The organism is Stenotrophomonas sp. YAU14A_MKIMI4_1 (assembly GCF_003086855.1).
In the GTDB taxonomy this organism is placed as follows: domain Bacteria; phylum Pseudomonadota; class Gammaproteobacteria; order Xanthomonadales; family Xanthomonadaceae; genus Stenotrophomonas.
The window spans coordinates 2304332-2362002 of record NZ_CP025998.1 but is presented as its reverse complement, the minus strand read 5'-3'; the positions used below and the strand labels follow the sequence as shown (position 1 = coordinate 2362002).

49 protein-coding genes (1 of these 49 cut by a window edge) are annotated in these 57671 nt (G+C 67.7%); 23 read left to right on the top strand and 26 right to left on the bottom strand.

The annotated features are described in order from the left end of the window. The 7 genes in view from glgA to glgX are tightly spaced (each overlapping or abutting the next) and all read left to right on the top strand, a layout consistent with a single transcriptional unit that may run on beyond the window. Positions 1 to 1134: the 3' portion of a glycogen synthase GlgA gene (gene glgA, locus C1931_RS10875; RefSeq protein ID WP_108756344.1), read on the top strand. 426 nt of this gene lie to the left of the window's left edge; 1134 of the gene's 1560 nt are visible here — the last part of the coding sequence; its start codon lies off the left edge, out of view; its stop codon occupies positions 1132 to 1134. Further along, positions 1131 to 3365 (top strand): 1,4-alpha-glucan branching protein GlgB, encoded by a 2235-nt coding sequence (glgB, locus tag C1931_RS10870; RefSeq protein ID WP_108756343.1) that lies wholly within the window; start codon positions 1131 to 1133, stop codon positions 3363 to 3365. The genes glgA and glgB overlap by 4 nt, the downstream gene beginning before the upstream one ends. Then, positions 3362 to 5083, top strand: a complete 1722-nt coding sequence (gene treZ / locus C1931_RS10865; protein WP_108756342.1) for a malto-oligosyltrehalose trehalohydrolase — start codon at positions 3362 to 3364, stop codon at positions 5081 to 5083. Before glgB ends, treZ begins: the two co-directional genes overlap by 4 nt. Beyond that, entirely contained in the window at positions 5080 to 6918 is a 1839-nt protein-coding gene (locus C1931_RS10860; protein WP_108756341.1) for a 4-alpha-glucanotransferase, read from the top strand. The genes treZ and C1931_RS10860 overlap by 4 nt, the downstream gene beginning before the upstream one ends. After that, positions 6915 to 9455, top strand: a complete 2541-nt coding sequence (treY, locus tag C1931_RS10855; protein ID WP_108756340.1) for a malto-oligosyltrehalose synthase — start codon at positions 6915 to 6917, stop codon at positions 9453 to 9455. Before C1931_RS10860 ends, treY begins: the two co-directional genes overlap by 4 nt. Then, complete coding sequence (locus tag C1931_RS10850; RefSeq protein ID WP_108749770.1) at positions 9442 to 9615, top strand: DUF2934 domain-containing protein; 174 nt, start codon at positions 9442 to 9444, stop codon at positions 9613 to 9615. Before treY ends, C1931_RS10850 begins: the two co-directional genes overlap by 14 nt. Beyond that, a complete protein-coding gene (glgX, locus tag C1931_RS10845) occupies positions 9602 to 11722 on the top strand; it encodes a glycogen debranching protein GlgX (protein WP_108756339.1) in 2121 nt (706 codons plus the stop codon). Before C1931_RS10850 ends, glgX begins: the two co-directional genes overlap by 14 nt. Positions 11723 to 11772: 50 nt before the next feature. On the opposite strand, the gene C1931_RS10840 is transcribed toward glgX, so the two are convergent. Together C1931_RS10840 and C1931_RS10835 are read right to left on the bottom strand one after the other, a co-directional pair. Beyond that, positions 11773 to 12087: an AzlD family protein gene (locus C1931_RS10840; protein ID WP_108756338.1), complete on the bottom strand. Its 315-nt coding sequence runs from the start codon at positions 12085 to 12087 to the stop codon at positions 11773 to 11775. After that, positions 12084 to 12818: an AzlC family ABC transporter permease gene (locus C1931_RS10835; RefSeq protein ID WP_108756337.1), complete on the bottom strand. Its 735-nt coding sequence runs from the start codon at positions 12816 to 12818 to the stop codon at positions 12084 to 12086. The genes C1931_RS10840 and C1931_RS10835 overlap by 4 nt, the downstream gene beginning before the upstream one ends. Before the next feature lie 124 nt (positions 12819 to 12942). Here C1931_RS10835 and C1931_RS10830 point away from each other — a divergent pair, with 124 nt between their 5' ends. Continuing rightward, positions 12943 to 13407, top strand: coding sequence for an Lrp/AsnC family transcriptional regulator (locus C1931_RS10830; RefSeq protein ID WP_108753246.1), 465 nt, complete (start codon positions 12943 to 12945; stop codon positions 13405 to 13407). A gap of 7 nt (positions 13408 to 13414) precedes the next feature. Here the strand turns inward: C1931_RS10830 and C1931_RS10825 are convergent, their stop codons facing one another. Beyond that, positions 13415 to 14920, bottom strand: a complete 1506-nt coding sequence (locus C1931_RS10825; protein ID WP_108756336.1) for a DASS family sodium-coupled anion symporter — start codon at positions 14918 to 14920, stop codon at positions 13415 to 13417. Between the two features lie 63 nt (positions 14921 to 14983). Next, the gene (gene atpC, locus C1931_RS10820) at positions 14984 to 15439 is read right to left on the bottom strand and encodes an ATP synthase F1 subunit epsilon (protein ID WP_108756335.1); all 456 of its coding nucleotides are present in this window, start codon (positions 15437 to 15439) and stop codon (positions 14984 to 14986) included. Between the two features lie 128 nt (positions 15440 to 15567). On the opposite strand from atpC, the gene C1931_RS10815 reads away from it, so the two are divergent. Next, a complete protein-coding gene (locus C1931_RS10815) occupies positions 15568 to 16179 on the top strand; it encodes a hypothetical protein (protein ID WP_159095478.1) in 612 nt (203 codons plus the stop codon). A gap of 227 nt (positions 16180 to 16406) precedes the next feature. Here the strand turns inward: C1931_RS10815 and proP are convergent, their stop codons facing one another. Then, a complete protein-coding gene (gene proP, locus C1931_RS10810) occupies positions 16407 to 17894 on the bottom strand; it encodes a glycine betaine/L-proline transporter ProP (protein WP_108756333.1) in 1488 nt (495 codons plus the stop codon). Positions 17895 to 18413: 519 nt separating this feature from the next. Here proP and C1931_RS10805 point away from each other — a divergent pair. The 3 genes from C1931_RS10805 to C1931_RS10795 all read left to right on the top strand — a co-directional run bounded on the left by C1931_RS10805 (position 18414) and on the right by C1931_RS10795 (position 21308). Then, positions 18414 to 18830, top strand: coding sequence for a host attachment family protein (locus C1931_RS10805; protein ID WP_108757735.1), 417 nt, complete (start codon positions 18414 to 18416; stop codon positions 18828 to 18830). A 3-nt stretch (positions 18831 to 18833) separates the two neighbouring features. Continuing rightward, positions 18834 to 19157, top strand: coding sequence for a thioredoxin family protein (locus C1931_RS10800; RefSeq protein WP_108756332.1), 324 nt, complete (start codon positions 18834 to 18836; stop codon positions 19155 to 19157). Between the two features lie 156 nt (positions 19158 to 19313). Continuing rightward, complete coding sequence (locus C1931_RS10795; protein WP_108756331.1) at positions 19314 to 21308, top strand: DUF4034 domain-containing protein; 1995 nt, start codon at positions 19314 to 19316, stop codon at positions 21306 to 21308. Positions 21309 to 21454: 146 nt separating this feature from the next. Here C1931_RS10795 and C1931_RS10790 read toward each other — a convergent pair whose 3' ends face one another. Further along, positions 21455 to 22342 (bottom strand): carbon-nitrogen hydrolase family protein, encoded by an 888-nt coding sequence (locus C1931_RS10790; protein ID WP_108756330.1) that lies wholly within the window; start codon positions 22340 to 22342, stop codon positions 21455 to 21457. Beyond that, positions 22339 to 22929: a GNAT family N-acetyltransferase gene (locus tag C1931_RS10785; protein WP_108756329.1), complete on the bottom strand. Its 591-nt coding sequence runs from the start codon at positions 22927 to 22929 to the stop codon at positions 22339 to 22341. The genes C1931_RS10790 and C1931_RS10785 overlap by 4 nt, the downstream gene beginning before the upstream one ends. Positions 22930 to 23004: 75 nt before the next feature. Here C1931_RS10785 and C1931_RS10780 point away from each other — a divergent pair, with 75 nt between their 5' ends. Continuing rightward, the gene (locus C1931_RS10780) at positions 23005 to 23406 is read left to right on the top strand and encodes a ketosteroid isomerase-related protein (protein WP_108756328.1); all 402 of its coding nucleotides are present in this window, start codon (positions 23005 to 23007) and stop codon (positions 23404 to 23406) included. A 24-nt stretch (positions 23407 to 23430) separates the two neighbouring features. Here the strand turns inward: C1931_RS10780 and C1931_RS10775 are convergent, their stop codons facing one another. After that, the gene (locus tag C1931_RS10775) at positions 23431 to 23679 is read right to left on the bottom strand and encodes a hypothetical protein (RefSeq protein WP_108753237.1); all 249 of its coding nucleotides are present in this window, start codon (positions 23677 to 23679) and stop codon (positions 23431 to 23433) included. 655 nt (positions 23680 to 24334) lie between these two features. After that, positions 24335 to 26953: an autotransporter outer membrane beta-barrel domain-containing protein gene (locus tag C1931_RS10770; protein ID WP_234412803.1), complete on the bottom strand. Its 2619-nt coding sequence runs from the start codon at positions 26951 to 26953 to the stop codon at positions 24335 to 24337. Positions 26954 to 27304: 351 nt separating this feature from the next. Between C1931_RS10770 and C1931_RS10765 the strand changes: the two genes are divergently transcribed. Continuing rightward, positions 27305 to 29656: a GH92 family glycosyl hydrolase gene (locus C1931_RS10765; RefSeq protein ID WP_108756326.1), complete on the top strand. Its 2352-nt coding sequence runs from the start codon at positions 27305 to 27307 to the stop codon at positions 29654 to 29656. Positions 29657 to 29882: 226 nt separating this feature from the next. On the opposite strand, the gene C1931_RS10760 is transcribed toward C1931_RS10765, so the two are convergent. Next, on the bottom strand, positions 29883 to 31304 hold the full coding sequence (locus C1931_RS10760) for an aldehyde dehydrogenase family protein (protein ID WP_108756325.1): 1422 nt from the start codon (positions 31302 to 31304) through the stop codon (positions 29883 to 29885). A 112-nt stretch (positions 31305 to 31416) separates the two neighbouring features. Here C1931_RS10760 and C1931_RS10755 point away from each other — a divergent pair, with 112 nt between their 5' ends. Beyond that, the gene (locus C1931_RS10755) at positions 31417 to 32343 is read left to right on the top strand and encodes a LysR family transcriptional regulator (protein ID WP_108757734.1); all 927 of its coding nucleotides are present in this window, start codon (positions 31417 to 31419) and stop codon (positions 32341 to 32343) included. Positions 32344 to 32367: 24 nt separating this feature from the next. On the opposite strand, the gene bla is transcribed toward C1931_RS10755, so the two are convergent. Together bla and C1931_RS10745 are read right to left on the bottom strand one after the other, a co-directional pair. Then, on the bottom strand, positions 32368 to 33207 hold the full coding sequence (bla, locus tag C1931_RS10750) for a subclass B3 metallo-beta-lactamase (RefSeq protein ID WP_108756324.1): 840 nt from the start codon (positions 33205 to 33207) through the stop codon (positions 32368 to 32370). Positions 33208 to 33887: 680 nt separating this feature from the next. After that, positions 33888 to 34349 (bottom strand): MerC family mercury resistance protein, encoded by a 462-nt coding sequence (locus C1931_RS10745; RefSeq protein ID WP_108756323.1) that lies wholly within the window; start codon positions 34347 to 34349, stop codon positions 33888 to 33890. A gap of 30 nt (positions 34350 to 34379) precedes the next feature. Between C1931_RS10745 and C1931_RS10740 the strand changes: the two genes are divergently transcribed. The 7 genes from C1931_RS10740 (at position 34380) to C1931_RS10705 (ending at position 40655) form a co-directional block, all read left to right on the top strand. Further along, the gene (locus C1931_RS10740) at positions 34380 to 34922 is read left to right on the top strand and encodes a DUF2796 domain-containing protein (protein ID WP_108756322.1); all 543 of its coding nucleotides are present in this window, start codon (positions 34380 to 34382) and stop codon (positions 34920 to 34922) included. Continuing rightward, complete coding sequence (locus C1931_RS10735) at positions 34919 to 35614, top strand: ATP-binding cassette domain-containing protein (protein ID WP_108756321.1); 696 nt, start codon at positions 34919 to 34921, stop codon at positions 35612 to 35614. The genes C1931_RS10740 and C1931_RS10735 overlap by 4 nt, the downstream gene beginning before the upstream one ends. After that, entirely contained in the window at positions 35607 to 36860 is a 1254-nt protein-coding gene (locus C1931_RS10730; RefSeq protein ID WP_108756320.1) for an ABC transporter permease, read from the top strand. The genes C1931_RS10735 and C1931_RS10730 overlap by 8 nt, the downstream gene beginning before the upstream one ends. A gap of 2 nt (positions 36861 to 36862) precedes the next feature. Continuing rightward, positions 36863 to 37399 carry a DUF3299 domain-containing protein gene (locus C1931_RS10725; RefSeq protein WP_108756319.1) on the top strand — a complete coding sequence of 179 codons (537 nt, stop codon included), beginning with the start codon at positions 36863 to 36865 and terminating at the stop codon, positions 37397 to 37399. Further along, entirely contained in the window at positions 37389 to 38000 is a 612-nt protein-coding gene (locus C1931_RS10720) for a DUF3299 domain-containing protein (protein ID WP_108756318.1), read from the top strand. Before C1931_RS10725 ends, C1931_RS10720 begins: the two co-directional genes overlap by 11 nt. A gap of 577 nt (positions 38001 to 38577) precedes the next feature. Beyond that, the gene (locus C1931_RS10710) at positions 38578 to 40107 is read left to right on the top strand and encodes an MFS transporter (RefSeq protein WP_108756316.1); all 1530 of its coding nucleotides are present in this window, start codon (positions 38578 to 38580) and stop codon (positions 40105 to 40107) included. A 5-nt stretch (positions 40108 to 40112) separates the two neighbouring features. Next, positions 40113 to 40655, top strand: a complete 543-nt coding sequence (locus tag C1931_RS10705) for a TetR family transcriptional regulator (RefSeq protein ID WP_108756315.1) — start codon at positions 40113 to 40115, stop codon at positions 40653 to 40655. A gap of 115 nt (positions 40656 to 40770) precedes the next feature. Here the strand turns inward: C1931_RS10705 and C1931_RS10700 are convergent, their stop codons facing one another. From C1931_RS10700 to pip, 5 genes are all read right to left on the bottom strand, one after another. Beyond that, positions 40771 to 41406, bottom strand: coding sequence for a response regulator (locus C1931_RS10700; protein ID WP_108756314.1), 636 nt, complete (start codon positions 41404 to 41406; stop codon positions 40771 to 40773). After that, positions 41384 to 42454 (bottom strand): ATP-binding protein, encoded by a 1071-nt coding sequence (locus C1931_RS10695; RefSeq protein WP_108756313.1) that lies wholly within the window; start codon positions 42452 to 42454, stop codon positions 41384 to 41386. Before C1931_RS10695 ends, C1931_RS10700 begins: the two co-directional genes overlap by 23 nt. Before the next feature lie 73 nt (positions 42455 to 42527). After that, positions 42528 to 43265 carry an MgtC/SapB family protein gene (locus tag C1931_RS10690; RefSeq protein WP_108756312.1) on the bottom strand — a complete coding sequence of 246 codons (738 nt, stop codon included), beginning with the start codon at positions 43263 to 43265 and terminating at the stop codon, positions 42528 to 42530. Positions 43266 to 43295: 30 nt separating this feature from the next. Further along, positions 43296 to 43595 (bottom strand): hypothetical protein, encoded by a 300-nt coding sequence (locus C1931_RS10685; RefSeq protein WP_108756311.1) that lies wholly within the window; start codon positions 43593 to 43595, stop codon positions 43296 to 43298. 337 nt (positions 43596 to 43932) lie between these two features. Beyond that, on the bottom strand, positions 43933 to 44886 hold the full coding sequence (pip, locus tag C1931_RS10680) for a prolyl aminopeptidase (protein ID WP_108756310.1): 954 nt from the start codon (positions 44884 to 44886) through the stop codon (positions 43933 to 43935). A 79-nt stretch (positions 44887 to 44965) separates the two neighbouring features. Between pip and C1931_RS10675 the strand changes: the two genes are divergently transcribed. Next, positions 44966 to 45631 (top strand): TraX family protein, encoded by a 666-nt coding sequence (locus tag C1931_RS10675; RefSeq protein ID WP_108756309.1) that lies wholly within the window; start codon positions 44966 to 44968, stop codon positions 45629 to 45631. Between the two features lie 4 nt (positions 45632 to 45635). Here C1931_RS10675 and C1931_RS10670 read toward each other — a convergent pair whose 3' ends face one another. The 9 genes from C1931_RS10670 to C1931_RS10630 form a co-directional block, all read right to left on the bottom strand. Then, entirely contained in the window at positions 45636 to 46985 is a 1350-nt protein-coding gene (locus C1931_RS10670; RefSeq protein WP_108756308.1) for an AMP-binding protein, read from the bottom strand. Positions 46986 to 46995: 10 nt separating this feature from the next. Then, positions 46996 to 47577, bottom strand: coding sequence for a hypothetical protein (locus tag C1931_RS10665; RefSeq protein WP_108771710.1), 582 nt, complete (start codon positions 47575 to 47577; stop codon positions 46996 to 46998). Positions 47578 to 47579: 2 nt separating this feature from the next. Beyond that, a complete protein-coding gene (locus tag C1931_RS10660) occupies positions 47580 to 48548 on the bottom strand; it encodes a radical SAM protein (RefSeq protein ID WP_159095477.1) in 969 nt (322 codons plus the stop codon). Next, a complete protein-coding gene (locus C1931_RS10655; protein WP_108756306.1) occupies positions 48545 to 50329 on the bottom strand; it encodes a VWA domain-containing protein in 1785 nt (594 codons plus the stop codon). Before C1931_RS10655 ends, C1931_RS10660 begins: the two co-directional genes overlap by 4 nt. Continuing rightward, the gene (locus C1931_RS10650; protein WP_108756305.1) at positions 50326 to 51297 is read right to left on the bottom strand and encodes a hypothetical protein; all 972 of its coding nucleotides are present in this window, start codon (positions 51295 to 51297) and stop codon (positions 50326 to 50328) included. The genes C1931_RS10655 and C1931_RS10650 overlap by 4 nt, the downstream gene beginning before the upstream one ends. Before the next feature lies 1 nt (position 51298). Next, the gene (locus C1931_RS10645; RefSeq protein WP_108753202.1) at positions 51299 to 52879 is read right to left on the bottom strand and encodes an AAA family ATPase; all 1581 of its coding nucleotides are present in this window, start codon (positions 52877 to 52879) and stop codon (positions 51299 to 51301) included. A gap of 349 nt (positions 52880 to 53228) precedes the next feature. Next, a complete protein-coding gene (locus tag C1931_RS10640) occupies positions 53229 to 55628 on the bottom strand; it encodes a hypothetical protein (RefSeq protein ID WP_108756304.1) in 2400 nt (799 codons plus the stop codon). Beyond that, a complete protein-coding gene (locus tag C1931_RS10635) occupies positions 55558 to 56136 on the bottom strand; it encodes an ESPR domain-containing protein (RefSeq protein ID WP_108757732.1) in 579 nt (192 codons plus the stop codon). The genes C1931_RS10640 and C1931_RS10635 overlap by 71 nt, the downstream gene beginning before the upstream one ends. Before the next feature lie 303 nt (positions 56137 to 56439). Continuing rightward, positions 56440 to 57671, bottom strand: a 1232-nt coding sequence (locus C1931_RS10630; RefSeq protein WP_159095528.1) for an autotransporter outer membrane beta-barrel domain-containing protein, incomplete at its 5' end; no start/stop codon positions are given.

The following is a 57671-nucleotide window of genomic DNA, read 5'->3' as shown; positions in this document are numbered from 1 at the left end:
TCGCCCTACGTGGATGCGCAGGGCAGGGAGTGGCCGGACAACGCGGTGCGCTTTGCCACGCTTTCGCATGCCGCCGCTGAGCTCGCCGCGGGCAGGGCGGGGCTGGACTGGACCCCGCAGTTGCTGCACCTGAATGACTGGCCGGTGGCGCTGGCCGCTGCCTACGTGCGCTGGGACCGCACCGCCGTACCAACCCTGCTGACCATCCACAACCTGGCCTACCAGGGGCTGTTTCCCTTCGCGCTGGCGCCTGCCCTGGGCGTGCCGGCCGAACGGCTGGATGAACTGCACTTCCACGGCCAGATGTCCTTCCTGCAGGGCGGCATTGCCAATGCGACACGGCTGAACACGGTCAGCCTTCGCTACGCGCAGCAGATCACCGCGGCCGAGGATGGTTGCGGCCTGCATGAACTGCTGGCACGACGCGCGGCCGGCGGTCACCTCAGCGGCATCGTCAATGGCATCGATGCCAGTTGGGACCCGCGCCGCGACATCCATCTGAAAGCGCGTTTCAGCGTGGGCCAGTGTGCGGGGCGCGATGCCAACGCGCAGGCCGTGCGCCAGGCCTTCGGTCTGCAGCCATCGCAGGGTCCGTTGTTTGCCGTGGTATCGCGCCTGGTCCACCAGAAGGGCCTGGACATCACCTGTGATGTGGCCCCGCAGATCGTGGCCGCCGGTGGCCAGCTGGTGGTGATCGGCGGTGGCGAGCCGCAGGTCGAGGCGCAGGTGCAGGCATTGGCGCAGCGCTACCCGGGCCGGGTGGGCGCCTTCATCGGTTTCGAAGAAGGCTTGGCGCGGCAGATGTTCGCCGGCGCGGATTTCCTGCTGATGCCATCGCGTTTCGAACCGTGCGGGCTCAGCCAGATGTATGCGCAGCGCTTTGGCTGCCTGCCGGTGGCGCACGCCACGGGCGGCCTGGTCGACACGGTGGAGGACGGTGTGACCGGCTTCCTGTTCCATGGCGCCAGCGCCGATGGGCTTCGCCGCTGCGTGGAACGGGCCATGCGTACCTTCCGGCTACCGGTGCTGATGCAGGCCATGCGGCGTGCTGCGATGCTGCGGCCGGGCGGGTGGGAAACTGCCGGCCGCGCGTACCTGGCGCTGTACCAGCAGACCTGCGGGGTAGGGGCATGACCGACGGCGGGCGCGGCACGGTCGGTGTGGAATGCGGGCTGGACCCGCAGGCGGATGTTGCCGTGGCAGTGGCGGCCGAACTGCAGGATCTGGCCCAGGCCCGGCCTGCGGACGCGTTTGCATGGCTGGGGCCGCATGTCGACGCCGATGACAATCGGCTGATCCGCGTACTGGTGCCGGACGCGCGTCGGGTGGAGGTGGTGTCAGCGGGCGGCCGACGCTGGGACCTTCGCAGTACCGGACTGGCCGGACTGTTTGTGGGGCCGGCCGGCGACGAGGATATTCCGCTGCTGGCGCTGCATTTCGCCCACGGTATCGAGCAGGTGCATGACGCCTACGCGTTTGGTCCGTTGCTGGACGAGGAGCTGCTGCAACGCATCCACCAGGGCGATGCCGATGCCATGCGCGCGCTCGGCGCCACCGCGATGACACTGCACGGTGTTGCCGGTGTGCGCTTTGCGGTGTGGGCACCGAATGCGCGGCGCGTGGCGGTCATCGGTGATTTCAACGGATGGGATGGACGCCGCCACCCCATGCGCCTGCGCCATCGCGCGGGGGTGTGGGAACTGTTCGTGCCTGGGGTGAAACCGGGGGACTGCTACAAGTTCCGCATCATGGGTGCGCAGGGCCAGCTGCTGCCGGACAAACTGGATCCGATGGCGCGGTGGGCCGAGCGCGCACCGGCGACCGCATCGCGCGTACCTGCCGCCGCACCGCTGCACTGGAACGATCAGCCCTGGCTGGACCGCCGCCGTCGGCTGGGCGCTGCAGCGCCGCTGTCCATCTACGAGGTGCACGCCGGCTCGTGGCAACGGCTGGACGACGGCGGCGCGCTGGACTGGGATGGGCTGGCAGAGCGGCTGATCCCCCACGTGACCGGCCTGGGATTCACCCATATCGAACTGCTGCCGGTCAGCGAGCACCCATTCGGTGGATCGTGGGGCTACCAGCCCCTGGGTATCTATGCGCCAACGGCGCGCTACGGTACCCCGGAGGACTTCGCCCGCTTCGTGGACCGCTGCCACCAGGCTGGGCTGGGTGTGATCGTGGACTGGGTGGGCGCGCACTTTCCCGAGGATGGCCACGGCCTGGCACGCTTCGATGGCACCGCCCTGTACGAGCATGCCGATCCGCGCGAGGGCAAACACGCCGACTGGGACACGCTGATCTACAACTATGGCCGCAACGAAGTGGCGGGCTATCTGCTGGGCAGCGCGGTGGAATGGATCGAGCGCTTCCACATCGATGGGCTGCGCGTGGATGCCGTAGCTTCGATGCTGTACCGCGACTACAGCCGCGCCGACGGGCAGTGGGTGCCCAATGTGCAGGGGGGGCGTGAGAATCTGGAGGCGGTTGCGTTCCTGCAGCGCATGAACCAGACCCTGCAGGAGCGCTTCCCGGACGTGCTGGTCATTGCCGAGGAAAGCACGGCCTGGCCGGGCGTCACCCGTGCGGTGGCCGACGGCGGCCTGGGCTTCACCCATAAATGGAACATGGGCTGGATGCACGACACGCTGCAGTACCTGCGGCGCGATCCCGTGCATCGCCCGCATCACCACAGCGAGATCAGCTTCGGCCTGGTCTACGCGTTCTCCGAACGTTTCGTGTTGCCGCTGTCGCACGACGAAGTGGTGCACGGCAAGGGCTCGCTGCTGCGCAAGATGCCGGGCGAGCGCCGCCAGCAGTTTGCCCAGCTGCGCGCGTACTACGCTTTCATGTGGGCGCACCCGGGCAGCAAGCTGCTCTTCATGGGCGGCGAGTTCGGCCAGGCGGAGGAGTGGGCCCACCAGCGCGGGCTGGAATGGCAGCAGGCCGGCACGCCCGAGGCGGGCGGACTGATGCGCCTGGTGGCCGATCTGAACGCGCAGTTGCGACAGGAACCTGTCCTACATCAGCACGAGCATGACGAGCGCGGGTTTGCCTGGAGCGTGGGTGACGACAACGGCAACAGCGTCTTCGCCTTCGTGCGGCAGGACCCCACAGGCAGGGCGCCTGCGGTGCTGGTGGTCAGCAATTTCACCCCGGTGCGGCGCGACGGCTATCGCGTGGGCGTCCCCACGCCGGGCCGCTGGTCAGAGTGCCTGAACACCGACAGCCACCATTACGCCGGCGGCAACGCAGGCAACCTGGGTACGGTTGGCACCGATGCCCGGCCCATGCACGGCCATGCCCAGTCATTGCGACTGACGCTGCCGCCGCTGTCGACCCTGTACCTGCAGGTAGCGCAATGACCGTAGACGCGCGCCTGGGCGCGTGGCCGGTGGACGACGGTGCGGTGGCGTTCCGGCTGTGGGCGCCGGATGCCGCGCAGGTGGAACTGGTGCTGGCGGGTGCGGCGATACCGATGCGCCGGGAACCTGACGGTACCCATTGGGTTCATACCTCTGCTGGGCATGGCGACTGCTACCGGTACCGTCTGCCCGACGGCAGTGAAGTGCCAGACCCCGCCTCGCGCTGGCAACCGGACGGCATCGATGGCCCCAGCGCCGTGGTCATGCCTGGCCACCACGTGTGGCTGACCGGGCAACGCAACCCGGTTGCATGGTCGGACATGGTGATCTACGAAGTGCATGTGGGCGCAGCGGGTGGCTTCGAAGCGCTTATCGCACAACTGCCGATGCTGGCTGAGACCGGCATCACCGCGATCGAGTTGATGCCGGTGGCCCAGTTTCCGGGCAACCGCAACTGGGGCTATGACGGTGTGTTTCCGTATGCCCCGGCGCAGGCCTACGGTGGCCCTGACGCGTTGAAAGGCTTTGTTGATGCCGCACATGCGGCCGGCATGGCCGTGCTGCTGGATGTGGTCTACAACCATTTCGGCCCGCAGGGGAACCATCTGGCCCAGTACGCCAAGGCATTCTTCCGCAGTGGGCACAGCACGCCGTGGGGCGAGGCCATCGATTTCTCGCAGCCGCAGGTGCAGCGCTTCTTCATCGACAACGCGCTGATGTGGCTGCAGGAGTACCGTTTCGACGGCTTGCGCCTGGATGCCGTGCATGCCATCGCCGATAACCGGTTCCTGCAGCAGCTCAGTGATGCGGTGCGCGCCCAGGTGCCGCATGCCTGCCTGGTGCTTGAGAACGAACGAAACCAGGCGCACTGGCTGCGCGGTGCCTACCAGGCACAGTGGAATGACGACTTCCACAATGCGCTGCACGTGTTACTGACCGGCGAGAACGAAGGCTATTACGCCGCCTATGCCGGGCGGGCCGAAGCGCTGCTGGCACGCTGTCTGGCCGAAGGCTTTGCCTGGCAGGGCGAGCCCGACCTGCACGGCGTACCACGTGGCGAAGCCAGCGCAGACCTGCCGCCGTCGCGGTTCGTGGTGTTCGCGCAGAACCATGACCAGGTCGGCAACCGCGCGTTCGGTGATCGGCTGAGTACGCTGGTTTCGCCGCCGCAGCTGCGCATGGCCACGGCGCTGACCGTGCTGACGCCGATGGTGCCGTTGCTGTTCATGGGCGAGCCGTGGCAGGCAACATCGCCCTTCCTGTTCTTCACCGATTTCGAAGCGCCGCTGGACGAGGCCGTACGCGAAGGACGCCGGCGCGAGTTTGCCGGGTTCAGTGCCTTTGCCGATGCCGCGTCACGCGCGCGCATTCCGGACCCGAACGATCCGGCAACGCTGCAGGCGTCCTGTGTTGCCTCGCCCGGTGCTGACCCCACGGCGCAGGCCGCACTGGCATGGCTGCGGGAGCTGCTCGTAGCGCGCCGGCGTTACCTGCAGCCGGGCCTGGAACAGGCGCGTTCGTTGGGTGCGACGGTACTGGGTGCGGGCGCCGTGCAGGCCGGCTGGCAGTTGCCTGCCGGGCAATGGTGGATCGCCATCAATGCCGGCGCAGAAGCGGTGGCCCATTCGCTTCCGGAGGGCGATTCGCCGCTGCAGCTTCCGGCCGGTTCACGGCTGGCGCCCAAGGGTGGGCTGCAGCTGCGCTGGTTGCCGGCATGAGCACCGACGCAGCGCTGCAGAGCGCCGCCCGTGCGGCCGGACTGATGCCCGAGTGGGAAGACGTATCCGGGCGCCACTGCACAGTGTCGCCCGCGGTGCTGCGTGTGGTGCTGGCGCAGTTGCAGCCGGATCCAGACGCCCAGCATGCCCCGCTGCGTACGGCCATCTGCGGCCAGCCCGTGGCGCTGCCGGCAGTATCCGGCATGGCGGGCTGGGTGGATGAAGCGGGCAGGACGCACGACGCGTGGCAGGATTCGCGCGGTGCGTGGACCGCGCCGGAAAAGCCGGGTTACTGGCACTGGCAACAGGGGCGCAGGTCCATCGCCATCGCGGTGGCGCCGCAGAAAGCGTGGTGGCCCGCGCAGCTTGATCGGGCCTGGGGCCTGGCTGCGCAGGTATACAGCCTGCGCAGCGACGCCGACGCGGGGATCGGAGACAGTGCCGGGTGCGGGCCGTGGCTGCAGCGCCTGGTCGCGCACGGCGGGCACGCACTGGCACTGAGCCCTTTGCATGCCGGCTTGCCACCGACGGCCGGCTACAGCCCTTACTCACCCAGCGACCGCCGCTGGCTGGACCCGTTGCAGGCCTCGCTGCTGCAGGGCGTTCCCGATGCGGCCCGAGCCGCGCTGGCAAGCGATTCCGCCCTGACCGAGGCCGTGAAGGCCGCTACCGCGGCGCGGCGTATTGACTGGCCCTCCGCAGCCGACCTGAAGTGGCGCTGGCTGCGTTCGGCCAGGGCCCAACTTCAGCGCATGCAGCCGGAGCTCTGGAACGCGATGGGCCAGTGGCGGTCCGACGCCGGGCCCGCGTTGGAGGCGTACTGCGCCTTGGCCGCCGACCCGCGCAGTGGCGATGCGGACGATCACGCGTTCGCGCAATGGCTGGCGCAGCGGTGCTGGTCGCAGGTGCAGCAGCGCGCGCGCAGCGGCGGTGCCGGCATCGGGCTGATCGCCGATCTTGCCGTCGGCTGCGCGCCCGAAGGTGCCGAAGCGCGTTCGCAGCCGCAGTGCATGCTCTCGGGTCTGGAGCTGGGTGCGCCGCCGGATGCCTTCAACACCCAGGGCCAGGCCTGGGGGATTACGGGGTTCTCGCCGCTGGCCCTGCGCAGGCAGGGCTATGCCCCTTTCATCCACCTGCTGCGATCGGTGATGGCCGACCGCGGCGGCGTGCGTATCGACCATATCCTGGGCCTGCACCGGCTGTGGGTGCTGCCCAACGGCGGCTCGGCCAGTGACGGCGTCTACCTGCAGTTTCCGTTGGATGATCTGTTGAACCTGCTGGTGCTGGAGTCGTGGCGGCATCAGTGCGTGGTCATCGGTGAAGACCTGGGGGTGGTGCCTGCAGGCATCCGCCAGCTGCTGGCCAGCCGTGGCGTGCTGGGGGTGGACGTGCTGCCGTTTACGCGCGATGCGAGCGGCTTCCTGGCGCCTGCCGCCTGGCGGCGCGAGGCCGTCGCGATGCCTTCGACCCATGACCTGCCGCCGCTGGCGGGATGGCTGCGCGGGCGCGATCTGCGCTGGCGGGCGCGGCTGGGTGAGATGGACGATCTACCCGCTGCGATGGCACAGCGTCGCGCCGATGCGCTGGCGCTTGCGCAGGCCGCGCACGGTGAGGAGGTGGAAGACGCTGCACTGGAGCGGCTGGCCGCCACGCCGTCACGGTTGGCGCTGCTGCCGCTGGAGGACGCGCTGGGATTGCGCACGCAGGTCAACCTGCCCGGCACCGTCGGCGTCCATCCGAACTGGCGGCGGCGACTGCCGCTGCACTGGGATGAGCCTGCACTGCAATCGCGGCTGGGGCGCATCAGTGCCGGTCGCGGCGGAGCCGGCCGATGACCGCGCTGCGCGCCACCGCCCGCCTGCAGTTGCACGCCGGCTTCGACTTCGCCGCTGCCGCGGACCAGGTGGGCTATTTCTCTTCGCTGGGCGTCAGTCACCTGTATCTGTCGCCGATTGCGGCGGCCATGCCCGGTTCCAGCCACGGCTACGATGGCATCGACCCCACCCGCATCAACCCGGAACTGGGCGGTGAAGCAGGCTTCCTGCACCTTGCTGGCCGCGCCCGCGCGCATGGACTGGGCCTGATCCTGGACTGGGTGCCCAACCACCTGGCGGCCGCGCCACAGAATGCCTGGTGGTCGGACGTGCTGATGCATGGCCGGCGCAGCCCTTACGCGTATTGGTTCGATATTGACTGGGATGCCGCAGCCGGCGGGCAGCGGCTGTGGCTGCCGGTACTGGATCGGCCGCTGGACGCGGCCATCGGATCCGGCATGCTGCGCGTGGACGACGACGGCGATCTGCCCGTGCTGCGCCACCACGACCTGTGCGTGCCGTTGTCACCGCGCAGCTATCCGTTGGAACGCCATGCGCGGCAGGGCTGGGTGGCACGCTGCAATCGTTCTGCCGAGCGCATGCATGCGCTGCTGGAGCGGCAGCACTACCATCTGGCGTGGTGGCGCACCGCCGGTGACCAGGTCAACTACCGCCGGTTCTTCGACATCACGACGCTGGTTGCGCTGCGGGTGGAGCGCGAGGACGTGTTCGAGACGGTGCACGCGCTGCCCCTGTGGCTGGTTCGCGAGGGCCGGGTGGACGGGCTGCGCATCGACCACGTTGATGGGCTGTCCGACCCAGGTGGCTATCTGGCGCGGTTGCGCGCCTGCCTTGACGCGGCGGCGGTAGAGGGCGGCCGCGCGGGCAATGAGATCACCCTGCACGTGGAGAAGATCCTGGCCGAGGGCGAATCCTTGCCAGAACGGTGGTGCTGCGATGGCACTACCGGCTACGACTTCATGGACCAGGTGGGCGCATGGCTGCATGACGATGCAGGGTCCGACGCGCTGACGGCACAGTGGCAGGCCCGTGCCGGGGACCGGCGTACGGTTGATGAGGTGCAACGGGCGGCCCGCGACGCGCTGTTGGACGGCTCCCTGCATGCGGATCTGCAGCGACTGCGGGTCTGCGTGCGGCAGGTGCTGGGCGCAGCGGCACGGCAGGCCGATGTGACCGACGCAACGCTGCGCAGGGCGGTGTGTGCGCTGCTGCGCTGCTACCCGGTGTATCGGCCGTATCATCTGCAGACCGAAGCCGAGCGCGATGCCTTGCAGCGCGCCAGTGAAGCAGCTGCCGAAGGGCTGGATGAAGCCGCACGCACAGCGTTGCGCCTTCTGGTGGATGCCTTGCAGGCTCCGGATGCGGACGCGCTGCGCGTGCGCTTTGGCCAGCTCTCGGCACCACTGAACGCCAAGGCGGTGGAGGATACCGCCTTCTATCGCTACTTCCGCCTGCTGTCGCGCAATGAAGTGGGCAGCGACGCGCAACGGATCGGTCTTGATGGCAGCGAGCTGCTTGCGCTGGCACAGGCGCGTGCGCGGCAGCACCCGCTGGCGATGCTGGCGTTGGCCACGCATGACCACAAGCGTGGACCGGATGCCCGGGCGCGCCTGGCGCTGCTGAGCAGCGATGTGGCGGCGTGGCAGGCAGCGCTGGCGGACTGGGAACGGCGCTGTGATGCGGCGGGCATGGCCATGCCATTGCCCGCTGCCGAAGCCTATGCGCTCTGGCAGGCGCTGGTCGCAGCGTGGCCGATGCAGGGCAGGCCAGAGGCGGATTTCGCAGGGCGGATGCAGCAGTGGCTGCGCAAGGCCCTGCGCGAGGGCAAGCGGATCAGCAGTTGGCTCGACCCCGATCTGCCGTTGGAAGATGCGGCCTGTGCGTGGCTGCAGTCATTGCTTGCCGGCAGCCGCCTGCAGGATGTCCGCGCCGCGCTGGCCGCATTTGTTGAACGCATCGCGCCTGCCGGCGCAAGCAACGGGCTGGCACAACTGTGCCTGCAGCTGTGTCTGCCAGGTGTCCCGGACATCTATCAGGGCACCGAGTTCTGGGATCTGAGCCTGGTCGACCCGGACAATCGGCGCGCGGTCGATTTCGCGCAGCGCGCACATGCACTGGCCGATGATCGATCGTGGGCAGCGTTGCTGCACGACTGGCACAGCGGATTGCCCAAGCTGCGGCTGCTGGCCGCGCTGCTGCGACTGCGCAGCAACAATGCCCCGCTGTTCCTGCAGGGCACGCTGCGCAGGCTGTCCGAACCGGGGTGCTCGCGCCTGGTGTTCGTACGTGAGTACAGGGGGCAGCAGTTGCTGGTGGCAGTCAGGCGGGCGGGGATGGAACAGCCTGCCGGCCCGGGCCTTGCCTGGCAGGACGCCGCGCAGCAGGGGGTGGCAGGGGTCCCGCAGCGACGCATGCGCAACGTGCTGGATGGTCGCACGCAGATGTTCAACGGTTCCGCCACCGACGCGCTGCTGTTTGCAGGCAGCCCGGTGGCGGTGTGGATCAGCCAGGAGAGTGGGGCAGATGGACAGCAGTGAGCGGCGACGCCGCATCGAATTGTTGGCGCACCAGATCTGGGAGGCCGAAGGGCGCCCGGATGACCAGCAGCAGCGGCATTGGCACATGGCCGAACGCCTTGTTGAAGCAGAAATAGCGGCCCTGCATGCGGCTGAGGACGAGCACGATGGCAACGCGTAAGTGGACCCAGACCTCGCGCGTGCGCGAAGGCCGCCCCTTCCCGCTGGGCGCGACCTGGGACGGCCTGGGAGTGAACTTCTCGCTGTACTCGCGGCATGCCACCAAGGTGGAACTGTGCCTGTTCGATGCGCGCAACCGGGAAGTCGAACGGATCGTGCTGCCCGAATACACCAACGAGGTGTGGCACGGCTATCTGCCGGATGTGCGGCCGGGCCAGCGCTACGGCTACCGCGTGCATGGACCGTACGCGCCGGCGGACGGGCATCGCTTCAACCCCAACAAGCTGCTGCTGGATCCGTATGCAAAGCAGATCGTGGGTGAAATCAAGTGGGCGCCGCACCTGTTCGGCTACACCTTGGGCCACCGCGATGCGGACCTGAGTTTCGACCGTCGCGACAGCGCGCCGTACATGCCGCGCTGTGCAGTGATCGATCCGGCCTTCAGCTGGGGCGGCGAGCGCGCGCCGGCCACCGCCTGGGACCGATCGGTGATCTACGAGGCACACGTGCGTGGCCTGACCATGCAGCACCCCGGCGTACCGCCGGCCGAGCGCGGCACGTTCTCGGCGCTACGGCACGACGCGGTGGTGGACCACCTGGCGTACCTGGGGGTGACCGCGATCGAGCTGCTGCCCGTGCATGCCTACGTGGACGACCAGCAACTGCTGGAACGTGGGCTGCGCAATTACTGGGGCTACAACACCATCGGCTTCTTCGCGCCGCAACCGCGCTACCTGTCGCTGGAAACCGTTGCCGAATTCAAGCAGATGGTGGCGCGCCTGCACAGCGCGGGCATCGAGGTGATTCTGGATGTGGTCTACAACCACACCGCCGAAGGCAACGAGCTGGGGCCCACGCTGTCGTTCAAGGGCATCGACAACGCCAGTTACTACCGACTTGCCGAAGACCGTCGCTATTACATCAACGATACCGGCACCGGCAACACCTTCGACCTGACCAATGCCGGTGCCTTGCGCATGGTCATGGATTCGCTGCGCTATTGGGTGACCGAGATGCGCGTGGATGGCTTCCGTTTCGACCTGGCCACCATTCTCGGCCGCGAACGCCATGGGTTTGATCCGTCGGGCAGCTTCCTTGATGCCGTGCGCCAGGACCCGGTGCTGAGCCAGGTGAAACTGATTGCCGAACCGTGGGATATCGGCCCGGGCGGCTACCAGCTTGGTCAGTTCCCGCCGGGCTGGGCCGAATGGAACGACCGTTTCCGTGACACCACCCGTGCGCTGTGGCGCGGTGATGCCGGGCAGCTGCCGGAGTTTGCGGCGCGCTTTACCGGATCGGCCGATCTGTTTGACCATCACGGCCGCCGGCCGTCGGCCAGCATCAACCTGGTCACCGCCCACGACGGGTATACGCTGCATGATCTGGTGAGCTACAACGACCGCCACAACGAGGCCAACGGCGAGGACAACCGCGACGGCCATTCGCACAACCTGTCGTGGAACCACGGCGTGGAAGGCGATACAGACGACGAAGGCATCCTGACCCTGCGTGCGCGGCAGATGCGTAATCTGCTGGCCACGCTGCTGCTGGCGCAGGGCACGCCGATGCTGCTGGCCGGCGATGAGTTCGGCCATTCGCAGCGCGGCAACAACAATGCCTACTGCCAGGACAATCCGCTGAGCTGGATCGACTGGGAACGCGCGGCGCAACCCGGCCCGCAGGCGCAGGCAGCGTTCGTGCGGCGCGTCCTTGCGCTGAGGCGGCGCTACGGCCTGCTGCGGCGCAATCGCTTCCTGACCGGTGACTACGACGCATCCCTGGGCATGCGTGACATCGAGTGGCGGCGGCCGGATGGCGAGCCGATGGGCGAAAGTGATTGGCACGATGCGGAACAGCGCGCCCTGCTGATCGTGCTCGATGGCCGCAGCCCTGACAGTGGCCTACGGGAACCGGGGCGCCACGTCAGCCTGGCCCTGCTGCTGAACCCGAGTGACCAGCCGCAGCGGTTCCGCCCGTCCGACCAGGTGCTTTCGTTCCGCCGGGTGGTGCTGCAGACCGATGAGGCGCCACTGGACATGGATGAAGAGGGGCAGTGGACGCTGCCGGCGCGCAGTCTGTGCCTGTTGGCATCGAGCAGCGCCGCGTGATGGCGTGACCGTTGTGGGCCGGCAGCGCCGGGCCATGCCCGGCGGGCGCTTTACCCAAGCACGTAACGCAGCACGCCCGCTGCAACCACGCCGATCAGCACGGTGGGCAGCATCGACCAGCGCGTTGCGGCCAGAAGGGTGATGGCCAGCGCGGCCAGGTCGGCCGGGTTGTTGGCCACGAAGTCCGGTGCGATCACCGAGATCAGCACGCAGCCCGGCGCTGCTTCCATTACGGTCACCGCGCGCTTGCTCAGGGTGCGGTTGCGTAGTGCCAGGAAGCCGACGATGCGGGTCAGGTAGGTCACCGCAGCCATCAGCACGATGGTCAGCAGCGAGGTCCAGTGCAGCAGGCCGTCGAAGATCATGCCTCGTCTCCTGCCAGCCACCACGCGGCGGCCAGGCCAGCCAGCGCGCCGCTGGCCACGTACCAGGCACCCGGCACCAGCAGGTAAGTGGCCGCCGCCACTACCAGGCTGACCAGCCACGGGCGCGCCGCGCGCAGGCCCTGCCACATGCCGCGCAGCAGCACCAGGAACACCGCCGGGAAGGCCATGTCGAAACCGTAGGCGTGGATGTCGCCCAGCAGCGGGCCTACCAGTGCGCCGATGCAGGTGCACAGCACCCACACCGTATACAGGCCGGCCGAAACACCCAGGTAGTAGGCCAGGCTGAACCCCAGGGCGCGCCGGCGCGCGTCGGCCACGCCCAGTGCCCAGCTTTCATCGCACATGAAGAACAGCGCCGGCAGCACGCGGCGGCGCGGCAGGTGCTGCAGCAGGGGGGCCAGGCTGGCGCCCATCAGCAGGTGGCGGCTGTTGACCAGCGCGGTGATGGCCACGATCAGCGCGATATGCGGCGGCGAGGTCCACAGCTCAACGGCAGCAAATTCCGAGCCGCCGGCGAAGTTCAGGCCGGTCATCAAGGGCACTTCCAGCGCGCTCAGGCCCTTCTGTGCGGCCTGTGCGCCCAGCACCAGGGCAAAGGGCAGGAAGCCGATCATCACCGGAACGGCGGCGCGCAGCCCGCGCAGGAATTCGCTGCGGGTGCTGGTCTGGCAGGCGGGGTCGGGCAGGGGCAGGGTGGTGCGGGCGTCCATGGAGCGTGCTTGCGTGGGGGTGGCCCATGCTAGCGGGGGCGGCGCAGAATCGGGTTGCGTTGATGCGGCAGATGCGCGGAATTTCCGCATATGATGCGTCAAGACCGCGAAATGGTGGAATCCGATGCTTGATGCCCTGGACAACCTGGATAAGCGCATCCTGCAGGCCCTGCAGCACGATGGCCGCCTGCAGAACCTGGAACTGGCGCGGCAGGTGGGCCTTTCACCCTCGGCCTGCCTGCGCCGCGTGCGCCTGCTGGAAGAGGGCGGCTACATCGACCGCTACGTGGCCCTGCTGAACCCGGCCAAGGTCGGGCGCGGGTTCACGGTGTTCGTGCGGGTGTGGCTGCGCGGGCAGGATGAGGATACCACCAACCACTTCATCAACAGCGTCAAATCCTTCCCGGAAGTGCTGGAGTGCCACCTGATGGCCGGTGACTGCGATTTCCTGCTGCGGGTGGCGGTGGCCGACCTGGATGCCTACCGGCAGTTCCAGATACAGCACTTGAACCGCATTGCCGGGGTGCAGAACACCAAGACCGAAATTCCCATGCAGCGGGTGAAGCAGACCACCGAACTGCCGCTCTAGCGCGGCATCACCACATGCCCAGAAGCTTCCACCACGCGCTGCCGACCAGGGCGAACACCGCCAGTTCCAGCACGCACATCACAAAGCCCACCCGCCACCACGTGCCCAGGGTGACGTAGCCGCTGCCGAAGATGATGGGCGACGTGCCGGTGGCGTAGTGGGTCAGGGTCATCATGATGGCCGAGCCGGCCGTCATCATCAGCAGGAACGGCACCATGTACTCGGCCGGAATCAGCTGCACGCCCACGCCCAGGAAGGCCAGCAGCATGGCGCTGATATGCGCGGTGGTGCTGGCAAACAGGTAATGCGAAAACACGAAGGCCAGCACCAGCACCGCGGCGATGGCCTGCCAGCCCATGCCGCTGCTGGCGATGGCGCCCTTCATGCCCTGCGAGAACCAGTCGATCACGCCCAGCTTGTTCAACTGCTCGGCCAGCATTACCAGCGCGCCGAACCAGATCAGGGTGTCCCAGGCGCTCTTTTCGGAAAGCACATCGTCCCAGTTGATCGTGCCGGTGATGATGAGCACGAACAGGCCGACGAAAGCGACCACGGTGGGGTCCAGAGTCCAGGCGGGGCCGAAGATCATCGCCGGCAAGTTCGCCCACAGCAGCAACAGCAGGCCGAAGGTACCCAGCATGACTTTCTCTTTGGCGGCCAGCGGGCCCATCGCGGCCAGTTCGCTGCGCGCAAAGGTGACCGCGTCGGGGGTGTGCTTCAACTGCGGTGGGCTGAGCAGGTACACCACCAGCGGCATCAGCAACAGGCACAGCAGGCCGGGCAGCAGCATGCACAGCGCCCAGGTGGTCCAGCTCAACTGCAGCTGCTGGCCGCTGGCCTTGGCCACGAAATCCACCACCAATGGGTTGGGCGCAGTGGCGGTGAGGAACATGGCCGAGGTGATCGGGTTGGCGTGGTAGTTCACCAATGCCAGGTAGGTGCCGACCTTGCCCTGGGTACCCTTGGCCGGATCGGATTCGAAGGCGGTGGCGATCGAGCGCATGACCGGGTGCACGATGCCCCCGCCGCGCGCGGTATTGCTGGGCGTGAACGGTGCCAGCAGCAGTTCGCACACCGCCAGCCCATAGCCGATGCCCACCGTGCGCTTGCCCAGCAGCGCAATGAACATCAGGCCGATGCGGTTGCCCAGCCCGGTTTTCTTCAGGCCGCGGGAGATGAGGATGGCCACCACGATCAACCAGATCAGCGGGCTGGCGAAGCTGCTCAGCGCATCGGTGATGGCGCCCTTGGAGCTGTTGGAGGTGACCTGCGAAAGCGAAACGATGACGATGGCCATCATCGCCATCACCCCGATCGGCATCACCTTCAGGATGATCGCCACGATAGTGGTCAGGAAGATCGCTACCAGCCGCCAGCCATCGGCGGTCAGACCCTGCGGGCAGGGCAGCAGCAACAGGGTGACCAGCACCGCTGTGGTGATGAGGGCGGGCACCAGGCGGAACGGGACGGCCTGGTTGAAGTACTGCAGTGCGGCCTTGATGCGTTCGAGCATCGTTGCTTCCTTACCGGATGAGGGGAGGGCACGGCACCTGCCGCGCCATGATGGCACGGGCGATCAGCGCGGGCGTGACAGGCGCGCGGCCTGGGCCAGCTGCGCGGCCAGCTCGGCATGCAGCTGCGCGTAGTCCACATCGGTGAAGGCTGCGGCCATGGGCGAGTGCGCGGCGGCACGGGCCTCTTCGGCGAGGGCCTCGTCCAGTGAATCGCTGCGCGCGGCCAGGTCGGCCAGCACGATCACCCGGTCCGGCTGCACTTCCACGTAGCCGCCGCTCACGTGGATCTCCACCATGGCGGTATTGTCGGCGGGAAACAGCCGCACCAGGCCGGCGGACAACGGCGCCATCAATGGCGTGTGGCCGGGCAGGAAGCCGAGGCGGCCGGCGGCGCCGGGCACGCTGGCTTCGCGCACATCGCCGTCCCAGTGCAGGCCATCCAGGCTGATGACCTGCAGGGCGAAGCTGGAACCGGGGGTTGCAACCGCCACGGGGGCGGCGGGAATGGGGGAGGACATAAGACCGTGGTGCGGTGTGGGGGTTTCAGGGTGGCAGCAACGGCGCGTGCGGGCCGTGATCTGGGTCAAATGCGGGGTGGATCGTGTGCGATCATCGGCGCATGGATGGCATTGCCAAGGGAGCTGCAATGAAAGAACGCAGGCAGGGGCCGTTGCAGGCCGCGTGCGCCGTGATGTTGATGATGCTGGCGGCCACGGCGGTGGCACAGACTGCGCCGGCAGAAGGGGCGGCCGCGCCGGTCGAGGGCATCAGCTATGACAAGGCACGGCGCACCGCCGAGGCCTCGCTGCGGCTGCACCCGGCCACCGACAGCACCTACGACTACCGCCCGCTGTGGGCCGGCAATGCCGATCTGGATGGCGATGGCCGCCCGGAGATCGTCTATGTGTACACGGCCGCGCAGACCGGCACGGCGCAGCAGTTGAACGAACTGGTGGTGATGACCGCGCTGGCCGACAACGACCCGCGCGCGCAGGCACCCGCCCCCGGCAAGAGCGTGTACGACGATGAGACCTATGCGCTGATCCGTGCATCGGGGTACGCGGACGATGCGAGCGTGCATGTGCCCGGCGAAGTGGAAAGCGTGACGTTCGACGCGGGGCGGATCGTGGTGGCATTCAGCAGTGCACGGCCCACCCGGCTGTGTGGGGCTGGCAAGGGGCGAATGGCCTGCCCACCTGATGGGCGGCACACCTGGACCTATGCCTGGACCGCAGGGAAGCTGGCCCGCGCCGATTGACGGAATGGGCGGGGCCAACCCGCTTTTGTAGAGTCGAGCTTGCTCGACTGGCGGTGCACGTGCAGTCGAGCAAGCTCGACTCTACCTCGACCTCCCTGGTAGGCGCCAACCTTGGTTGGCGCGCGGTTACCAAAATACCAACCAAGGTTGGCACCTACCAAAATACCAACCAAGGTTGGCACCTACCAAAGTGCCAACCAAGGTTGGCACCTACCAGAGCGGGGCGGTCAGGCCGGGCGCGCTTGTTCCGGCTCGGCCGGTTCCGGCAGCGGCGGCAGGGTCGGGTCGACCGTTACCGGGATGTCGCTCTTCAGCAACGCGGCGGCTTCGCGGTCGCTGCCCACCGCCGGCGGCGAACCGCGCAGCGGCAGGCCGGCGGTTTCCTTCACGAACAGCATGGTGATCAGGCCGATCACCGCTGCGCCCATCAGGTAGTAGGCCGGCACCAGCGGGTCGCCGGTGCGTTCCACCAGCCAGGCGGTGACCAGCGGCGTGGTGCCACCAAACAGCGACACCGACACGTTGAACGCAATCGACAGCGCGCTGTAGCGCACCGGGGTGTAGAACAGCGCCGGCAGGGTGGATGGCATCGAACTGGTGAAGCACACCAGTGCCAGGCCCAGCAGCATCAGGCCGAGGAAGATCAGCCAGTCATTGCCGCTGCCGACCAGCAGCAGGCACGGCACGGCCAGCACCAGCAGCGCGATGCAGGCACCGATGATCATCGGGCGGCGGCCCAGCTTGTCACTGAACAAGCCGCCGACCACGTTCAACGGCATCATCACCAGCATCACGATGATGATCAGAAGCAGACCCTTGCTCTCGGCGTAGCCCATGGTCACGCTCAGGTAGCTGGGCATGTAGGTCAGCAGCATGTAGTCGGTCACGTTGAAGACCAGCACCAGGCCCATGCACACCAGCAACTGGCGGCCGTGTATCTGGAACAGCGCGCCCAGGCCCGGGCGCTCATGCTCGCGCTTGTCCGCTTCTTCGGCGAAAGCGCGGAACGCCGGGGTCTCCTCCAGCTTCATGCGCATGTACAGACCCAACAGGCCCAGCGGGCCGGCAATCAGGAACGGAATGCGCCAGCCCCAATCCAGCATGTCTTCGCTGCTCAACAGCATGTGCAGTGCGGTCACCGTGCCGGCACCGGCGATGTAACCGCCCAGCGTGCCGAACTCCAGCCAGCTGCCCATCAGGCCGCGGTTGCGGTCGGTGGAATATTCGGCAATGAAGGTGGCCGCACCGCCGTACTCACCACCGGTGGAGAAGCCCTGCACGATGCGCGCCAGCAGCAACAGCACCGGTGCCCAGATGCCAATGCGCTCGTAGGACGGAATCAGGCCGATGGCGAAGGTGCCCAGCGCCATCAGGATCATGGTGAAGGCCAACACCTTCTGCCGCCCGTAGCGATCGCCCAGCGGGCCGAACACCAGGCCGCCCAGCGGGCGCACCAGAAACGCCACGGTGAACGTGGCAAAGGCCGCAATGACCTGCGCGGTGGGGTTGCTGGAGGGGAAGAAGACCTGGCCGATGGTGACGGCCAGATAGCCGTAGACACCGAAATCGAACCATTCCATCGCGTTGCCCAGTGCAGCGGCGCCCACGGCGCGCTTGAGCATGGGCTTGTCGACAACCGTGATCTCGTCGACGTTCAGATGGCGGCGGCGTTTGAACCAGCCGAAATGGGCATGGGCATCGGAGTTGTCCTGCATGGGGACTCCTTGTTTAGTGAATGCAGTGCGGAATAGACGGTGTGGTGTGTCCCGAAAAACGGAAACGGCGATGCGGGCGCAACTGGCGCAGGGGCATCGGGGCGGGAGGCCAAACGGCCAAGAAAGCGCGCAGCAGCAGGGTCGAGCTCGCTCGACCAAGGCGCGAAACACAGAGAAACGACGCGGCTAAAACCCGCGCAAGCGTAGGATCAGGCCTGCACCATCATCCGCCGGGATCCAGCGCCAGGCGGTGGAATTTCGGGGCGGATGCGGTTGCGGCAGGCGAAGCGCCGGTCGGCAGTGCTTTCCACGTAACGGGAATGCCCATTACGCAGTGGGTCGTGTCGATCATCCGTTCATGATACCGGTTACAACGTGAGCGTGCCGACAATACGGCCGAACCAGACGCTGTGTTCCATCGCGCCTGTTCATGCTGACAACGATTGAACGCTCTGTGCTCGTGCCGCTCACATGCGTTTTTCTACGGTGGAGCTGAAACGTAACCAGAAGGAACATCGCATGACCCGACGCATTCCCGAAGGCACCCTGGTGGTGGTGACCGATGGTGGTTCCGCACGTGTATTCACCAACGTGGGCACCGAGCACCAGATCACCCTGAAGCAGGAAGGTGAGCTGCGCCTGGCCGATATCAGCGAACAGGGCGTGTCCGGACAGGGGCCGTCTGGCGCCGTGCCGAAGGACATGTCGATCTCGCAGTTGAATGAAGCGACCTTTGCCAAGCAGGTGGCCGAGCAGTTGAACGATGATGCGCTGAACAACCGGTTCTCGCATCTGATCCTGGTGGCCGACCCGATCACGCTGGGGCGCATTCGCCCGCTGCTGCACAAGGAAACCCAGGCGCGGTTGCTGGATGACATCGCCAAGAACTTCACCAACGCGCCGCTGGAAGACATCCAGCGCGCCGTTGCGGCCTGAGCCATGCCGTTCATGCGCAGCCATCTTGCTGCCCAACCTGCGCCTGCCGATGTGCAGGCGCAGGCGGGCTGGCTGTTGTTGGAGTTCGGCGCGCCGTGGTGTGGTCACTGCCAGGCCGCGCAACCAGCGTTGCAGGCGTTTGTGGATGCGCACGACCTGGCGCATTGGAAGATCGAGGATGGCAAGGGGCGGCCGCTGGGGCGCGCTTTTGCGGTGAAGCTGTGGCCAACGGTGGTGTTGTTGCGCGATGGCCAGGAGGTGGCGAGGGTGGTGCGGCCGGTGGAGAGTGCGGATCTGTCCACGCTGCAGGCAGCGCTGCCGACGTAGAGTCGAGCTTGCTCGACTGCTCTTCCAGCCGAGCATGGCTCGGCTCTACGCAATGGCAAGAGCAAAAGCAGTCGAGCAAGCTCGACTCTACCGCCGCGTGGGGCGCTGACTGGCGGCGCTATAATCCACCCGTGCTGTCGCTCTGCTTGAATTCCAATGAACTCTCCGCTTTCCGCTGAACCGCCGCGGCGCCTTGCCGCGCCCGCACTCTGGGATGACCTGCTCGCCCAGCGCTTCGCAAACGTCCAAGCCGCGTTGCCAGATCTGCTTGCCAGGCAGGACGCTGAAGGTGGCGCGCACGCGCTGGCCGTGCTTGTACCGCCGCCGTTGCAGCCGATCAACGCTCTCTGGCAGGCGCTGACGGTGTGGCAACGGCAATCGCCGCAGGCCGATGAACCGTTGCTGCTGGCTGCGCTGGTCTGGGACCGCATCGCGGTGGATGCGCGCGGCTCGGGCTGGTCGTCTGCGGTGGGCGAGGGCGCATGGTCCACTGTGCAGGCCGCGCAGACCGCGTTGTTCGTGCATGCCGTCGCCCTGGCCGATCGCGGGCCGCTGTGCTGGCCGCTGCTGCACCAGCTGATGCGCAGCGTGGCAGCGCTGGGTGTTCCGGTGTGGATGAGCGACTGGATGCACGATGGTTTTCACCCGGCCGACGGCGCTGGCCCATGGCGCGACATGCAGTCGCTGCTGGATGCGTGGATGGCCGACGCGCCTCGCTTGCCTGCCTTGCCGGCGCAGATGCCCAGCGCGTGGGCAGCCGCCATTTCTCGGCCGCCGGAGTTTGATGCGGACGGCGAGGTTATCGACGATGGAGAGGACGCATCGCGCGAGGTCACACTGGCCTGGTTGCAGATGGGACTTCAGGCCGCAGGGCATGGCCTGCCGCTGCTGGATACCTATGCGCGTCTGCGCACACCTCGATGGGGCGGCAGCCATGAGGAGATCCTTGCCTTGGCCGACGGTCCATTGGCTGAGGGTCTGGATGCATCGCAACGCAACCAGCTGCGGATGATCGCCTGGCTGGATGCCATTGACGTGGACAGCATCGACACCGACGATCGCGGCGCCGTGCAGCAGGCCTTTGCCCGGGGCATGGCGCTGTTGGCGCAGCCGCAGTCGGCGCTGGAGCGTACCGGCATCCATCTGCAGTTGGCCGAACTGGCCGCGCGGGTGGACAACACAGAGGTGGCGGCAGCGCACTACGCTGCGGCAGCCGACCCCAGTGTTCCGCGTGGGTTTGACGATCATCAGTTGATGCGCATGCTGCACTCGGCCGCCGCGACCGGCATGGGCGACTGGCTGGCGCCGGTGGTGGCCCGGCAGTGGCGCACGTCCGCGTGGGCAGCGGTGTTGCACGGCGTGCTGCTGGACACCGGCTGGTGCGGAGCTCTGCGTGATACGGCGCAGGCCGAGGCCGCGTACCGGCAGGCGGGCGTGCTGATGGCTGTGCCTGAGCCGGGCGCGGACTGCCCGTTCAACGACGTGTATTACACCTTCGACGATGCCGAGCAGCACGGCGCGCTGCTGCATATGGCGCAGGTAGGCGCGGAGCTGGGCTTCCCGGAAATGCAGGCAGCGCTGGGGTACCACTATTTTGAGCATGCGCCGGCGTACGACCCGGCGCTGGCCATTCAGTGGTACAGCCGTGCTGCCGCGCAGGACAGTGGGCGCGCGCTTTACAACCTCAGCCTGATCTACGACCGGGGTCTGGAGGAGGGCGGCATTGCCGGCATCGACGTTGGCGCGCTGGTGCACCTGTCCAACGCCTGCGAGTTGCGCTGCCTGGAACTGGCGGCGACGGAGGCGGGGTGGGGTGAGCGCATGCAGCGCCGCGTGCGCAGCTGCGTGGCCGGGGTGGGCTATTACCTGCGCACGCAGGTGCCTGCCGAAGGCCGCCTGCCGCGTCTGCTGGAGACGCTGGGTTTCTGGGCAGACCACGATTGGACACGGGCGGCCTGGATGCTGGCGCAGTACTACGCCTCACGTAGCGATAGTGAGTTTGATCGCGCGGTAGTGTGGGTCGAGCGCGCGTGCGCGCAGCAGCCGGAAGACGATGACGTGCTGGCGCTGCGGGCTGACCTGCAGCGCGGCCTGTTTGGCAGCCGACGCTACCGACAGGCACTGGAGCGCGTAAGCGACGGGGTTCTGTAGAGTCGAGCTTGCTCGACTGTTCTTGCCTTTGCGTAGAGTCGAGCTTGCTCGACTGCATTTGCTCTTCAGCCGAGCATGGCTCGGCTCTACAGATAGCGGCAGTCGAGCAAGCTCGACTCTACCGGAGCAGTCGAGCAAGCTCGACTCTACGGGGCCGATTGCATGTGTATGTTGAGCTGCTCTGGCCAGTCGCGGTACAGGGCGACCTGGCCTTCGCGGCGCACGGCGGCGACGGATTTCGCATCAATCTGCCCGATCAGCCAGCGGCTCTGTTCGGTGAACACCGCTTCGCTTTCGCACAGCACGCCATTGGCCGGCATGCCCCGGTCCGCCGGTACGTACAGCGCGGCGCGGCCGAAGTTCATGTCTACCGAGGGGCTCCACGGTGCCCGGCCGGCGGTGGCCGATACCAGTACCGGCATCTGGTTTTCCAGCGCTCGCGCCTGCGAACCGATGCGCACGCGGTGGTAACCGGCTTCGGTGTCGGTGCAACTGGGTGCCAGCAGCAGGTCCACGCCGGCTTCGGCCAACCGCCGCGCCAGCATCGGGAATTCGGTGTCGTAGCAGATCAGGATGGCCAGGGTGCCGAGGGGCGTTTCGAACACACGCAGCCCCTCGCGACCACCGGCGATATTCCATTCCTCGCGCTCGAAGCGGGTCATGATCTGCTTGTCCTGGTGGCCCAGCAGACCGTCTGGACCGAACAGGAAGGCGCGGTTGCGATAGTGGCCATCATCGTCCAATACCGGTGCCGAGCCTGGGCAGAACCAGATCTGGTGGCGCTGCGCGATCTGTTCGCACAGTGCCTGCCAGCGCGGCAGCAGTGCCTGCATGCCGGCGATCGATGCGGCCAGATCGCTGCGCTGCGCGGCGGGCAACTGGCCGGTCAAGGTCATGGCCGCGTACTCGGGCAGCAGCACCAGCTGCGCGCCGGCGGCGGCAGCTTCGGCCGCGTGTGCGTCCAGATGGGCGGCATAGTCGTCCCACTGTTCAATCAGTTCGATGGCGTACTGGCTGGCGGCGAAGCGGATCATGCGCGCAGATCCTTCAGCCAGAACGACATGGGCTTTGCGCTCGCGTGGGCTTCGCCCACGTCGCGCCAGCGGAAAGTGGTGTGCAGCTCCGGGTGGTGTACATAGCCGCGCTTGTGCCAGAAGGCGTCCAACGGAACGTAGTCGCGTGGGCGGGCCGGGTGGTCCAGTGGGCGCTGCACGGCGCTGAAGCAGCAGATGTCGAAACCACCGGACTGGCGCGCATGCGCTTCGCGCTCCTCGAAGAAGCGCACGCCCAGCCCCTGGCCGCGGTAGGCCGGCAGCAGCACCGATTCGCCGAAGTAGAAGATGCGCTGCGGGTCCCACGGGCCGGTGAGGAAAGGCGCCTGGAATTCTGCGGTTTCTTCGCACAGGGGCAGAGCTGTGGACGCGCCCACCACGGTGTCGCCGTCCTGGGCCAGCACGATGATGCTGCCGGGGGCGGCGGCGTAGGTGGCCACGTAGTCGCGCTCGTAGCCCAGGTCGCCTTCGTACAGGTAGGGGAAATCGCGGAAGACGCCGATGCGCAGGCGCGCCAGGTCGTCCAGATACGGGGCGGCGGCGGCCCCCTGCAGCGTGGTGATGCGCACGATCGCTCAAGCCCATGGATACTGGGGGTGAGTATAGGCTATGCTCCGCAGCCCGCCCACCCTCAGGACACCCCCATGAGCGCCACCGACGTCATCCATGCTTACTATGCCGCCTTCAACAGCGGGGATATCGAGGCCTTCGTGGCCCAGGTGACCGACGATGTGGTGCACGACATCAACCAGGGTGGCCGCGAGGTGGGCAAGGACGCGTTCCGTGCGTTCTGCCGGAAGATGGCCCGCTCCTACCGTGAGCAGTTGACCGATATCGTGGTGTTCGGCAATGCCGACGGTACCCGCGGGGCGGCCGAGTTCACCGTGAACGGCCAGTACCTGGCCACCGACGAAGGCCTGCCCGAAGCCACCGGCCAGGCCTACGTGCTGCCGGCCGGCGCCTTCTTCGAGATTCGTGATGGCAAGGTGGCGCGCATCACCAACTACTACAACCTGCCGCACTGGATCGCGGCGGTGGGCGGCTGAACGCTTTGCCGGTCGCCCGGCAGCTCAATGCAGGGTGACCTTCAGATACTGCTGGCGCAGCTCGTTCAGCAGCCGGCGGCCATGCTGGCTGAGCGCCATCATCGCCACGCTGATCTTCTGTACGTTGTAGCCCGGCCGCGTGTGCGCGGTAGGGTCGGCCGGTTCGTTGTCGCTGATCATCAAGGCCATGCCCTCGGCCGAACTGAGGGCGTGGTCGATACGGGACAGCAGGGATTCCACTTCCGGGGTCAGGACAGGCGGTTGCGGTGACATGTGATGGCTCCTGGCAGGACAGGCCACCGGTAAGGTGGCGGGCGATGCGGGGTTGGAACTTCGGCTGAGCTACACGAAAGGCCGAGGGCCATAAGGCCGCCGCGCACCGCCCGCCGTAGTTACGGCAGGCAGCTCGTGTAGTTCATTTCGGGGTTCCACACCCGGCGGCGGTGTATCCGCTGCGGGGGCATCGTGCGCAGGTTCTGCTGGGCATTGCCATGGGTTTGCGTGGGGTGGCTTGGATGAAGCGCAGGCCGTCAAGCGCGGTTGATGCGCAGCGGGGTGCAAGCGTCAGAGGTAGTCGTAGCCGAGCCGGCTGGTGCGAAGTATTGCGTGCAGGATGAAGCAGGCCCCATCTCCCCAAGCAGTCGTTCCCACGCCAGAAGCGACGCCGCCGACCACGCTTTTGTAGAGTCGAGCTTGCTCGACTGCTCTTCTGTAGAGCCGAGCCATGCTCGACTGCTTCAACACCAGCCGAGCATGGCTCGGCTCTACAGAAAAGGCCCCAGGCATTGCCGGTTCCCCGCGAAAAGCCAGTCGAGCAAGCTCGACTCTACGGGCCGGGGGGGGCGAAACAGGGCCCAGGTGCAAGGGCCCACCTGGGGTGAGACGTTGTGGAGCCGGGCTGGGCCCGGCCCCACAAACACGCACTCCCTTACCAGCTGTAGCTCACACCCACCTGCGCACTGGTCTGGTGGAAGCCACTGGCCTTCTGCAACGACAGCCCGCCCCACGCGCCCACGCCGTTGGCAAACTTCAACGAGGCACCGGCACTGAACTCGCCGCGGTTACGTGGGATGCGCGCATCGACCACTTCATCATCCATGCGGATCTGCGATTTACTGCGGGTATGCAGCCAGTTGGCGGCCACATACGGCTGCACATCCACCGCACCATTGCCCCAGCGGGTCACGCCGGAAAGACGCACGCCCGCACGCCCGAACATCCCATCGGCATTCTCGGCACCGACCACCGTGCCGTTGGTTTCGGTATGGCGATAATCGTCCCAGCGGCTGTAGCCGACCTGCAGTTGCGGTTCCAGGTAAATGCCGCCGTTGCTCGCACCGCCCACGCGGATGGCATAACCGCCTTCCACCGCACCCTGCCAGGCACGGCTGTCGTAGCGCTCATCGGCCAGGCCGATGCCTTCCACGCGGTTGCGGAACTGCGCCCGCTGCACCGAGCCATCCACATAGAAGCCGGCATACGGGTCGCCGCCGCTGCCGCCGCGCCAGGTGCCGTACACGCCCAGCGCTTCGCCCTTCACCTTGCCGCGGGCGTAGTAGCCGGTCAGTTCATTGGTGGAGGTGCTGCTGGCATTACCGGTGGACAGCATCACGCCCACGCTGCTGCCATTATCGGCGCGCCACAGGTCGGCACCGACGGTCAGCGCCTGGCTGTTGCCACGGATGTCGAGCTGGCGGCTGATCGCATCGAACCCGGTGCGCGATCCATCCACGCGGGCCCAGGCACGGCCGGCATTCTGGCCGGCATGGCGGTCGTGGTAGCCGACACGGAACATGCTCTGCGCGGCCTGCAGATTGGCCAGGTAAGCGCCGGGTTCGGGGCGCAGGACCGGGTCCGGATCCGGGCCGGGCAGCACCGGGTTGCACTCGGGCAGCGTCGGGTCGGTATCGCAGGGGTCAGGCTGGGTCGGCAGCTGGGAGCGCAGGTACCAGTTGCCATCGGCACCGGTGCCCTTGAACAGGAAGTACTCGTACTGACCACCCACCGCACGGCCTGCCAGGTTGAACTGGCCATTGGAGGCGCCACCGACCGAGATCAGCTCGATGCCCTGGCCGGTCTGCGCACCGGCACCGCCGACGTTGTTCACGCGCACGTTGGCCGTGCCGCTGGTATCGCCGCCGATGACCAGCTTGTCGGTGGCCGCGTCATCGCCGGCCAGCACGGTGTTGAACACAATCGTTCCGTCGTTGCCGGTGAAGTTGCCGGCTACGGTGAGGGTGTTGAAAGTGGCGCCATCGCCGAGTTCGACCACCGAGCCAGACCCCAGCGCCAGCGTATCCACCGAGCTGGCAGCGGTCAGGCGCCACAGCGACTGGTCAAGACTGATCGCGCCGCCATTGGTGATGGCGCCGGTGAGGGACGAGTTGGATCCCAAAGTCACATTGCCGGTGCCGCCCTCCGCCACGACGATATCGCCAAGCAGACGCGAACCCTCCACCGTCATGTCGGCCTGCACGCCGGTACGAACGTTGAGTACATTGCCACCATTGGCGTCGACCGTTGAGCCATTGCTGATCGAAATGGATGCCGTGTCACCGCTGCCAATGCCAGTGCCGACGAGGAAGGCATCCCCATTGCGGACGCTCAGGCTGGATGCATCCAGGGTAAAGGTCGCGTCGGTGGACATGTTTACGCCGGTTCTGTCGGCTTCGATCACCGTTCCGTTGGCTGCGCTGAATTTACCCCCGCTCATGGAAACGGCGGCGTCGTTCAATGATTGCCCAGTGCTGGTAAGCCTGCTCCCGGAAGCGGTGACTTCGGCGTCGCCCTGCAAGCGGACAGCAATAGCGCCCTCCAGTTGGGAGTTGCTGAGCGTTGCGGTAGCAGCCTGCGAGGTACCACGAACGGACAGCGCAGTCGCGCCCTTCAGCGTGGTGCCCGACACATCCAGGCTTCCGTCCACCAGGTCGACGGCCGTGAGAGCGCCCGTGATCGCGCTGTTGGTGACCGAAGCGGTTGATTCGTTGATCATCAGCGCTGCATCGCCACGCTCGCCGTTGGACGTTGCGGTTACGCCGTCCAGCGACAGGTAAGCGCCATTGTTCACGAACAATGCACGGCCTTCGGCAGCGATCGTGGAGCTGCTGATGGTTGCCGTCGAGCCCGCGCCAGAGACAAACAGTCCGCGCGCACCGCTGCGGATGTTCATGTCGTCGAGCGCCATCACTGTGCCGTCCTGCGCCGAAACAGCGTAGTCGTCGGGGACGGTAGGTGAAATATCAAGAAGACCGCCGGTGAGTTGCACCTGCGAGGCACCCAGCGCGGAAATTCCTTGCGACGTCCCCTGGATGGTGAAATCCCGGCCGGTCAGGTTGGCACTGCTAACCCTGATCTGCAGGCTGGCGGCACCGTCTTCCAGAAACAGTGCTGCGCCATCCGAGACATCCCAGGTCTCAACTGCATCACCCGGATTGACAGTATGGCTATTCCCAGGCCCGGTCACCGTACCGGCCCACACAGCCGGCACACTCAAGGCCAACGCACCGGCCACGGCCAGCGACAACGAACGACGAACAGCGATTTTCATGACGGAACTCCTGTTGATTCAAAACTTCAGGAAGACACCCGTACGCACTGCGTCAGCGCGCATCACACGCTAAAAGGCTGTGAAGCCGCTGTGATCCGGGTGTTCTTGCCTGCCGGGTGGCGCAGCGGAGATCGCGTCCCGTCCCGGCCGGTGTCCGTCCAGGCCACCGTCGGCTCCGCTGCGCCGTTAAGGCACCTGTGCAGTTTTGGGGGAGGGGCTGGATCGATCCATACAAAAAGTTGCAGTCGAATCCGGACAGGTCCTGTCGCGTATTGAACGGTTCAGCCGCAGCGCAACATGCCACCGGCGTGGGGCGGTGCTACTCTCTGACCACCACCTGAATCGATCCAAATGCCGATGCCCATGCTGGACCGTCGTCTCCTGATCGCTGTCGCCGCCACGGCGATGTTCGCTTCCGGCCTGGCCAGTGCGGCCCCGGCCCGAACCGCCGCCGACAAGGCCTATGCCTCGGTGGACCCGTTCATCGGCACCGGCGGGGAAGGCCACACCTACCCGGGCGCCACGCTGCCGTTCGGCATGGTCCAGCTCAGCCCGGACACGCGCATCCAGCCGCGCGAGAAGGCCTATGGCTGGGCCGCGGGCTACCGCTACGACGACAGCAGCATCGTCGGCTTCTCGCACACGCATTTTTCCGGCACCGGCCATTCCGATCTGGGCGACATCCTGGTGATGCCGTTCACCGGCACTCCGGGCCTGGAGCGCGGCGACCCGGAGAAGCCGCGCAGTGGCTATGCCTCGCGCTTCCGCCATGACGATGAAAAGGCCGAGCCGGGCTACTACGCGGTTACCCTGGACGACTACAAGGTGCGCGCCGAGCTGACCACCACCGCGCGCGTGGGCGTGCACCGTTACGCCTTCCCCAAGGGCGCCGATGCCAAGGTGCTGCTGGACATGCGCACCAGCATGTACGACTACCCGGGCAAGGTGCTGTGGTCGCGGGTGCGTGTGCGTGCCGATGGCACCATCACCGGCTTCCGTGAAACCCGCGGCTGGGCGCCGGGCCGCCAGCTGTACTTCGCCATGCGCTTCTCGCGCCCGTTGGCCGCCCACGAACTGCACAACACCGAGCAGGACATCGCCTACAAGGGCTTCCCGCCGCCGGGCCACCAGGACCCGAAGCAGCGCGCACAGATTGAAGGCCGGCAGCTGGTCGGCACCTTCGACTTCGGCAAGCTGGACGCGCCGCTGGTGGTGAAGGTGGCGATCTCGCCGGTGAGCGAGGCCGGTGCGATGGCCAACCTGGATGCCGAAGTGGCCGACTTCGATTTCGACCGCGTGCGTGCGCAGGCCAAGCAGGAGTGGACGCAGGCGCTGTCGGTGCTGGATATCGACGCGCCCGAGCATGCGCGCCGCAGCGCCTACACCGCGCTGTACCACACGCTGCTGGGGCCGACGCTGTTCATGGATGCCGATCGCCAGTACCGCGGCCCGGATAACGCCGTACACAAGGCCGAGGGCTACACGAACTATTCCACGTTCTCGCTGTGGGATACCTACCGGGCACTGCACCCGCTGCTGACCCTGGTGCAGCCGGAAAAGCGCAACAGCGATTTCATCAACTCGATGCTGGCCCATCATGAGCACAGCCCCTACGGCATGCTGCCGGTGTGGTCGTTCCACGGGCTGGAGGACTGGTGCATGATCGGCTACCACGCCGTACCGGTGATCGCCGATGCCTACGTGAAGGGCATTCGTGGCTTCGATGCCGACAAGGCGTTGAAGGCGATGGTGGAGACCGCCAACTACGGCCCCTATGACGGCATCGCGCAGTACCGCGAGCTGGGTTACGTGCCGATTGATGAAGAAGGCGAAGCGGCCAGCAAGACGCTGGAATATGCGTTCGACGACTGGACCATCGCGCGCATGGCCCAGGCGATGGGCAAGACTGAAGTGGCGGCGACCTTCGACAAGCGCGCCGGCAACTGGCGCAACGCCTTCGACAAGGACACCGGGTTCATGCGCGCACGCAAGCGCGATGGCAGCTTCCGTACCCCGTTCGACCCCAGCGCCAGCGGTTACGGCACCGACTACACCGAAGGCAATGCCTGGCAGTACTCGTGGTACGTGCCGCAGGACGTGGCCGGCCTGGCCGCCGCGCACGGTGGCAGCGACAAGCTGCTGGCGCGGTTGGATGAAGTGTTCAACGCCAAGGTCGATCCTTCCATCTTCGAGCACATGGAAGACATCACCGGGCTGATCGGCTGGTACGCGCATGGCAACGAGCCCAGCCACCACGTGGCCTACCTGTATTCGTATGCCGGGCAGCCGTGGCGCACGCAGGCGCGTTTGAAGCAGATCATGGACACCCAGTACGCCGACCGCCCCGATGGCCTGGCCGGCAATGATGACGTGGGCCAGATGTCGGCGTGGTACGTGTTCACCGCGCTGGGCTTCTACCCGGTGGCGCCGGGCTCGGGCGAGTACATCCTGGGCCGGCCGTTCCTGCCGAAGACTGCGATGCGCCTGCCCAATGGCAAGACGTTCACCATCGTGGCCGACGGGCTGGATGACAAGCACACCTATGTGGGCGGTGTGATGTTGAACGGCAAGCCGCTGCAGCGCACGTTCCTGCGCCACGACGAGATTCTGGCCGGAGGCGAGCTGCGGTTCACCATGCAGGCAGAGCCGAACAAGGACTGGCCGGGGCAGGGCGCGCAGGCGCCGTATTCGATGAGCCGGTAACTGCGGCGAAAGGGCGGAAACTGCTTCGGTAGGTGCCCACCCTGGTGGGCACAAGGAATCCGCTCTGGTAGGTGCCCACCTTGGTGGGCACAAGCGTGCCGACCAAGGTCGGCACCTACCAAGGCAGAGGCGTGCCGACCAAGGTCGGCACCTACCGGGCAGAGGCGTGCCCACCAAGGTGGGCACCTACCAAGGCAGAGGCGTGCCGCCCCATCCGTTGGTCGGGTTACTGCGCGGCCACTACAGTCTGCGGTTCCAGGAACGCTTCCAGGCCCCACTGGCCGCTTTCGCGGCCAATGCCCGATTGCTTCATGCCGCCAAACGGGGCCAGCGATTCGTGCTGCAGGGTGTTCACCAGCACGCGGCCGGACTGGATCTGCCGGCCTACGGCGGTGGCGCGCGGGGTGTCAGCGCCGATCACCAGGGCACTCAGGCCATAGGGGCTGTCGTTGGCAATCGCTACGGCATCGGCCTCGTCGCGGTAGCCGATGATGCACAGCACGGGCCCGAAGATTTCCTCGCGGGCCACGGTCATATCGTTCCGCACATCGGTGAACAGCGTGGGGCGTACTAACCAGCCGCGCTGCAGGCCGTCGGGGCGGCCTTCGCCACCGGCCAGCAGCCGCGCGCCTTCGCCCAGGCCGGTGCGGATGTAGCCCTGCACGCGCTCCCACTGCCGTTGGCTGACCATCGGCCCGACGTGGGTGGCGGGATCCTGCGGGTCACCGCTGCGCACGGCCTTCACCGCACGCGCCAGGGCGTCCTCGAATTCGGCACGGCGGGATTCCGGCACCAGGATGCGGGTGCCGGCCACGCAGGCCTGGCCGCTGTTGATGAAGCCGGCCTGCACCGCCAAGGCGGCGGCGCTGTCCGCGTCGGCGTCGTCGAGGATGATCGTGGGCGACTTGCCGCCCAGTTCCAGAGTGACCCGCTTGAAGCTGTCCGCGGCCGCGCGCAGGATCGCGCGGCCGGTGCCGGTGGAGCCGGTGAAGGAGATCTTGGCCACCTGCGGCGAGGCACTGAGCGCGGCACCGACATCGTGCCCGGCGCCGTTGACGATGTTGGCCACGCCCGGCGGCAACTGCGCGGCGTGCAGTGCCTGCATCACCACCTGGGTCTGCAGGCCCGACAGTTCGCTGGGCTTGACCACGGCCGTGCAACCGGCGGCCAGCGCGGTGACCAGCTTGGCGCAGATGAAGGCGGCGTTGCTGTTCCAGGGTGTGATGATGCCGGCCACACCCACCGGCAGGTAGTGCACCTGGGCCTGGCCGACACTGCGCTGGAACGGGAAGTCGGACAGGACCTTCATGGCGTCGTCGATCACCTGCACCGGGTGCTCCACCATCCAGCGCGAGCGCGCCGAAGGTGCGCCGTACTCGGCCAGCACGGCAGCATGCAGGTCATCGCGGCGGGCGGCCATGGCATCGCGGAAACGACCCAGCTGGGCCAGTCGTTCTTCCACGCTACGCGCGGCCTGGGCCGGCAGTGCGGCGTGGGCGGCGGCGATGGCGCGCTCTGCGTCTACCGCGTCGCCCAGCCGCACCTGGCCGATCACCGCTTCGGTGGCGGGGTTGTGCAGGTCGGCCAGCTGCTGGCCGTGCGAGGCGACGAAGGCGCCGTTGATGTAGTGCTGCTCGATGCGCTGCATGGCGAGGAATCCGTTGGGAAGGTGCGGCCAGTCTGTGCCCGCTCGACCGTGCTGGGAATCCGGTTTATGGTGGATGGGGAGTCCCGATTTCCGGGACTATGTGAGTGCGACCGTGCATCGATCCGGACTGGTGGAGCTGGAGGCCGTACTGGCCGTGGCCCGGCGTGGCAGCTTCCGCGCGGCGGCGCGCGAGCTGGGCATGTCCACCTCGGCGCTCAGCCATGCGGTGGCCAGCCTGGAAGCGCGGCTGCAGGCACGTCTGTTCCACCGCACCACGCGCAGCGTGGCGCTGACCGAGGCCGGCGCGCGTTATGTGGCGCAGGTGGGGCCGGCGGTGGAGGCGATCCGCGGCGCAGGCGACGCGCTTCACGAGGATGAGCGTGACCCCGGCGGCACCTTGCGCATCAACGTGCCGCCGGAAAGCACGCGCATGCTGTGTGGGCTGGTGGCCGAGTTCGTGCAGCGCTACCCGCGCGTGCGGCTGGAGATGGCCGCCGAGGCGCGGTTGGTGGATATCGTGGCCGATGGTTTCGATGCCGGCGTGCGCCTGCACGAGCAGGTGCCGCAGGACATGGTGGCGGTGCCGCTGTACCGCCAGCAGCGCATGCGCGTGGTGGCCGCGCCGGGCTATCTGGCCGCGCACGGCACGCCGGACACGCCGGACGCGCTGGCCACGCACGCGGCGATCCGCATGCGCCTGTCGCACGGTGGGCTGTACCGCTGGGAGCTGGAGCATCGTGGCCAGGTGCTGCAGGTGGACCCGCCGGCGCGGCTGGTGGTGGCCGAACTGCAGGCGGCGCGCGCGGCCGCGCTGGCCGGCGTGGGCCTGGCATTCCTGTCCGAATGGCACATCCGTGACGACGTGGACAGCGGCGCGCTGGTGCCGGTGCTGGACGCGTGGTGCCCGCCGTTCCCGGGCCTGTACCTGTACTTCCCCGGGCACCGGCACGTGCCACCGGCGCTGAAGGCGTTCACCGATCTGCAGCGCGAACGCGATGCTGCCGGGCTGGCGCCGGACGCGGTGCGCGCGGTTCCGTAGCCAGCCCCTGTTGTCGGAGGCGGATCAGCGCTGGCGCAGATTGCGCTCGGCGGCATCGGCATACGCGCTGCAGCTCAACGCCTTGGCGGCCGCGTCGTTGCCGGCGCGGTAGTTCCAGCCACTGGCGCCGGGGTGCGGGGTCAGCAGCAGATCGCAGGGCAGGCTGCGCACGGTGGCGAAGCTGCGCTGGAAATCCTGCGGCAGATGCGGGTAGCGCGGGTTGTCCTTCACCGTATAGCCCGGTGCGCTCAGGCTGTCCACATAGGCGATGCGCAGCGGTGCGCCGTTGCGGGTGTCGGTCCAGGTCCAGGCGGTGCTGCCGGGGGTGTGGCCGGGCACGAAGTGCGCCGTGAAGCGGATGCCGCCGAATTCGACGACTTCGCCGTCCATCACGATGCGGTCGGCCTGCACCGGCGGGAAGGTGATGGCATCGCCGAAGTGCAGGTCGTTGCTGCCGCCGCGCGCCAGCAATACGGCGGTTTCGGCGTTGGCCAGCACCTGCGCGCCAGTGCGGCGCTTCAGTTCGGCCACGGGGCCGGCGTGGTCGGCATGGGCATGGCTGAGCAGGATCAGGCGCAGATCGTGCGGTGCCACGCCACGCAGTTTCATGTTGGCCAGCAGATGATCGGCCATCTGGGGCATGCCGCCATCGAGCAGCACCGCGCCTTCGGGCGTCTGCACCAGCAGCGCGGTGAGTTCGGCAGTGCCGATCTGCCAGGTGTGGTCGGCAATCTGCAGCGGCGCGATGGGCTGCAGCCAGGCGCTGTCGACGGTGTAGGCCTTCAGTTGCGGCAGCGGCGCGGGCTCGGCGCTGGTGGCGGCGAAGGGCAGGGTGGAGAGCAGGATCAGGGCGAATGTGCGCATGGCGGTGGGTTGTGTGATGGCAGTGGGGACGCTATCACGGCGGCTGCGCGGGCCGTTTCGCGTATTTTTCATGGCAGCCATAAGGGCAGTGCGCATGAACGGTAGAGTCGAGCTTGCTCGACTGCTCCGTGCAACACGACCCCGCGCGGCAATGCGGCATTGCGCGAACGGCAGTCGAGCAAGCTCGACTCTACGGACAAGCAGCACGGCGCGTTGGACATGCTTGGTTGCCCATGACCGGTAGAGTCGAGCTTGCTCGACTGCTCTGTGCGGCATTGCGCGAACGGCACAAGCTCGACTCTACGGATAAGCAGCACGGCGCGTTGGGCATGCCTGATTGCCCATGACCGGTAGAGTCGAGCTTGCTCGACTGCTCTGTGCGCTCGACTGCTCTGTGCGGCATTGCGCGAACGGCACAAGCTCGACTCTACGGATAAGCAGCACGGCGCGTTGGGCATGCCTGATTGCCCATGACCGGTAGAGTCGAGCTTGCTCGACTGCTCTGTGCAGCATTACGCGAACGGCAGTCGAGCAAGCTCGACTCTACGGATAAGCAGCACGGCGCGTTGGGCATGCCTGATTGCCCATGACCGGTAGAGTCGAGCTTGCTCGACTGCTCTGTGCGGCATTGCGCGAACGGCAGTCGAGCACGCTCGACTCTACGGATCATGAGCGGTCGATCACGCGCGGCGGTTTGCGATATGCGCGGCGGCCAGCAGCATGCCACCGCATGCGGTCAGCAGGCCATGCCACAGCAGCGATTCCTTCAGCGGCAGATACAGCGCCGAAGGCATCAGCAACAACGCGCCCGCAAACGCCAAGCCCTGCGGCAGGCGCCGATGATGCCGGCGCCGCCCCAACGTGGTGCTGGCCATCGCCAACACCGTGGCCAAGAGCGCGAACACCCATTCCCAGCGCGACATGACCAGCAAGGCGGTCATCAGGCTGTGCGCAGGGTGCTGGAAAGAGCGCAGCGCCATCAGTGCCGCAGGCACGAAGGCCAGCAGCAGCGGCAAGGTGATGCAGTGCGCGGCGCAGGCCATGGCCAGCCAGGCAGCACCGAAATCGAAGCGGGCATGCCAGCGTGCCGATGCTGGCGGTTGGGGGGCGTGGCTTGCGGGAAGCGTGGTGATGTGGTCCATAATGTTACATAGTAACAAATGGGATAGATCATGAAGTACACCTTTGCCTTCCTGCTGCTGAGTGCCTTGCCAACGGCGCACGCACATGACCACCGACAGCTGGGCGCGCACGTGCACGGCCAGGCCAATGTTGATCTGGCCGTGGACAACGGCGCCCTGGAGCTGACCCTGGCCGCGCCGGGCATGGGCGTGCTGGATTACGAACGTCCGCCGACGAACGAAGCCGAGCGCGCGGCGCTGCAGCGCGCCCTGACGGTGCTGCGTGAGGGGCGTTGGTTGACCCTGCCCAGCGCCGCGCAGTGCACATGCATCCGCGCCGATGCACAGGCCGAGGGCTTCCAGCCACAGACCGCCAACACCGCCAACACCGGCAGCACCACGCACGCCCATGCGGGCTTTACTGCATCGCTGGCGTACCGCTGCGCCAACCCGGCGGCGCTGCGGGTTGTGCTGGTCACGCTGCCCACCGTGTTCCCGGGTCTGCGCGAGGTCATCGTCAACACGGCCACGGCCGCCGGCCAGGGGCGCAGTATCGTGACGCCGGACAATCTGCGGGTGGTGCTGGCGCCATGACCGGCACGCCCATCATCGCTCTGGACGCGGTGCGCTTCGGTTATGGCGCGCACGCGGTGCTGGATATACCCCAGCTGCACATTGCCGCCGGCAGCAGCGTGTTGCTGCGCGGGGCCAGCGGCTCGGGCAAGAGCACGCTGCTGGGCCTGTTGGCCGGGGTGCTACGGGTGCAGCATGGCAGCGTGCAGGTGGCCGGCCATGCGCTGCACGCGCTGGGCGGTGCGGCGCGTGATCGTTTCCGTGCCGACCGGTTGGGCGTGGTGTTCCAGCAGTTCAACCTGTTGCCGTTCCTGAGCGTGCAGGACAACGTGGCGTTGGGCGTGCGCTTTTCGAAGGCACGCAGCGCCCGCGTGCAGCGCGGCCTGACCGACGAGATCGCGCGGCTGTTGCAGGCGCTGCAGCTGGACCCGGCAGTGATGCAGCGGCGCGCCGGAACACTCAGCGTGGGCCAGCAGCAACGTGTGGCCGCGGCACGTGCGCTGATCGGTCGGCCCGCCGTGCTGCTGGCCGATGAGCCGACCTCGGCGCTGGACCGCGAGGCAGCGAATGCCTTCCTGCGGCTGATGACCGCGCAATGCCAGGCGGCCGGAACCACGGCGGTGGTGGTCAGCCACGATGACAGCCTGCCGGCGCTGTTCGACCAGGTGCTGGACCTTAAGGCGATCAACCACGCGGGGGTGGCCCATGCTTGAACTGGCCTGGGCCAGCCTGCGCAGTCGTGCGCTGGGCGCGGGCCTGACGATGCTGGTCATTGCCCTGAGCGTGACCCTGCTGCTGGGCGTGGAGCGGGTACGCACGCAGGCGCATGAAGGTTTCGCCAGCACGGTGTCGGGCACCGACCTGATCGTGGGCGCACGCTCGGGGCCGGTGAACCTGCTGCTGTATTCGGTATTCCACATGGGCGATGCGACCAACAACGTGTCCTGGCAGTCCTACCAGGAGCTGGCCGCGTTGCCGCAGGTGAAGTGGGCGGTGCCGCTGTCGCTGGGCGATTCGTGGCGTGGCTACCGGGTGATCGGCACCACGGCCGGCTACTTCGACCACTACCGCTACGGCGCCGGCCATGCCCTGCAGCTTGCCGATGGCCGGGTCTTCGATGATCTGTACGACGCCGTGCTGGGCGCCGATGTGGCGCGCGCACAGCGGGTAGGGGTGGGCGATACGCTGGTGGTGGCCCACGGTACCGCTGCGGTGACCCTGACCACGCATGCCGACAAGCCTTTCCGGGTCAGCGGCGTGCTGCAGCGTACCGGCACGCCGGTGGATTCGTCGGTGCTGGTGTCACTGCCGGCGATCGAAGCGATCCATCTGGATTGGCGTTCGGGCGTGCCGATGCGCAGCCAGCAGATCAGTGCCGAGGCGGCGCGCCACAGCGACCTGACCCCGACCAGCATCACCGCGTTCATGCTGGGCCTGCATTCGCGGGTGGCGACGTTTGCGGTGCAGCGGCGCATCAACGAGTACCCCGATGAGGCATTGATGGCGATTCTTCCGGGTGTGATGCTGCAGCAGCTGTGGCAGAGCCTGGGCGGTGCCGAGCAGGCGCTGCGGCTGATCAGCGCGATGGTGGTGCTGCTGGGGCTGGTGTCGCTGGTGGCGATGCTGGTCAGCACGCTGCAGGAGCGCCGCCGCGAGATGGCGGTGCTGCGCGCCTGTGGTGCGCGCCCGGCTGCAGTGGCCGGACTGCTGGTGCTGGAAGCGGTGGGCAGCAGCGCGGTGGCCGTGGTGCTGGCGCTGGGCGTGTTGGCGGCGGTCAGTCTGGCAGGCCGCGATTGGGCATTGGCCCACTACGGGCTTTCGATCACCCATGTGTGGCCGGATCTGCGCGAATTGGTCTGGGCGGCGGCGGTGGTGGCGTTGAGCGCGGTGGCCGGGCTGGTGCCGGCGCTGCTGGCCTACCGGCGCACGCTGGCCGATGGCCTGGCGCCGGAGGTATGAACATGCGCCACGTGTTTGCGTTGTCGTTGCTGCTGTTGGCGGCCTGCCAGCGTCCGGTGGATACCGGCGTGACCGCGCTACCGCAGGATGCGCCTGCTGCTGCGGCGGCGGTAGAACAGGAACTGGATTGGCTGCAGATGCTGCCGCCCGATGAACTGGCGGCGCTGGAGCGCGGCGACGGGCCGGAGGTGCAGCACAGCGGTAACCGGCGCATGGCGCAGTTCGGTACCTTCCGCACGGTGGACGCGGTGCTGCAGCGACCGGTGCGGTTGCCCGGTTATGTGGTGCCGCTGGGCACCGCGGCCGACGGGCGCTTGAGTGAATTCCTGTTCGTGCCGTATTACGGCGCGTGCATCCACGTGCCACCACCGCCGCCGAACCAGATCGTGCATGTGCGGCTGCCGGAACCCATCGCGATGCCGGACATGTATGCGCCGTATTTTCTTGCAGGGCATCTGCAGGCCGAGCGGGTGGACGACGATCTGGGTGGGTCGGCCTACAGCATGCGCGAACCGAGGTTGAGGCCTTATGAACCCTAGATGCTTGCTGATCGCGATGCTGGGTCTGCTGGGAGCCTGCGGGCGCGAACCAGCGGTGGCGCCCACTGCCGCCGCGGCACCGAGCGGTCCGCCCGAGGCTGCGGTGATCGCGCAATGGGACAGTTTGATGCCGGACCAGGACATGTTCCAGCGACCCCCGCCGCAGATCGGTGTTGCACGCGGCAAAGGAATGCAGGGCATTGGCGGGCTGATCGATGACAGCGGTGCCGGCAGTGCGCCGGGTACGGTGATCGACCACTCCAGCCCGGTGCGCGCCAAGCAGTTTGGTTCGTCGGCGGTGGTCGGGGCGGTGGACGGTCGGCCGGTGCGCCTGCAGGGCTATCTGGTGCCGCTGGGCGGCGACGATGCCGGGCGGGTGAGCGAGGGATTGTTCGTACCGTTCTACGGCGCGTGCATCCATGTGCCGCCGCCACCGCCGAACCAGGTGATTCATGTGCGCCTGGCGCAGCCGATGGCGCCCGGCGCGTTGTGGGATGCGTATCGGTTGACCGGCACGCTGCGGGTGCAGCGGTTCGATGCGGATATTGCCAGTGCTTCGTATGAGGTGGGGGATGGGGAGCTGGTGGTGGTGGCGCCGTGAGGTGGGGTGTGTGGTGACCTGTTGAGGGCCGAGATGATGTGGATCGAGGTGCGATGATCTTTGGGGCGTCGCGATGGTGGGGATTGGGGTGCGGCGACCGTTCGGGCGACGCGATGATGGGAAAACGCGGTGCCGCGACCTTTCGGGCGTTGCGATGATGGGAAACGGGGCGTCGTGACGTGTCGGGCGCGGCGATGATCGGAAACGAGGTGTCGTGACGTGTCGGGCGGCGATGATCGGAAACGAGGCGTCGTAGAGTCGAGCTTGCTCGACTGCTTTTGGCAGGAGCAGTCGAGCAAGCTCGACTCTACGAAGGGCGCGAAGCAGTCGAGCAAGCTCGACTCTACGAAGGGCGCGAAGCAGTCGAGCAAGCTCGACTCTACGAAGGGCGCGAAGCAGTCGAGCAAGCTCGACTCTACGAAGAGCGCGGAGCAGTCGAGCAAGCTCGACTCTACGAAGAGCGCGGAGCAGTCGAGCAAGCTCGACTCTACGGGGCCCAGGGGTGGGTTGGGTTCATATAACTATACCGGACGTCCTGTATAGTTATGGCCGTCAATTCTCCTTGCGGGCGTGTTCCATGGCGGTTTCCCAGTCTCTGGCCGGTGCCCCGGCCCTGTCGCGTGCCCGGCGCTGGGCGCTGCTGTTCACCGTGGCCGCAGGCCTGTTGCTGGTCACCCTGGACAATTCGGTGCTGTACACCGCGCTGCCCACCCTGAGCGAGGCGCTGGCGGCCACGCCGGCGCAGGCGCTGTGGATCATCAATGCCTATCCGCTGGTGATGGCGGGCCTGCTGCTGGGCGCCGGTACGCTGGGCGACCGCATCGGCCACCGCCGCATGTTCCTGATCGGGCTGGTGGTGTTCGGGCTGGCCTCGGTGGTGGCCGCGTACGCCGGCAGCGCCGCACAGTTGATCGGCGCGCGGGCGCTGCTGGCGGTGGGCGCGGCGGCGATGATGCCGGCCACCCTGGCGCTGATCGGGCTCAGCTTCCACGACCCGCGCGAGCGCACGATGGCCATTGCGATCTGGGGCTCGGTGTCGCTGGTGGGTGCGGCGCTGGGGCCGATCATCGGTGGCTGGCTTCTGCAGCATTTCTGGTGGGGTTCGGTGTTCCTGGTGAACGTGCCGGTGGTCGTGGTCGCTTTCGTGGCCACGCTTGTGCTGGCGCCTGAGGGCCAGCGCGATCACTCGCGCCCGTGGGATCTGTGGTCGTCGCTGCTGGCGCTGGCCGCGCTGTCGGGCCTGGTGTTGGCGATCAAGTCGTGGATTGCCGCGCCGCCGGCCTATGCCGTGGGCGCCGCGGCGCTGCTGCTGGCCGCGGTAGCCGGTTACGCGTTCGTGCGCCGGCAGCGTCGTCTGCCGTACCCGTTGCTGGATTTCAGCGTGTTGCAGAACCCGGCGTTCCTGGCCGGCACCTTGTCGGCGGTTTTCACGCTGTTTGCGCTGGCCGGCCTGCAGCTGGTCACCACCCAGCGCTTCCAGCTGGTGGCCGGCTTCAGCCCGTTGCATGCGGGGCTGCTGGTGTCGGTGGCCGCGCTCGGCAGCCTGCCCAGTGCCCTGCTGGGCGGCAGCCTGGTGCATCGGCTGGGCCTGCGGCCGCTGATCGCAGGTGGTCTGGGCATTGGTGCGGTGGGTGTGGCGGTGGTCGCGTTCGGCTTCCCGCTGGGGCTGGGCTGGGTGATCGCCGGTATGGCCATCACCGGTTTCGGCATGGGTGCGGCAATCTCGGTGGCGTCGGCGGCGATCCTCAACAACGTGCCGGCCCACCGTGCCGGCATGGCATCGTCGGTGGAAGAGGTGTCCTACGAGTTCGGCGGCCTGCTGGCGGTGGCCCTGCTGGGCAGCCTGAGCGCGGCCCTGTACGGCGCGTTCCTGCCGGCGACGGGGCTGCCCGATGCTGCTCGGGAGGGCTTCGTGCAGGCTGTGCATGTGGCCCGACAGAGCGGGCCGGAGGCCTGGTTCGCGCAGGCCACGGCGGCCTACGACCGCAGCTACCGCATCGTGCTGTGGGTGGTGGCCGTGGTGCTGGCGGTCGGCGCGATCATCACCGGCCGACTGCTGCGTGGCCGCGCCGGCAGCCGCGAGGCCGCGGCTGATCGCGTAAAGTAGCGCGAATGAGAACCAGCAAGCGCCAACGCATCCTCGACGCGGCCGTGGCCGTCATCAATCGCGACGGCGTGCGCGCGGTCACCTTCGAATCGGTGGCTGCCGAAGCGCAGTTGACCCGCGGCGGGTTGCTGTACCACTTTCCATCGCGCGAGGCGCTGCTGCGTGGGATCGACGAGCATCTGGTGCAGCAGTGGGAAGCGTCGATGGAGGTGCTGCTGGGCAAGCGCGCCGAAGAAGCCGGTGCGCTGGAGCGTTACCAGACGTTCGTGCGCGTTTCAGCGCAGAGTGCTACGCGGGCCGAGCTGTTGTTCATGCTGGAATCGATGGACCCGGAGGCCGGTGAACGCCCGTGGGCGCCGGTGATGGAGCGCTGGGCGCCGGCGCCACCGGCCGCCGGCAGCGACGATCCTGCGGCGCTGGACAATTTCGTGGCGCGGCTGGCTGCCGATGGGCTGTGGATCTATGAAGCCATGTATGAAGGCAAGCTGGAGCCGGCGCTGCGCGCGCAGGTGGCCGAGCGCATTGCTGGGTTGTTGGCGAAGCCGTAGCGTCGAGCGGCTTTCGTAGCGTCGAGCTTGCTCGACGGCTTTTCGCGTGGGGCAGTCGAGCAAGCTCGACTCTACCGGTGGGCTTTTGGATTGCGGCAGTCGAGCAAGCTCGACACTACGGGCGTTCGGCGCTCAGGCGGTCGTACAGGCGGACCAGGTCGATCAGGGTGCGTGCGCCCAGCTTGCGCATCAGTTGGCCGCGCCGGACCTTTATCGTGATCTCGCTGACGCCCAGATCGGCGGCAATCTGCTTGTTCAAGCGGCCGGCAACCACGCCCTGCGCGACCTCGCGCTCGCCGGCGCTGAGGGTGGCCCAGCGTGCCTGCAGGGCGGCCAATTCGGTGCGCTCGCTACGGCGCTGCCGGTCCTGTGCGATGCCTTTCTGGATGGCGTCCAGCAACTGCTGGTCGCGGAACGGCTTGGTCAGGAATTCCAGCGCGCCATCCTTGATGGCATTCACGCCCATGGCGATATCGCCGTGGCCGGTGATGAACACCACCGGCAGGTACAGGCCGTGGCCAGCCATCTGCCGGTGGAAGTCCAGGCCGCTCTGGCCGGGCATGCGCACGTCCAGCACCAGGCACGCCGGCGCATCGTCGCGCGCCGCGTCCAGGAACGCCTGGGTTGAAGCAAAGCTGCGCACCTGCAGCCCCATCGAGGCCAGCAGATCCTCCAATGCCGCACGCACCGAAGCGTCGTCATCCACGACGTAGACCACGGCATCGGGTTCAGTGTGCGCGGCGCGGGTCATGTGCGGCGTCCTCAATGGCAGGCAGTTCGATGATGAAGCAGGCACCGCCGCCACTGGCGCGCTCGGCGTGGATGCGGCCGCCGTTTGCTTCCAGCATGCTGCGGCTCAGGCTGAGGCCCAGCCCCAGGCCGTCGGGCTTGGTGGTCCAGAAGGCGTCGAACACCTGCTCGAGGTCTTCGCTGGGCAGGCCGGCGCCGCGGTCGCGCACGCTAAGGCGCACGTGCTGGTCGCGGGCGTGGGTGAGCACCGACAGGCGGCGCTCGGGCAGCGGCGTGCTGGCCATGGATTCGATGGCGTTCAGCAGCAGGTTGCCGATCACCTGCTGCACTTGCACGCGATCGGCCAGCACCGTGGGCAGGGCCGGGTCCAGCAGCGCGGCCACGGTGATGTGCTGGCGCTCCAGTTCGGCCTGCGACAGGGCAAGCATGTCCTGCACGGCCTGGTTCAGGTCGAACACTTCGCGCTGTGGCGCTGCGCCGCGGGTCAGCCCGCGCACCCGGGCGATCACGTCACTGGCGCGGTGCGCGTCGGCCAGGATCCGCGTCAGTGCCTGCTGCGCGCGGTCCACATTGGCCGGCTGCTGGGCCAACCAGCGCTGTGCGGCCTCGGCACTGCTGGCGATGGCGGCCAGCGGCTGGTTCACCTCGTGCGCGATGGACGTGGTCAGCTCGCCCACGGTAGACGCACGGGCCACCCGCAGCAGCCGCGTCTGCGCGTCCTGCACGGCGGCCTTGGCCGCTTCCATCTTCAAGGACAGGTAGGTGGTGATGCCGATGACCAGGATGCCGATGGCGGTGTTCACCAGCCCGATGCGATAGGCCCCGGCGCGGGTGAGCAGGAAGCTGGCGATGGTCAATGCGACGCAGGCCAGGGCCAGGCCCAGCAGCGGGCGGGGCAGCAGCCGCCGCGACATGGCCAGGATGAGCGCGGCATAGAAGCAGGCGGCCGCGACGGCATAGTCGCTGAAGGTGTCGACCAGGAAGATCGCCGCCATGGCGACGATCAGGGCCAGGTGGGCCAGCGGACGGCGGAGCGGTGGGCGGGGCATCGGCAACGGTTCCCGGGCGGGCAGGCGCGAGGATAGCAAAGGCTGTTGGGGGTGCTGGCGGGCAGCGCGGCCGTCACTCTTCCAGGGTGGCATTCCAGAACCCCTGCAGCATGCCCGGTTGCGCTGCCAGCTCAGCCAGCACGGCGTCCAGTTCGGTGCCATCGACGGTAGTGGCGTACAGCACCGCTTCGATTTCCACGTCGCGCTCGCCGAACGGGCGCTGGTCCACGGCACGCACCGGGTACTGGGCCTGTTCCAGCAACAGCAGCAGACGGTCCAGCACCGCGGCCTGCTGTTCGCGCTGGCACACCACGTTGATGGCGTAGGTTGCTTCGCTGAAGGTTTCCGGCAGCGGCTGGCGCTGGATACGGTTGACCACCGGCCGCAGCAGGGTGTTCGAGGCGAGGACGAAGACGGCGGCCAGCAGCGCTTCGGGGAACAGCTTCAGCCCCGCACAGGCCCCGACTGCGGCCGAACCCCACAGTGTCGCGGCGGTGTTCAGGCCCGAGATCTGGGCGCCGTCCTTCATGATGGCGCCGGCGCCGAGGAAGCCGACGCCGGAGATGACGTAGGCGACCACGTGCAGCGGTGACGGCGTGCCGCCGTGCAGGCCGTGATAGCGCACGGCCAGATCGACGAACACCGCCGCGCTCACCGCGACCAGCGTGTTGGTACGCAGACCGGCGGTGCGCTGGCGAACCTGCCGTTCCAGACCGATGGCGCCACCCAGCACGAAGGCGGTGGACAGGCTGAGCAGGGATGCCAGGGTGGCGCCGGCATCGAATGCCGGCAGGTGCAGATCGAGATTCATGGGGTGTAGCCCTCCACGGATTGACGCCGCTCAGGTGTGATGAAGTGCGAGTGCGGCGGCTGCGCCCAGCTGCAGGCGGACACGCGGACTGCTGCCGATGCACAGCGGCTTCATGGTTTCGCGCAGTGGCGCAGGCAGGTGGCGCAGTACCGTGATGCGTTCGCTCATTGGCAGCAGCGACAGTGCGTCGGCCACCACGCGGGGTGAGCCCAGCGCCAGCGCACGCGCAAACAGCACCGGGCCGTGCTGCAGCAGCTGGCTGCGCAGCGCCGGTACCGCGCGTTCACCGATCAGGCGGCGCAGGGTGATGTAGAGGATCTTGTAGGACATGGGTGGGCTCCGGGCAGGTGATGCCCGCAGCCCCGGTCACGCAAGGTGATGCGAACCGGCTGCCAGGCACCAGCAGAGAGGGACAAGGGGGAAGGGCGCGCGCGCAGCGCACCGGACAGGATCGGGATCCATCTTCGACTCCGCTGTGGATGCAGGCCGGTATTGTCCGCCGCGGGCCGTGCCCGGCCTAGAGGCCCGTGGTACAGCGCGGGTATACGTGGGTATAGCCGCGCGTGCGGGTGGTGCGGGGCTTTCGTAGCGTCGAGCTTGCTCGACGGCTTTTGGCGTGCGGCAGTCGAGCAAGCTCGACGCTACCGGGGCGGCGCGTGCGCCAGGGTCAGCCGGCGTGGCTGCCGAGGGCCGCATCGGTGGCGTGGATCAGTGCATCGGTGGTGGCCGCTTCGGTGGCGCTGTGGCCGGACAGCACCATTTCCAGCCGTGCTTCGGGCCAGGCCTGGGCCAGATCCCAGGCGCTGCGGGCGGGGCAGATGATGTCGTAGCGGCCCTGCACGATTACGCCGGGCAGGTGACGGATGCGGTCGATGTTGCGCAGCAGCTGGCCGTGTTCCAGGAATGCGTTGTGGCGGAAGTAGTGCGCTTCGATGCGGGCCTTGGCCAGGGTCTGCTGCGGGTCTTCATCGGAGGCGGCGTTGACGTCGTGCAGCAGGGTGGCCGCGTTGTCTTCCCAGCCCAGCCAGGCCTGCGCGGCGGCAATGCGAACGGACAGGTCCGGGCTGTCCAGGCGCTTCCAGTACGCTGCGATCATGTCGCCGCGTTCGTCTTCGGGAATGAAGGCCTCGTAGCGTGCCCACCGTTCCGGGAAGATCCAGCGTGCGCCGCCCTCGGCTTCGGCGAACCAGCGGTTTTCTTCCGCACGGCCCAGATAGACCCCGCGTACGATCACCCCGGTGGCGCGCTGCGGGTGCGCCTGCGCATAGGCCAGTGCCAGCGTGGAGCCCCACGAGCCACCGAACACCAGCCAGCGCTCGATGCCCAGGTGTGCGCGCACCTGCTCGATGTCGGCCACCAGGTGCGCGGTGGTGTTGTCGCGCAGTTCGCCAAAGGGCGTGGAGCGGCCACAGCCACGCTGGTCGATCAGCACAATGCGGTAGCGGGCTGGGTCGAAGAAGCGGCGGTGCACCGGCGAAACGCCCGCACCGGGCCCACCGTGCAGGAACACCACGGGCTGGCCCTGTGGGTTGCCGCATTCCTCGATATGCAGGGTGTGCAGTGCATCCACGGCCAGGCTGTGCTGGCGGTAGGGTTCGATGGATGGATACAGGGTGCGCATGGCGGTGCCTCACGTGCAGGACGCACAAGCATAGCCAGCCGTGGCAAGATTTTGGGGCGCAACCAGAAACCCAACACCCATGCAGGATGCAACCGCAGCCCCGACCGCCGATCCCTACGTGCTGCCCAGCGGGGCGCGCGAGGCGTTGAAGTGGCTGGCGCTGCTGTTGATGACCGGCGACCACGTGGCCAAGGTGGTCCATGGTGGCTACGTGCCGGTGGTGAGCGAGCTGGGGCGTATCGCCTTCCCGCTGTTTGCGGCGGTGATGGCCTGCAACCTGGCCCAGCCCGGCGCAGACCTGGGCAAGTCGATCCGCCGCCTGGCCCTGTGGGGCGTGCTGGCGCAGCCGGTGCATGCCTGGGCGTTCGGCGGCTGGCTGCCGGTGAACATCCTGCTGACCTTTGCCCTGGCGGCCCTGGCCATTCAGGCGCTTGCACGGAATCGACCGTGGTGGCTGTTGCTGGCCGCCGGTGTGTTGCCGTTCTTCGTGGATTACCGCTGGGCCGGCGTGGGGCTGGTGCTGCTGTGCTGGATCGCGTTCCGCCACCGGGTGTGGTGGCTGCCGCTGCCGGCGCTGGCCGCGCTGTGCTGGTTCAACGGCAACGCGTGGGCGCTGCTGGCGGTGCCGGTGCTGTGGCTGATGGCGCGCTGGCCTTGGGCCATTGCGCGCACGCGCTGGTGGTTCTACGTGTACTACGTGGGACATCTGGCGGTGTTGGCGGCATACGCACAGCTGCTGCGCTGAGCGGCTACTGCGCGTGGCTGCCGGCAAGATCGCTGCTGTACTGCAGGACTTTGTCCTCGTGCTGCAGCGGAACGACCTGCACGGGCTGGCCGACCAGCGCCGCGGCCAGCCGCCGTGCAGCGTCGTCGGCATGCTGCAGTTCGCCCGATGGCAGCGACAGCTGCACGCTGCCATCGGCGTGCTGGTGCACGACGAATCGTGACAGCGGCAATGGCGCCAACGCATGGGTCAGGTCGATGTTGTTGATCCACTGCCCCTGCGCGGTTCGGTAGCGCAGGGGGCGGCGCCCCTGCAGCCCGACGATCATCGGGGTGTCACCGGCCATGGCCAGGGCACCGCGATCACCGGTGCGGTAGCGCAGCAGTGGCAGGCAGAAGTTGAAGCCGCCGCTGAGCGTGATCTCGCCGGTCTGCCCGGCCGGCAGTGCGGTGCCGTCGGCATCCAGGATTTCCACGTACATGCCCGGCTGCAGCAGCACGTGGCCGCCGGCCTCGGCATCGAATACCGCCAGCGGCCCGGCCTCGTTCATGGAATACAGATCCAGCACGGGGCAAGCGAAGCGCTCGGCCAGCTGCGTGCGCAGCCCGTGTGACAGGGCCATCGACACCGACAGCAGCGCGCGTGGGCGGTGCTGCACCGGCAACTGCAGCAGCGCGGCAAATGAGATCGGATCGCCGGCGATCACTTCCGGTTGCATCTGGTCGATGTAGCGCGCGCGATCATCGGGATGGCGCCAGTCGTCCGGGTGCAGGTTGATCTTGGCCAACCCCGATTCGCCCATGCTGGGGGTGACCGACACATAGGTGAAGCAGCGCTGCTGCATGCCCAGCAGCATCACCCCCATCTGCCCGGCGCCGTGCTGCAGGGTGATGCCGAAGCGGTGCAGCGCGCGCTTGTGGTAGGCCAGATAGCGCGCGGCCACCACCGGGTGCGAGGGCAGCACCAGCGGATGGCCGGTGGTGCCGGTGGTGCGGAAGTTGATCATCCGCTGCAGCGGCACCGGGTCGGGCACGAAGCGGGCCACGTCGGCGGCCAGGTCGCCGCGGTGCACGCTGTGGATGTCCTGGAACGCAGGCGGGCGACCCAGTGCCCGGTAGTGCGGCACCTGGGCGAAGGTGTCTGCCACGAACGCGTCCAGCCACGGCGGTGGACTGCCGGGCTGCCAGTCGAACCGCGCCTGGGCGATGTCGCGTTCGTAGACACGCAGCGCGGCCACTTCATCGGCCAACAGACGGTTGCCGCTGGCGTTGCGGAACAGCGGCGCGGCCGGGTGCTCGCGCATGAGCCGCAGCATCGCGCGGCCGGCATCGCTCAGGGTGGGGTAGCGATCGGCCTCGGTCGGTTCGGTGTTCATCGCCGCCGGGTTACTCGCGCGTCCACTTGTCGGCCGATTCTTCGGCGGCCTTGCGCGCCAGCGCCTCGCGGATCGCACGGGCGCGCGCCTCGGTGGCGCGGCTGGCGTCGAGCAGGCGCTGCCGTTCCACCCCGCTGATGCGGGCCAGGCGGTCGGCGGCCTGGGCGGCGGTTTCCCCGTCCGGCAGCAGGCCCAGGCGGGCAATGGTGGTGCGCGCCAGTTCTTCGCGGCGGTCGGCCTCGAACACGAACTGATCGGCCGGGGCGCTGGCCGCCAACGCGGGGATGGCGTCTGCGAACAGGCCTTGCCAGCGTTCCTTCTGCAGGGCGATCTGCTGCCAGTGCGGGTCGGCCATCAGCCAGGCGGCAACGGCGGCCACGCTGAGCTGGTTGGCGCCCACGCCCGGCAGATCGCCGGACAGGGTGGCGCGCAGTGCGGGCGGCAGATCCAGGCCGTGCTGGGCGAACACATCGCCGACCACGGCTGCCACATGCACGCCGCCCTGGCCGGCACGGCGTGGCACGGCGAGGAAATCCGGCGGGGTCTCCAGCAGACGGCGCAGCAGGACATCAAGGTCGGGGCCAGCGGTCATGGTCATGTTCCGAATTTTGCAAACACCTGGGTGGAAGGACAATCACCGCAGACCGCGGCCGGCGTCTGCAGGCGCTGTTGCCGCAGCCGCTCGCGCAGCGTATCGAGGTCGTCGGGCTGGCGCAGGTCGCGGCTGTCGATGGCGTGGGTGTCGACGGTGAAACTGCAGGCGCCGATGCGGCCGTGTTCGTCGATGAACAGGGTCGGGCGGCGGGCCTCGCAATCGAGCACCGGCAGCGCGGCGCCGATGGCGCTGGCATGGAAGCGGTCCAGGTAGGCCGGCTGGGCATGCAGCTGCACGCCGCGCTCGGCCAGTTGAACGGCCAGCGCGGGCAGGGCATGACGCAGCTGTGCCACATCGGCGGCCGTCAGTGCGTGCTGGCGGTGAAACAGCGGGCGGTCGCGGCCACCCAGCTGGTTGAAGGTGATCTCATCCACGCCCCAGTCGGCCAACTGCAGGCACAGATCGGAGAAGTGTTCGAGGGTGGGGTGCATGAGCACCACGTTGGCACGCAGGCGCGGGCGGTTCTGGTTGCCGCTGGCGCGTAGGCCAGCAAGGGCGCGGATCGCCTGTTCCAGCCTGCGCGCACCGCCGGGCCAGCCGCGCAGCGCATCGTGCACGGGGCCCGGGGCATCGATGCTGAAGGTGATCTCGTCGAAGGCCTCGGCCAACGCCTGCGCAGCACCTGGTTGCCAGGCGCGGGTGCCGTTACTGGTCATGCTGATCCGCAGGCCCTGTCGACGTAGTTGCTGCGACAGCGGCAGCAGGCCGGGCCAGAGCAGCGGCTCGCCACCCAGCCAGCTCAGCAGTACCGGCTGGCCGCTGCGCTGCTGGTAGCGCACGAACAGGTCCGCGACACGCTCCACCTCTGAGGCCGGCATGTGCACGCGGGGCTGGCGGACGCGGCGGTCGTAGGCACAGAACCCACAGGCCAGGTTGCACAGCGTGGTCAGCCGCCACAGCACGATCACGGTCGTGGACCGGTCGGGCCCGGCGCGTAGTGGCGCTGGGCAAAGACGCGCGCGAACTGCAGCAGATCCGCCATGTCGCGCACTACGTGGATATCCCAGCCGGCGTCGCGCGCGCGCAGCAGGTCGGCGGTCCAGCCGGTGGCCGCGGCATCGGCCAGGCGTGCCGGCAGCGGGCTGTACAGGTTCAGCGCCATGGTGCCGCCACCGCGCGCGGCCTGCAGTGCGTGACGGGCGATGTCCCAGCCGCTGCCGCCACGTTCGTCCTGGTCGAACATCGTGGTGATGCCATCGTCGGAGATGTGCAGGATGTGCACGGCGCGGTCGCGCGGCGTGCGCGCGGCATAGGTGTCGCGCAGGCGATGGATCGGGAAGGCGGTGGCGCCGCCGAAGTACCCGGTCAGCACGTGCAGGATGGGGTCTTCGGCGCGCACGAAGCCATCGGTATGCAGGTGCTGGTGAGTGCCGCTCCACAGCGTGGCCTGCACGCGCGCGCCGGCGCGCAGCGCCGACAACGCAATGATGGCACCGGCCAAGGCCAGGTAGGAAGTGTGCTGCTGCGGGTTGGGCATCGAGCCCGAGCTGTCCACGTACAGATCCAGATCGATGGGTTCGGCCGCCGGCTCGCGGCCGGGCGCGAGCCCGTACACCCGCTGCACGGTGGTGACACCGGGAATGACGTGCGGTGATTGCAGAACCGACTGCAGCCAGTCCACGGCATCCAGTGCATCGCCCGGTTCCCACGGCTCCAGACCTTCGGGCAGTGCTTCCAGTGCCTGCGGCTGCGGCGCGCTGGGGTAGCGGATCAGGTGCGGAAGCGCGCGTTCGCGGTAGTAGCGGATGGCGATCTGGTGGTCATCCAGATCCAGCCCGGCCGCGCGCAGGATCTGCCCGTATTCGAACGGTTCGCGCATCTGCCCGCGCGAGGTGGCGGCCGCCGTATCCTGCGGTGCTTGCGCTGGGCCTGCTTCATCGGCCTGGCCGGTGATGAGCGGGTCGTGTGCCGGGTGCAGGACCGGCGACAGCTCATCGTCATCCAACTGGCCCAGGCCCGCTGGCTGGCTGCCGTGGCCGGCGTGCTGGGTGTCCATCAGGGCCTCCAGCCGTGCATCGGTCTGCGCTTGCAGCAGCCAGGGCAGCAGCAGGGTCGCAAAGCGGGTGGCACCGGCCATCCAGTCGTTGGCGTAGACGCGCACCACCCGCGCGCCCAGCCACGCATCGGCGTGCACGGCCGCATCGTCCGGGGAACCGCCCAGCGCGCCACGCGGCTGCTGCCACAGTTCCTCGTAGATGCCCATGTACAGCTGCCAGACCGTGGATGCCGGCTGGGTGGCCGCCTGCGCCAGGCGCCGGTAGATGGCATCCATGTGCAGGCCGTTCTGGCGCTGCAGGCGGTCGTTGATGAGCAGGTCGGTGTAGAGGTTGGCCACCATCGGCGCGTGTGCTTCCAGCGTCGGCAGCGCGCGGCGGATGCGGGCCAGCATGCGCGCATGGTCACTGGCGGTGGCCGGGGCCAGCACGTGGTGGCCGATCTCGTGCGCCAGGATCTCCACCGCATAGGGCTGCAGGCCGAGCTGCTGAACCTGCTCAAGATCAATCACGATGCGCTGGTCGGCCAGGCGGATGGCGGCGAAGCTGCCGGTCAAGCCCTCGGCAGCGGCCTGCACGTGTGAGTCGCACAGGCGCGGGTCCTGCAGGCGGGTGAACCGGCTCCAGGCGGCCAGTGCTTGTGGCCACGCCTGCTGCCAGGCGAGCAGGGAACCGGGAAGCGGTGGCGGGTTCATTGCGGTGGCAGCACGCGCAGCGCATGCGACCAGGGTGAGAACAGGACGATGCCGGCGTCACCGGCCACCGCCTGCACCTCATGGCGTGCAGCTGCGTGCGGCAGGTGCTGTTCGGCCAGGCGCGCGGCGGTGGCGGCCGGCAGCGTACCGGCCGGCGCCGCATCGAACTCCTCGGCATGGGCCGGCAGCAGGGCGGCACCGAAGGCGTCGGCCAGCAGCAGGAAGTGCTGTTCGCCGCTGCGGATGACAAAGCCCTGAGGCGTGGCCCGCACCAGAGGCGGTGCGCTGAACGACCCACCAAAACCGGTGAAGGCGCCCGTGCTGTGGCCGACCGCGGCACTCGGCGCTGGGTGGTACCAGCGGTCGGCGCGCAGCCGCGCGGGCAGGTCGTCTACGCTGGCGGCAGGGGCGCCGATGATCGCCGCGGTCACTGCGAGCGGAAGGCTGTCCAGTTGCTGCAGTACCGGCTCACGCAGCTGCGCCATGCCCGCGCGCCAGGCCGCCAGTGCGCCCAGGTCGCGCAGCTGCTGCACGTTGCTGCACTGCGCACCGTGTGCGGCCACGGTGGCAATCCACGCGTCCACGCGTACGCCGGGTTGTTCGGCCATGCGCAGCACGGCGTTGGCCACGGTGCCCAGCACCGCCTGTGGTTCACGCCGCAGCAACGGAGCCAGCGCAGGCGCCAGCGTGGACCAGGCCGCATCGACCCAGGGCAGGCGCGCACGCGGGCCGGCCTGGCCATGGGCCACCAGCTGCAGTCCCAGTTCGAAGGCCACCTCGCACACCTGGGCGGTACACGCTGGGTCGTCGCCGTCCACGGCCTGGCACAGCGTATCCAGGGTTTCGCGCACGAACTGACTGAACGCGGCCAGGTCCAGGCCGGGCCAGCGGTGGCGTGCATCGGACACGGCCTGGTTGAACAGCGCACGCCGCGATGCCAGCAGCGACGCCAGAGTGGGCGACACCATCTCAGCGCGCCCGCAGCCAGTGCAGGTAATTGGTGTAGCGCTGGTGCAGGTACTTCAGTTTCAGCAGATCGTCGTACAGGTGGCCGTACAGCTTGCGCCCCTTCACGCGCTCTTCCACCAGCCGTTCGATGCGGGTCAGGCGCTTGCGGGTCTCGCCTTCGCCCAGGCCGTCCAGGCCCTGCGCGAACTGCTCGGACAGCGCGCCCACCGGATCGTCGCGGTCCAGGTCCAGGCGGTCGTACTCGGCGGTGGACGCATCGAACAGCCAACGCAGCCAGCCCAGGTGGTCGCTGCGGTAGGCGGCGTTTTCCGGCAGCGCGAAGAACGGTGCATCCGGGTCGGGCTGCAGCTTGTCGTTCAGTACGAACGGCAGCACCTGGCGTACATCGTCCAGGGCCACGGTGGTGTTGCCGCGGAAGTAGGCCATGGCCTTGGCAAACATCAGCAGTGTCATCAGGTTGCGCACGGACAGGCCGTTGCGGGTCTGGCAACCGAGGTCCTTCATGCGGTCGCGGCCACTGTCGGCGGCGGTCAGCTGTGCCCAGTCGGCGCCAGCCAGGCGCGCGGTGTCCTTGGTCATGTATTCGAACTGCGCACCGGCGGTTTCCATCAGCTCGAACTGGCTGCTGAAGAATTCGATGCGGCGGCGCACATCCTGCGGAACCTCGACCGCGCGGATTTCCTGCAGCAGCTGGTCACCCTCGGCCTCGGTGAAGATGATGTCGCGCGGCACGACTTCTTCGGGGCGGATGTCCTGTTCGATACGCAGCAGCATCTCTTCCAGGAAGCGCGGGTTGAAGGCCAGCGCCTGCACGACCACGTCGATGCGGTCGCGCAGGGCCTCGATCACCTGGTAGGTGCCGCCGCCGCGATCGTCGTTGGCGGTCAGGTACCAGGCCGATTCGGGGCATTCGTAGACGTGGTTGAGGATTTCGGCGTAGTTGTCGCCCATCACCGTGAGCAGGGCGCTCTGGGTGCGGGTGGGAATGCGGTTGTACTCGTCGATGATCTTCACCCGCATGCTCAGCCAGCTGCGCCAGGCGATGCGGATCTGGTTCATGTCCTGGGCGGCGACCAGGTCGGCCGGCAGCGGGTTGCCAAGCAGATCGGCAATGGTCATCTGCGGGTGGCCGTGCTGCATGGCGCGGCGCACCTCGCGCACCGGGTAGCCGGCCAGCACGCCCATCAGGATGGCGCTGGCGGTCTTGCCACGACCGGGCCCGCCCACGAACAGGCACTTGCGGCGGGTGGCGAAGGTCAGCAGCGGCAGCAGCACGTAGCTGGAGTAGCTCTGCGCCGACGGCAGGGTGAGCGGACGGCGGCTGTCACCGACGTTGAAACGCGGTGACGGACCGTCGTGGTATTCGATGTCGTAGTGTGGGCTGATGATCGCGTTGTTGACGATCCAGAAGTAGGCCTGGCGCAGCTTCTCGTCCAACGCCAGCGGCGCCGCAGCGGCGTCACCGGGCAGTGCCACCGGGCCCGCGTACAGTTCGGCCACATCGAAGCTGCGTGGCGCCGGCTCGGCGCGTGGATTGGTCGGCGCCTGCGAAAGACGCTGGAACAGATTGAACGGGGGCACGCAGATCCTTGGGTAACGGCCTGCCCGGATTGTAGAACGGCCGCGCATGCTCTGCGCCTTGGGGTTGGGGAAACGACGGGGTTTCGTCGACCGGCCATGGCCGACTGCGTATGGTCGACCGGGTATGGGCGATTGGATATGGCCGACTGGACATGGCCGATTGGGTAGAGTCGACTGGGTAGAGTCGACTGCTCTTCCCACGGCCACCGGAAAACCCGCGCTGCGCGCGATAGTCGACTAACTGTGATCTCTCTGTACGTTGTTCATCCGGGACATCTCTGGAAAATGGTGGTTACCACACCTCTCCAGATCCCAAAGAGCCCGGATGAACAACCATAAAAATGCCCGTTTAACGCCGTTTAGTCGAGATGGTCCAGGCTTCACCGAAGGTCCAGTCCAGGCCGGCCATCAGGCCTTCGCGGTGCTGGCGGCTGCGGGCGCTGCCGTGGTCGCCGTCCTGGCGATTGGCGGCGCCACCGCCGGACAGCCAGAAGCCACCGCCCTGTGCCTTGATCGTCGGGTCGGTACGCAGGCGCTGGGAAATGCCTTCACGCAGGAAGCGATCGTCCAGCAGCAACGCACGGTTGCTGGCGTGGATTTCGCCCGACAGGTGATCGAAGGCCAGCCGTGCTTCATCGGCGTCCAGCATCAGCAGCTGGTTGTACAGCGCCAGCGCCTGCCCGGACTGCTGCAGGGTGTCCAGCGCGCCGGCAATGGCCTGGTGGTTGCCAGTGGTGGCCACGGCGCCGAATACGGCCGGCGGGGTCACGCCGCCATCCTCCGAACCGGGGTCCGGGCCCTGCCCGTCACTCTTGACTCCGATCAACAGACGCACGTCGTTGCCGGTCTGCACCAGGTTGGGGTCGAGGAAGGCCGAACGCGAGATCACGTCATCGAACTGGCCATCAATGCCGCCGGCCGCACTCAGGATCGTATAGCTCTGGCCCTTCTGGTAGCTGGTGGCCGGGTCCAGCGCGGTGATGCGCACGCCGGTGGCACCGTGTTGACCGGCATAGTTGACCTTGCCCAGGTAGGCCTTGCCGGCCACCGTCAGCAGGTCGGCCTGGCCGTTGCCCAGCACGTCCACGTCGTAGAACGCCTTGTCGGCGACCTCCTCGGCGGTGGCAGCCATGTTGTTGAAGTACAGGTCACCATCGATGGTGATGGTGCCCACACCGTTGTGGCCCGGAGACAGCACCGCGCCGTTGCGCACGACGGTCTGGCCCACGGTGGCGTTGCCGGCCAGCACGCCGCCGTCGAGGACGATGGCGGTCGAGCTGCGGATGATCGCGCTGCCGAAGCCCGCGCCGTAGCTGATCTCCTGCTGGAAGCCCGACGCACCGTTCAGCACCAGGGTGCCGCCGGTCACGGTGATGCCCTGCGGCAGCGCCTGGCTGCTGCCGGTGTAGCCCTGGCCGGTATAGGTATCGGAATTGATGACCAGAGTGCCGCCGCTGACGTTGATGTCGCCGCCAAAGGCGGTCAGGTCACCGTCCAGCGTGGTGCTGCCGGCCAGCTGGTGCAGGCCACCGTAGGTCATCGACGCAGAGGAGCTAGCGATGGTGTTGGACAGGGTGATGTCACCGGTGTGGTTGAACAGCAGGCCGCCCTGGCCGTTGTTCATGGTGATCGGCGAACCGTCCAGTTCACCGGCCGCTTCGGCCGCTGCCCACACCGGGCCGCCCGCCCTGGTCCAGTCCTGCAGGCCGCCACCGATGACCAGGTAGCCGTTGTGGTCCAGCGTATAGCCGGTGCCGGCACTGAGCGTGGCACCGTTGTTCACCACCAGCACGCCGAGCGGATCGAACGTGCCCCTGCCGATCGTGATTCCGCTGGCAGCGCTGATGGACGAACCGGCATCACTGACCAGGATCTGTTCGGGGTACGGCTCGATGTCGTGCTTGGGCCATTGCGCGCCACCGGTCACGGTGAGCGTATCGGTGGTGATCTGGGCGCCATCGAGCACCTGCAGGTCGGTGGTGACCTGCATGGCGCCGCTGTTGACCCACTGGCTGCCGGCGCCGGTCAGGGTGGCCTTGGTCCGGCTGCCGTCGGCACTGGCACCGTACGAATTCTGGAGTTTGGCCACGTCCGAACGGATCGCGCCGCCGTTGTCGACCCGCAGACTGGCCGTGGCCTCCACGCGCGCCGACTCAATGGCCGAACCCGCGCCACTCACTTCAATGCGCCCAACCTGCCCCTCGTCGCCGAAGAGCAGGTTCGGCCCTTCGGCGATCAGCGAGGTGGTCGCATGCAGCACGCCACCGTTCTCCACCCGCAGCAGCGCGTGGCCGTAGTGCGCCAGTTCGACCGTATCGGCCTGCACGCTGCTGGCCGTGGACACCAGCAGGGTACCGGTCGTGTCGGTATTCTGGGCGAGCACGATTTCCTTGGCCACCAGGACGCCGCCATCGGTCACCCTGACCGTGCCAGTGACACCGTCGTCTATGCCCACCGCCAGGGTCTGGCCAACGTTGACCGTGCCACCGCTGGCAATGTTCAGCTCGCCGTTGCCGCGCTGGCCAACGAACAGATGGTTGTCGGTGATGTTCAGTACGCCACCGGTGTCGACCGTGACCGAACCGGTGCTGCCTGATGACGCGCCGATGCGCATGCCGTACCACAGCCGAACAGGCGCGGTGATGGTTTCCACCACGCCGCCGTTGCTGATCACCAGTTCACCGCTGCCGAAGTTGCCGACCTCGAACTGGCGTGCGGTGAACGTTGAACCTGCACCGTCGACCCGCACCGTGGCTGCCGGCCAGGGTGCCCAGCAGCACGTTGCGCCTCACCGCGACGGTGCCGCCGTTGCTGACGTTCAGCGCCCCCCTGCCGGCATCGCCTACGCGCATGTCGTCAAACACGCTGGTCAGGCTGACGCGGCCGGTACCGGACACGTTCAACGTGCCGACGCCACCGGCCAGCGTGCCCAGAGAAGCAAATCCGTTGGTCGCCAGGCTGCCGCCATCGACTACGTTGACCACCACGGTGCCGTCTGGGCCGACGCGGAAGCCGTCGACGTAGCTGCGCGGATCACTCACCGTGTCGTCGGCGGTGAACTCGTACGCGGCCGCCAGTGCCGACTGCGCGGGCAGCACGGCCAGGCCGAGTGCCAGCAGCAGCGCAGTGCGCAGCGATGCGGGGCGGTGGGTGTGGCCGACGCTGGCGCGACCGGGCGCATGCGAAACGGCAAGTTCAGAGGCGACCTGCATCTGGCCGGTGGTGCGGTTGAACACCAGGCGATAGATCCTGTTCATGAAGCTCCATGTGGATGTGGATCAGGGATACGCGATGCCGCGGGGGCGACATCGGCGCAGCTCCGCCGGCAGGTTCTGCAGCCCCGCCGCGGGGCTCCAGCAACTTACGGGCGACGTCGATGCATGCACATGGCAGGGGTCCGACTCTCCTGTGAGGGTTGCCCCGCCACGTGAGTCGGGCAAGTCTGAAAAATTTCGTTGTGAGCAGACGCTCACAAGAAGCGCGCTCCGGAGTTGGCTGAAGAACCAAAAAAAAGGGGCCCCTTGCGGGGCCCCCGGTCTACATCCACGCAGTACGCGTGATCAGAACTGCACGTTCCAGGTCATCTGCGCGCCCAGCTCGTGCTGGCCGCCACCGGCGCGGCCCTGTGCGCCCAGCGACAGACGGCTGTTGTCGCCGATGTTCACCGACACGCCCAGCTCGGCGATGCCGACGTTGCGGGCCAGCGGCACGCCATCGATGCTGAAGGTGCTGCTGCCCACCGCAAAGCGCTGGCGCGAGCTGCTGCGCACATCGCCGGCCGCGTTCTGCCAGGCCAGGCCGGCCACCAGGCGGGCACCGTCGTCCTGGCCAGCGCTGATGTCCCAGCTGGCGCGCAGGCCAGCCGTCGCAGTCCACACCTCGTCCTTGCTGGCATCGATCACCAGCGCGGTGCTGCCGCCGGTTTCCTGCGCGGCATCGGTGGACAGGCGGGTGTAGGCCACGGCCACGTACGGGGTCAGCACCAGGCGGTCCAGGTCCATGTCCCAGCCGCCTTCGGCGAAGCCGGACACGGCATCGGCGCTGTAGCCGGCGCGCAGGCGCTGCTGCATGCCACCGACGATCGACGTGCGATCGGTATCCAGGTCGTAGTCGGCATAGCTGGCACCGGCGGTGAACCAGGCTTCGCCCATGCGGTAGGAGGCGTACAGGCCACCGTGCACGGCATCGACATCGGCCTTGCTGCTGCGCGCGTCCACCTGCTGGCGCAGCGTTTCGGCACCGGCGGCCAGGCCCACGGTCCAGGCTTCACCGAAGGTCCAGTCCAGGCCGGCCATCAGGCCTTCGCGGTGCTGGCGGCTGCGGGCGCTGCCGTGGTCGCCGTCCTGGCGATTGGCGGCGCCACCGCCGGACAGCCAGAAGCCGCCGCCCTGTGCCTTGATCGTCGGGTCGGTGCGCAGGCGCTGGGAAATGCCTTCACGCAGGAAGCGATCGTCCAGCAGCAACGCACGGTTGCTGGCGTGGATTTCGCCCGACAGGTGATCGAAGGCCAGCCGCGCTTCGTCGGCGTCCAGCATCAGCAGCTGGTTGTACAGCGCCAGCGCTTGCCCGGACTGCTGCAGGGTATCCAGCGCGCCGGCAATGGCCAGGTGGTTGCCGGTGGCGGCAACGGCACCGAACACGGCCGGCGGGGTCACGCCACCGCCCTCGCCCGGGGTACCCGGCGTGCCCGGATTCGGGTTCGGACCCGGACCCGGACCCGGATCGGGGCCAGGGCCAGGCCCCGGGCCCGTCTCGTCACTCTTCACCGCGATCAGCAGACGCACGTCGTTGC

Coding starts and splice junctions, on each gene's coding strand:
- C1931_RS10705 (WP_108756315.1), top strand. CDS start 40,113: ATGAGAACCAGCAAGCGCCAACGCATCCTCGACGCGGCCGTGGCCGTC.
- C1931_RS10840 (WP_108756338.1), bottom strand. CDS start 12,087: ATGATCTTCGACGGCCTGCTGCACTGGACCTCGCTGCTGACCATCGTG.
- C1931_RS10745 (WP_108756323.1), bottom strand. CDS start 34,349: ATGGACCACATCACCACGCTTCCCGCAAGCCACGCCCCCCAACCGCCA.
- bla (WP_108756324.1), bottom strand. CDS start 33,207: ATGCGCACATTCGCCCTGATCCTGCTCTCCACCCTGCCCTTCGCCGCC.
- C1931_RS10730 (WP_108756320.1), top strand. CDS start 35,607: ATGCTTGAACTGGCCTGGGCCAGCCTGCGCAGTCGTGCGCTGGGCGCG.
- C1931_RS10795 (WP_108756331.1), top strand. CDS start 19,314: ATGAACTCTCCGCTTTCCGCTGAACCGCCGCGGCGCCTTGCCGCGCCC.
- C1931_RS10815 (WP_159095478.1), top strand. CDS start 15,568: ATGAAAGAACGCAGGCAGGGGCCGTTGCAGGCCGCGTGCGCCGTGATG.
- C1931_RS10685 (WP_108756311.1), bottom strand. CDS start 43,595: ATGTCCTACAAGATCCTCTACATCACCCTGCGCCGCCTGATCGGTGAA.
- C1931_RS10720 (WP_108756318.1), top strand. CDS start 37,389: ATGAACCCTAGATGCTTGCTGATCGCGATGCTGGGTCTGCTGGGAGCC.
- C1931_RS10690 (WP_108756312.1), bottom strand. CDS start 43,265: ATGAATCTCGATCTGCACCTGCCGGCATTCGATGCCGGCGCCACCCTG.
- C1931_RS10665 (WP_108771710.1), bottom strand. CDS start 47,577: ATGACCGCTGGCCCCGACCTTGATGTCCTGCTGCGCCGTCTGCTGGAG.
- C1931_RS10700 (WP_108756314.1), bottom strand. CDS start 41,406: ATGACCCGCGCCGCGCACACTGAACCCGATGCCGTGGTCTACGTCGTG.
- C1931_RS10805 (WP_108757735.1), top strand. CDS start 18,414: ATGACCCGACGCATTCCCGAAGGCACCCTGGTGGTGGTGACCGATGGT.
- pip (WP_108756310.1), bottom strand. CDS start 44,886: ATGCGCACCCTGTATCCATCCATCGAACCCTACCGCCAGCACAGCCTG.
- C1931_RS10735 (WP_108756321.1), top strand. CDS start 34,919: ATGACCGGCACGCCCATCATCGCTCTGGACGCGGTGCGCTTCGGTTAT.
- C1931_RS10710 (WP_108756316.1), top strand. CDS start 38,578: ATGGCGGTTTCCCAGTCTCTGGCCGGTGCCCCGGCCCTGTCGCGTGCC.
- C1931_RS10850 (WP_108749770.1), top strand. CDS start 9,442: ATGGACAGCAGTGAGCGGCGACGCCGCATCGAATTGTTGGCGCACCAG.
- C1931_RS10800 (WP_108756332.1), top strand. CDS start 18,834: ATGCCGTTCATGCGCAGCCATCTTGCTGCCCAACCTGCGCCTGCCGAT.
- C1931_RS10675 (WP_108756309.1), top strand. CDS start 44,966: ATGCAGGATGCAACCGCAGCCCCGACCGCCGATCCCTACGTGCTGCCC.
- C1931_RS10860 (WP_108756341.1), top strand. CDS start 5,080: ATGAGCACCGACGCAGCGCTGCAGAGCGCCGCCCGTGCGGCCGGACTG.
- C1931_RS10655 (WP_108756306.1), bottom strand. CDS start 50,329: ATGAACCCGCCACCGCTTCCCGGTTCCCTGCTCGCCTGGCAGCAGGCG.
- treY (WP_108756340.1), top strand. CDS start 6,915: ATGACCGCGCTGCGCGCCACCGCCCGCCTGCAGTTGCACGCCGGCTTC.
- proP (WP_108756333.1), bottom strand. CDS start 17,894: ATGCAGGACAACTCCGATGCCCATGCCCATTTCGGCTGGTTCAAACGC.
- C1931_RS10835 (WP_108756337.1), bottom strand. CDS start 12,818: ATGGACGCCCGCACCACCCTGCCCCTGCCCGACCCCGCCTGCCAGACC.
- glgB (WP_108756343.1), top strand. CDS start 1,131: ATGACCGACGGCGGGCGCGGCACGGTCGGTGTGGAATGCGGGCTGGAC.
- glgX (WP_108756339.1), top strand. CDS start 9,602: ATGGCAACGCGTAAGTGGACCCAGACCTCGCGCGTGCGCGAAGGCCGC.
- C1931_RS10765 (WP_108756326.1), top strand. CDS start 27,305: ATGCCGATGCCCATGCTGGACCGTCGTCTCCTGATCGCTGTCGCCGCC.
- C1931_RS10760 (WP_108756325.1), bottom strand. CDS start 31,304: ATGCAGCGCATCGAGCAGCACTACATCAACGGCGCCTTCGTCGCCTCG.
- C1931_RS10790 (WP_108756330.1), bottom strand. CDS start 22,342: ATGATCCGCTTCGCCGCCAGCCAGTACGCCATCGAACTGATTGAACAG.
- C1931_RS10650 (WP_108756305.1), bottom strand. CDS start 51,297: ATGGTGTCGCCCACTCTGGCGTCGCTGCTGGCATCGCGGCGTGCGCTG.
- C1931_RS10695 (WP_108756313.1), bottom strand. CDS start 42,454: ATGCCCCGCCCACCGCTCCGCCGTCCGCTGGCCCACCTGGCCCTGATC.
- C1931_RS10670 (WP_108756308.1), bottom strand. CDS start 46,985: ATGAACACCGAACCGACCGAGGCCGATCGCTACCCCACCCTGAGCGAT.
- C1931_RS10780 (WP_108756328.1), top strand. CDS start 23,005: ATGAGCGCCACCGACGTCATCCATGCTTACTATGCCGCCTTCAACAGC.
- C1931_RS10830 (WP_108753246.1), top strand. CDS start 12,943: ATGCTTGATGCCCTGGACAACCTGGATAAGCGCATCCTGCAGGCCCTG.
- atpC (WP_108756335.1), bottom strand. CDS start 15,439: ATGTCCTCCCCCATTCCCGCCGCCCCCGTGGCGGTTGCAACCCCCGGT.
- C1931_RS10725 (WP_108756319.1), top strand. CDS start 36,863: ATGCGCCACGTGTTTGCGTTGTCGTTGCTGCTGTTGGCGGCCTGCCAG.
- C1931_RS10775 (WP_108753237.1), bottom strand. CDS start 23,679: ATGTCACCGCAACCGCCTGTCCTGACCCCGGAAGTGGAATCCCTGCTG.
- C1931_RS10740 (WP_108756322.1), top strand. CDS start 34,380: ATGAAGTACACCTTTGCCTTCCTGCTGCTGAGTGCCTTGCCAACGGCG.
- C1931_RS10825 (WP_108756336.1), bottom strand. CDS start 14,920: ATGCTCGAACGCATCAAGGCCGCACTGCAGTACTTCAACCAGGCCGTC.
- C1931_RS10635 (WP_108757732.1), bottom strand. CDS start 56,136: ATGAACAGGATCTATCGCCTGGTGTTCAACCGCACCACCGGCCAGATG.
- C1931_RS10770 (WP_234412803.1), bottom strand. CDS start 26,953: ATGAAAATCGCTGTTCGTCGTTCGTTGTCGCTGGCCGTGGCCGGTGCG.
- treZ (WP_108756342.1), top strand. CDS start 3,362: ATGACCGTAGACGCGCGCCTGGGCGCGTGGCCGGTGGACGACGGTGCG.